This is a genomic window from Prosthecobacter vanneervenii, from assembly GCF_014203095.1.
In the GTDB taxonomy this organism is placed as follows: domain Bacteria; phylum Verrucomicrobiota; class Verrucomicrobiia; order Verrucomicrobiales; family Verrucomicrobiaceae; genus Prosthecobacter; species Prosthecobacter vanneervenii.
The window spans coordinates 114,194-170,414 of record NZ_JACHIG010000012.1 but is presented as its reverse complement, the minus strand read 5'-3'; the positions used below and the strand labels follow the sequence as shown (position 1 = coordinate 170,414).

Annotated in this window: 51 protein-coding genes (1 of these 51 only partly in view); 20 read left to right on the top strand and 31 right to left on the bottom strand. The window is 62.9% G+C overall.

Annotation, left to right across the window (positions count from 1 at the left end; all coding sequences use genetic code 11):
• On the bottom strand, positions 1-46 hold the start of the coding sequence (locus tag HNQ65_RS22545; RefSeq protein WP_184343303.1) for a Gfo/Idh/MocA family protein. Its footprint begins 1,304 nt before the window's first position; 46 of the gene's 1,350 nt are visible here — the first part of the coding sequence; the start codon lies at positions 44-46; its stop codon lies beyond the left edge, outside the window.
• A gap of 75 nt (positions 47-121) precedes the next feature.
• Between HNQ65_RS22545 and HNQ65_RS22540 the strand changes: the two genes are divergently transcribed.
• Positions 122-751 carry a cyclase family protein gene (locus HNQ65_RS22540; RefSeq protein ID WP_184343301.1) on the top strand — a complete coding sequence of 210 codons (630 nt, stop codon included), beginning with the start codon at positions 122-124 and terminating at the stop codon, positions 749-751.
• A 415-nt stretch (positions 752-1,166) separates the two neighbouring features.
• Here HNQ65_RS22540 and HNQ65_RS22535 read toward each other — a convergent pair whose 3' ends face one another.
• From HNQ65_RS22535 to HNQ65_RS22525, 3 genes are all read right to left on the bottom strand, one after another.
• Entirely contained in the window at positions 1,167-2,021 is an 855-nt protein-coding gene (locus HNQ65_RS22535) for a rhomboid family intramembrane serine protease (RefSeq protein WP_184343299.1), read from the bottom strand.
• A 373-nt stretch (positions 2,022-2,394) separates the two neighbouring features.
• Positions 2,395-7,737, bottom strand: coding sequence for a C39 family peptidase (locus HNQ65_RS22530; protein WP_184343297.1), 5,343 nt, complete (start codon positions 7,735-7,737; stop codon positions 2,395-2,397).
• Between the two features lie 99 nt (positions 7,738-7,836).
• Positions 7,837-9,138, bottom strand: a complete 1,302-nt coding sequence (locus HNQ65_RS22525) for an ABC transporter permease (protein WP_184343295.1) — start codon at positions 9,136-9,138, stop codon at positions 7,837-7,839.
• A gap of 99 nt (positions 9,139-9,237) precedes the next feature.
• On the opposite strand from HNQ65_RS22525, the gene HNQ65_RS22520 reads away from it, so the two are divergent.
• Positions 9,238-9,894 (top strand): DUF4412 domain-containing protein, encoded by a 657-nt coding sequence (locus tag HNQ65_RS22520; protein WP_184343293.1) that lies wholly within the window; start codon positions 9,238-9,240, stop codon positions 9,892-9,894.
• Positions 9,895-10,109: 215 nt separating this feature from the next.
• Here HNQ65_RS22520 and HNQ65_RS22515 read toward each other — a convergent pair whose 3' ends face one another.
• The 7 genes from HNQ65_RS22515 to HNQ65_RS22485 form a co-directional block, all read right to left on the bottom strand.
• Positions 10,110-11,168 (bottom strand): AAA family ATPase, encoded by a 1,059-nt coding sequence (locus HNQ65_RS22515; protein WP_184343291.1) that lies wholly within the window; start codon positions 11,166-11,168, stop codon positions 10,110-10,112.
• Positions 11,165-12,157, bottom strand: a complete 993-nt coding sequence (locus HNQ65_RS22510; protein ID WP_184343289.1) for a hypothetical protein — start codon at positions 12,155-12,157, stop codon at positions 11,165-11,167. Before HNQ65_RS22510 ends, HNQ65_RS22515 begins: the two co-directional genes overlap by 4 nt.
• 5 nt (positions 12,158-12,162) lie before the next feature.
• Positions 12,163-12,411 (bottom strand): hypothetical protein, encoded by a 249-nt coding sequence (locus tag HNQ65_RS22505; protein ID WP_184343287.1) that lies wholly within the window; start codon positions 12,409-12,411, stop codon positions 12,163-12,165.
• 629 nt (positions 12,412-13,040) lie between these two features.
• Positions 13,041-13,511 carry a hypothetical protein gene (locus HNQ65_RS22500; protein WP_184343285.1) on the bottom strand — a complete coding sequence of 157 codons (471 nt, stop codon included), beginning with the start codon at positions 13,509-13,511 and terminating at the stop codon, positions 13,041-13,043.
• 270 nt (positions 13,512-13,781) lie between these two features.
• Complete coding sequence (locus HNQ65_RS22495) at positions 13,782-14,198, bottom strand: OsmC family protein (protein ID WP_184343284.1); 417 nt, start codon at positions 14,196-14,198, stop codon at positions 13,782-13,784.
• 30 nt (positions 14,199-14,228) lie between these two features.
• The gene (locus HNQ65_RS22490; RefSeq protein ID WP_184343282.1) at positions 14,229-14,840 is read right to left on the bottom strand and encodes a plastocyanin/azurin family copper-binding protein; all 612 of its coding nucleotides are present in this window, start codon (positions 14,838-14,840) and stop codon (positions 14,229-14,231) included.
• A 97-nt stretch (positions 14,841-14,937) separates the two neighbouring features.
• Entirely contained in the window at positions 14,938-15,375 is a 438-nt protein-coding gene (locus tag HNQ65_RS22485) for a hypothetical protein (RefSeq protein ID WP_184343280.1), read from the bottom strand.
• Between the two features lie 140 nt (positions 15,376-15,515).
• Between HNQ65_RS22485 and HNQ65_RS22480 the strand changes: the two genes are divergently transcribed.
• Together HNQ65_RS22480 and HNQ65_RS22475 are read left to right on the top strand one after the other, a co-directional pair.
• Positions 15,516-15,938 (top strand): VanZ family protein, encoded by a 423-nt coding sequence (locus tag HNQ65_RS22480; RefSeq protein WP_184343278.1) that lies wholly within the window; start codon positions 15,516-15,518, stop codon positions 15,936-15,938.
• Between the two features lie 218 nt (positions 15,939-16,156).
• The gene (locus HNQ65_RS22475; RefSeq protein ID WP_184343275.1) at positions 16,157-16,831 is read left to right on the top strand and encodes a hypothetical protein; all 675 of its coding nucleotides are present in this window, start codon (positions 16,157-16,159) and stop codon (positions 16,829-16,831) included.
• Positions 16,832-17,027: 196 nt separating this feature from the next.
• Here the strand turns inward: HNQ65_RS22475 and HNQ65_RS22470 are convergent, their stop codons facing one another.
• From HNQ65_RS22470 to HNQ65_RS22460, 3 genes are all read right to left on the bottom strand, one after another.
• Positions 17,028-18,482 carry a hypothetical protein gene (locus HNQ65_RS22470; RefSeq protein ID WP_184343273.1) on the bottom strand — a complete coding sequence of 485 codons (1,455 nt, stop codon included), beginning with the start codon at positions 18,480-18,482 and terminating at the stop codon, positions 17,028-17,030.
• Positions 18,483-18,976: 494 nt separating this feature from the next.
• Positions 18,977-20,455, bottom strand: coding sequence for a C39 family peptidase (locus HNQ65_RS22465; RefSeq protein ID WP_184343272.1), 1,479 nt, complete (start codon positions 20,453-20,455; stop codon positions 18,977-18,979).
• A 63-nt stretch (positions 20,456-20,518) separates the two neighbouring features.
• Positions 20,519-21,829, bottom strand: coding sequence for a glucose-1-phosphate adenylyltransferase (locus HNQ65_RS22460; protein ID WP_184343270.1), 1,311 nt, complete (start codon positions 21,827-21,829; stop codon positions 20,519-20,521).
• Positions 21,830-21,959: 130 nt separating this feature from the next.
• On the opposite strand from HNQ65_RS22460, the gene HNQ65_RS22455 reads away from it, so the two are divergent.
• The 3 genes from HNQ65_RS22455 (at position 21,960) to HNQ65_RS22445 (ending at position 25,158) form a co-directional block, all read left to right on the top strand.
• Positions 21,960-22,925 (top strand): c-type cytochrome domain-containing protein, encoded by a 966-nt coding sequence (locus tag HNQ65_RS22455; RefSeq protein WP_184343268.1) that lies wholly within the window; start codon positions 21,960-21,962, stop codon positions 22,923-22,925.
• A gap of 22 nt (positions 22,926-22,947) precedes the next feature.
• Complete coding sequence (locus HNQ65_RS22450) at positions 22,948-23,472, top strand: peroxiredoxin (RefSeq protein ID WP_184343266.1); 525 nt, start codon at positions 22,948-22,950, stop codon at positions 23,470-23,472.
• Positions 23,473-23,586: 114 nt separating this feature from the next.
• Positions 23,587-25,158, top strand: a complete 1,572-nt coding sequence (locus HNQ65_RS22445) for a hypothetical protein (protein ID WP_184343264.1) — start codon at positions 23,587-23,589, stop codon at positions 25,156-25,158.
• A gap of 331 nt (positions 25,159-25,489) precedes the next feature.
• On the opposite strand, the gene HNQ65_RS22440 is transcribed toward HNQ65_RS22445, so the two are convergent.
• The 4 genes from HNQ65_RS22440 to aroC form a co-directional block, all read right to left on the bottom strand.
• The gene (locus tag HNQ65_RS22440) at positions 25,490-26,209 is read right to left on the bottom strand and encodes a hypothetical protein (protein ID WP_184343262.1); all 720 of its coding nucleotides are present in this window, start codon (positions 26,207-26,209) and stop codon (positions 25,490-25,492) included.
• A gap of 22 nt (positions 26,210-26,231) precedes the next feature.
• Positions 26,232-26,951 carry a 3-keto-disaccharide hydrolase gene (locus tag HNQ65_RS22435; RefSeq protein WP_184343260.1) on the bottom strand — a complete coding sequence of 240 codons (720 nt, stop codon included), beginning with the start codon at positions 26,949-26,951 and terminating at the stop codon, positions 26,232-26,234.
• Positions 26,952-27,035: 84 nt separating this feature from the next.
• Complete coding sequence (locus HNQ65_RS22430) at positions 27,036-27,659, bottom strand: hypothetical protein (RefSeq protein ID WP_184343258.1); 624 nt, start codon at positions 27,657-27,659, stop codon at positions 27,036-27,038.
• 28 nt (positions 27,660-27,687) lie between these two features.
• Positions 27,688-28,773: a chorismate synthase gene (aroC, locus tag HNQ65_RS22425; protein WP_184343345.1), complete on the bottom strand. Its 1,086-nt coding sequence runs from the start codon at positions 28,771-28,773 to the stop codon at positions 27,688-27,690.
• Positions 28,774-28,887: 114 nt separating this feature from the next.
• Between aroC and HNQ65_RS22420 the strand changes: the two genes are divergently transcribed.
• On the top strand, positions 28,888-29,643 hold the full coding sequence (locus HNQ65_RS22420; RefSeq protein WP_184343256.1) for a phosphodiester glycosidase family protein: 756 nt from the start codon (positions 28,888-28,890) through the stop codon (positions 29,641-29,643).
• A gap of 33 nt (positions 29,644-29,676) precedes the next feature.
• Here HNQ65_RS22420 and HNQ65_RS22415 read toward each other — a convergent pair whose 3' ends face one another.
• The gene (locus HNQ65_RS22415) at positions 29,677-31,248 is read right to left on the bottom strand and encodes an NAD(P)/FAD-dependent oxidoreductase (RefSeq protein ID WP_184343254.1); all 1,572 of its coding nucleotides are present in this window, start codon (positions 31,246-31,248) and stop codon (positions 29,677-29,679) included.
• Between the two features lie 151 nt (positions 31,249-31,399).
• Here HNQ65_RS22415 and HNQ65_RS22410 point away from each other — a divergent pair, with 151 nt between their 5' ends.
• Both HNQ65_RS22410 and HNQ65_RS22405 read left to right on the top strand, forming a co-directional pair.
• Positions 31,400-32,278, top strand: coding sequence for an LpxL/LpxP family acyltransferase (locus tag HNQ65_RS22410; RefSeq protein ID WP_184343252.1), 879 nt, complete (start codon positions 31,400-31,402; stop codon positions 32,276-32,278).
• Positions 32,275-33,084 carry a polysaccharide deacetylase family protein gene (locus tag HNQ65_RS22405; RefSeq protein ID WP_184343250.1) on the top strand — a complete coding sequence of 270 codons (810 nt, stop codon included), beginning with the start codon at positions 32,275-32,277 and terminating at the stop codon, positions 33,082-33,084. Before HNQ65_RS22410 ends, HNQ65_RS22405 begins: the two co-directional genes overlap by 4 nt.
• Before the next feature lie 146 nt (positions 33,085-33,230).
• Here the strand turns inward: HNQ65_RS22405 and HNQ65_RS22400 are convergent, their stop codons facing one another.
• From HNQ65_RS22400 to HNQ65_RS22385, 4 genes are all read right to left on the bottom strand, one after another.
• Positions 33,231-33,623, bottom strand: coding sequence for a hypothetical protein (locus HNQ65_RS22400; protein ID WP_184343248.1), 393 nt, complete (start codon positions 33,621-33,623; stop codon positions 33,231-33,233).
• Positions 33,624-33,765: 142 nt separating this feature from the next.
• On the bottom strand, positions 33,766-34,227 hold the full coding sequence (locus tag HNQ65_RS22395) for a hypothetical protein (protein WP_184343246.1): 462 nt from the start codon (positions 34,225-34,227) through the stop codon (positions 33,766-33,768).
• Positions 34,228-34,425: 198 nt separating this feature from the next.
• Entirely contained in the window at positions 34,426-35,100 is a 675-nt protein-coding gene (locus HNQ65_RS22390; RefSeq protein WP_184343244.1) for a class I SAM-dependent methyltransferase, read from the bottom strand.
• Positions 35,100-36,287, bottom strand: coding sequence for an AMP-binding protein (locus HNQ65_RS22385; protein WP_221306253.1), 1,188 nt, complete (start codon positions 36,285-36,287; stop codon positions 35,100-35,102). The genes HNQ65_RS22390 and HNQ65_RS22385 overlap by 1 nt, the downstream gene beginning before the upstream one ends.
• Before the next feature lie 111 nt (positions 36,288-36,398).
• Between HNQ65_RS22385 and HNQ65_RS27045 the strand changes: the two genes are divergently transcribed.
• Together HNQ65_RS27045 and HNQ65_RS22375 are read left to right on the top strand one after the other, a co-directional pair.
• Positions 36,399-37,622, top strand: coding sequence for a beta-ketoacyl synthase N-terminal-like domain-containing protein (locus HNQ65_RS27045; RefSeq protein ID WP_184343240.1), 1,224 nt, complete (start codon positions 36,399-36,401; stop codon positions 37,620-37,622).
• On the top strand, positions 37,619-38,650 hold the full coding sequence (locus HNQ65_RS22375) for a beta-ketoacyl synthase N-terminal-like domain-containing protein (RefSeq protein ID WP_184343238.1): 1,032 nt from the start codon (positions 37,619-37,621) through the stop codon (positions 38,648-38,650). Before HNQ65_RS27045 ends, HNQ65_RS22375 begins: the two co-directional genes overlap by 4 nt.
• Before the next feature lie 80 nt (positions 38,651-38,730).
• Here the strand turns inward: HNQ65_RS22375 and HNQ65_RS22370 are convergent, their stop codons facing one another.
• Together HNQ65_RS22370 and HNQ65_RS22365 are read right to left on the bottom strand one after the other, a co-directional pair.
• Entirely contained in the window at positions 38,731-39,921 is a 1,191-nt protein-coding gene (locus tag HNQ65_RS22370; RefSeq protein ID WP_184343236.1) for a complex I subunit 1/NuoH family protein, read from the bottom strand.
• Between the two features lie 108 nt (positions 39,922-40,029).
• The gene (locus HNQ65_RS22365) at positions 40,030-40,413 is read right to left on the bottom strand and encodes a DUF4282 domain-containing protein (RefSeq protein ID WP_184343234.1); all 384 of its coding nucleotides are present in this window, start codon (positions 40,411-40,413) and stop codon (positions 40,030-40,032) included.
• A gap of 213 nt (positions 40,414-40,626) precedes the next feature.
• Here HNQ65_RS22365 and HNQ65_RS22360 point away from each other — a divergent pair, with 213 nt between their 5' ends.
• The 7 genes from HNQ65_RS22360 (at position 40,627) to HNQ65_RS22330 (ending at position 46,776) form a co-directional block, all read left to right on the top strand.
• Complete coding sequence (locus tag HNQ65_RS22360) at positions 40,627-41,700, top strand: TraR/DksA family transcriptional regulator (protein WP_184343231.1); 1,074 nt, start codon at positions 40,627-40,629, stop codon at positions 41,698-41,700.
• A 23-nt stretch (positions 41,701-41,723) separates the two neighbouring features.
• Positions 41,724-41,897: a 50S ribosomal protein L33 gene (gene rpmG, locus HNQ65_RS22355; RefSeq protein ID WP_184343230.1), complete on the top strand. Its 174-nt coding sequence runs from the start codon at positions 41,724-41,726 to the stop codon at positions 41,895-41,897.
• Between the two features lie 18 nt (positions 41,898-41,915).
• Entirely contained in the window at positions 41,916-42,155 is a 240-nt protein-coding gene (rpsR, locus tag HNQ65_RS22350; protein ID WP_184343228.1) for a 30S ribosomal protein S18, read from the top strand.
• Between the two features lie 89 nt (positions 42,156-42,244).
• Positions 42,245-43,039 (top strand): GTP cyclohydrolase FolE2, encoded by a 795-nt coding sequence (folE2, locus tag HNQ65_RS22345; protein WP_184343226.1) that lies wholly within the window; start codon positions 42,245-42,247, stop codon positions 43,037-43,039.
• Between the two features lie 148 nt (positions 43,040-43,187).
• Positions 43,188-44,228, top strand: coding sequence for an L-threonylcarbamoyladenylate synthase (locus HNQ65_RS22340; RefSeq protein WP_184343224.1), 1,041 nt, complete (start codon positions 43,188-43,190; stop codon positions 44,226-44,228).
• Between the two features lie 271 nt (positions 44,229-44,499).
• Positions 44,500-46,170, top strand: coding sequence for a murein biosynthesis integral membrane protein MurJ (gene murJ / locus HNQ65_RS22335; protein ID WP_184343222.1), 1,671 nt, complete (start codon positions 44,500-44,502; stop codon positions 46,168-46,170).
• Positions 46,171-46,176: 6 nt separating this feature from the next.
• The gene (locus tag HNQ65_RS22330) at positions 46,177-46,776 is read left to right on the top strand and encodes a hypothetical protein (RefSeq protein WP_184343220.1); all 600 of its coding nucleotides are present in this window, start codon (positions 46,177-46,179) and stop codon (positions 46,774-46,776) included.
• A 117-nt stretch (positions 46,777-46,893) separates the two neighbouring features.
• On the opposite strand, the gene HNQ65_RS22325 is transcribed toward HNQ65_RS22330, so the two are convergent.
• The 6 genes from HNQ65_RS22325 to HNQ65_RS22300 form a co-directional block, all read right to left on the bottom strand.
• Entirely contained in the window at positions 46,894-48,156 is a 1,263-nt protein-coding gene (locus HNQ65_RS22325; RefSeq protein ID WP_184343218.1) for a CehA/McbA family metallohydrolase domain-containing protein, read from the bottom strand.
• Between the two features lie 57 nt (positions 48,157-48,213).
• Entirely contained in the window at positions 48,214-50,703 is a 2,490-nt protein-coding gene (locus tag HNQ65_RS22320) for a DUF4838 domain-containing protein (protein WP_221306252.1), read from the bottom strand.
• A 54-nt stretch (positions 50,704-50,757) separates the two neighbouring features.
• Positions 50,758-51,546 (bottom strand): phosphodiester glycosidase family protein, encoded by a 789-nt coding sequence (locus HNQ65_RS22315; protein WP_184343214.1) that lies wholly within the window; start codon positions 51,544-51,546, stop codon positions 50,758-50,760.
• A 6-nt stretch (positions 51,547-51,552) separates the two neighbouring features.
• Positions 51,553-53,496, bottom strand: coding sequence for an alpha-1,4-glucan--maltose-1-phosphate maltosyltransferase (locus HNQ65_RS22310; RefSeq protein ID WP_184343212.1), 1,944 nt, complete (start codon positions 53,494-53,496; stop codon positions 51,553-51,555).
• Positions 53,497-53,545: 49 nt separating this feature from the next.
• Entirely contained in the window at positions 53,546-53,923 is a 378-nt protein-coding gene (locus HNQ65_RS22305) for a four helix bundle protein (protein WP_246438568.1), read from the bottom strand.
• A gap of 95 nt (positions 53,924-54,018) precedes the next feature.
• Complete coding sequence (locus HNQ65_RS22300; protein WP_184343208.1) at positions 54,019-54,939, bottom strand: sugar phosphate isomerase/epimerase family protein; 921 nt, start codon at positions 54,937-54,939, stop codon at positions 54,019-54,021.
• Between the two features lie 51 nt (positions 54,940-54,990).
• Between HNQ65_RS22300 and HNQ65_RS22295 the strand changes: the two genes are divergently transcribed.
• Entirely contained in the window at positions 54,991-56,187 is a 1,197-nt protein-coding gene (locus HNQ65_RS22295) for an alpha/beta hydrolase (protein ID WP_184343206.1), read from the top strand.
• Positions 56,188-56,221 lie beyond the last annotated feature (34 nt).

Sequence of the window (56,221 nt, the reverse complement as noted above, 5' to 3'; positions counted from 1 at the left end):
CGGTTTTGACAAACTGACGGCGGGGGAGAGGGCGGGGATCAGGCATATGCCGAGCAAACGCAAGATCCTCGTAAGCTCTTGCGTAGTATGATTTTACAACTCTTTATTATACCCATCTAGTATGAAACGACCTTGGAAAGATGTCTCTGTTCCGCTACGCGACGGCATGGTGCATTGGCCCGGCGATCCCGCCTGCCATATCAAGCGCGTTGTCAGCATGGAGGAAGGCGCGGTATGCAATCTCACCCACCTTTCCATGAGCGCCCACACCGGCACCCACATGGATGCGCCGCGGCATTTCATTGCTGATGGGATGACGATGGAGCAGATGCCGCTGGAGCCGGTGATCGGCCGCTGCCGGGTGTTTGAGGTGGACTGCGAAGACCAGATCACGGCAGACGATTTGAGGAAGCTCAAAATAGCGCCGCGCCAGCGCGTGCTCTTCAAGACCCGCAATTCCACCCGGAGCTGGGCCATGGACGAATTCGACAAGGATTTCGTCTCCATTCGCGCTGATGCCGCCCAGTACCTCGTGGAGCAGGGCGTCGTCACCGTAGGCGTGGACTACCTGAGCATCGGCGGCTTCAACAAGGACGGTGTGGAAACGCACCAGATCATGCTCGGCGGTGGCATCTGGGTGATCGAAGGCCTCAATCTGGCCGACATCAAACCGGGCTACTACGAGCTCATCGCCCTGCCGCTGAAGCTGGAAGGCGCTGATGGCGCGCCATGCCGCGTGGTGCTGAGGTAGGGGTGGGAATGACGAATGAGTAATACCACAATCCATTGAAAACGGGTCGATTTCGAAGCCACTGAAAACTCGGTTCTGAAGAAGAGACTTTGTGTTCAGCTGGAGATTTCAAGGCAAATCAGGTAGCCAGTGCTTGCATGCCCAGACTCTGTAGGATGGGTGTGGCGACAGCCCGCCCGTCCACCAGCGTGCGGCAAGCACCACGGCGTAGGAATGCGCTGATGGTCGGGCGGTTTGGCGCAGGGGCGGTCGAGCAGGCGTGTGCTCTCGACGCCAAACACACCCAACCTACGACCGGAGTGCCACGCGCTCGCGCACATGGCACAAGCCCCTGCAGACCCGTTTTCAGCTGATTGTGGTATCAGACGCTGGATTCGTCATTCATGCCTCGTCATTATTCGACGGGTCTGTTTCATCAGTCTGCCCGGCGTTTCATCTCCTCACTCGCCTTGTCCAGGATGCGGCGTTCTTCGGCGGTGAGGCTCTGCATGCCGTGGTGGCTGATTTTGTCGAGGATGTCATCGACGGTGGGGGTGTTGCTTTTGGGCGCGGCCTTGGCGGCCTTCTGCGCGGGCCGGGTGGTCTTCGGGGCGCGTCTGGGCAGGGAGGGGAGACTGAGTGCGCCGGTTTCGTAGCGGATGAAAACCCATGCGACGGCGATACAGCCCAAAAGGATGAACAGACCAGGCCAGTCGCGCACCAGGATATGCTGTAGGGCGTAGATGACGTTGAAGATGGCCGCCAGCTGCCAGGCATCGATCGTGATCACGATCATGGAGATTTTGGCGCGCGGATAGAGTGCGGCGAAAGCGTTGAAAACGCCGAATTCGAGCATTTGAATCCCGGCGGCAAAAGGCATTCCAAACACCATGCCGAAACTCATGGGGCCCTTGAAGCCGACTAGGCCCATCAGTGTAGCCAGAAGGGGAGGTGTGAGCCACAGGAGCACCAGGAGCTTGACAAAAGAGCGCCTGCCGAGGTGCCGTTCCAGAGCCTCGCCAAAATTCCAAAGCATGTAGCAACCCAGCACGACCCAAATGTCCGGTATGTTGAAGAGGACATAGGTGAAGAGGGTCCAGAACCGTCCTTCGACGAACGCATTGTGGTAGGTGTAAACGAGCCAGTGGGCCCCTGCGGTCCCCAGAAGGGAGGTTAGGATAATGCTTCCCACCCCCACGAGCGCGATGATGGCCGCGAGGTAAACGGGGTGCGTCTTCCACCATGTGAGCGGCAGGTGGTCTTTGGATTCTGGGAGCCAGGAGTCAAACATGGGGGGAGGAAGAGGGAGGGCGCTGAAGCAGTCCCGCAGGATACGCTTGTGCGCCAGCGGAGACTGTCATCGTCTTTTCTCAGCCCAGGATTTCTCCCGGGGGTCTTGTTAGACCACGCATAGCTGAAACCGAGTCTTGTGGGTGGAAACCAGCATCCCATGCGGCCAGCCGGCGCTCTGGCGGAGAGGGATCGTCCCGATCCCTCACGCTCTCTCAATGCACAGAGCTTTCGCGTCTCCACAAAGCCGAGCCTCCCGCATCATCCAGCGCTCTCGCACATCCGCGAACACGTTGCAGGTGGTGGGATCAAGATGATCCCCCTCCGTCGGCTCGTGCCTCCACCTTCAGACCCGTTTTCAACGCAGCATGGTATTACCGCATGGGTGCGGGGAAGTTCTGGGTTTTGCGCAGCAGTGCGTCCAGCTGCTGCTGCACGCGCTCACTGTCACGCTGGTCACTGCGGCGCTGCGGGTCGTCATGGCGTGGGCTGGAGGGCGGATCGTAGCGCAGATCGTCAAAGCGCGGGCTGGAGGGCGGAGTGTAGCTGGGAGAGTCGTCAGTCGAGTGCGTGGACGGGTTGCAAGCGCGCATGAGGTTGATCGCCGCTATTGCCATGAAAACGACAAGGGACCTGGGGATGCCGCCTTTGCTCGCGGGCTCGGCCGGGGCGGTCTCGCGCGGCTTGGGTTTCTGCCAGGGCAGAATGGTCACGCCAGTGTGCTTTTGCATGAGCTCCTTGGCGCGCTCAAAGTCCAGCTTGTCCTGGCCGGTGACCGCCCGCGTGGCAAAGAGCTTGCGGCAGGCGGCGAGGAATTCCTTGAATTGCGCACCCGCCACGGCCTGCGGCCTAGGCATCACATCACACAGCGCACGGGCGATCAGCTTGCTCAGCTTTTCGGTGAGCTGGGTGTTGTCGTTGTCTCCCGCATTGTCCAACACGAGGCGGGCTTTGTCATAGTCCTGCTTCCAGGCGCAGGCCAGGGCCGCGAGGGCGGAGTGGGAGCTCCAGGTGTTGTCCCGCAAGCCTTTTTCCACCACATGCAGGCTTACCTCTCCCGCCTGCTCGGGGCGCTGTGTTTTGCGGTAGCTGATGGCGAGATTCCACAAAGTCCAGGCTTCTGCATCGTCGCGCTGGTAGTCCTGTCCGAGCCACTCGGTGCAGTCGCGGAAGGCTCCGCTGGCGGCCAGGGCGTAGCCCACCTTGGCCCAGAGGACGCCGCGCTGGCGCAGCTCCGCACCGCAGGCCTGGATGAAGTCGGTCACGTGCGGGTCGGCATGGCGTGTCTGCCCGACGGCGTCCAGGTAGTGCAGGATGGCAGGGTCCAGGCGCGAGCCCAGCCGGGGCAGCCATTCGGCCAGGCGCTTCCAGCAGTCCCAGTGCTGCTTTTGAGTCTCCCGCTGCACCCAGAGGATGGCAAAGGCGGGGCCGATGGTGTTGTTTTCCGCCACGGTGCTCAGGGCTCCGTCCAGCAGCGGAGCCAGGCTGTGCTGCTTGCTGGTAAAGCAGTCCAGGATGAGCTGGAGCATGTCTCCCATCATGTCCGGGTGTGTGGCCAGCCAGGCCAGGTCTGAGCCGACCTGCATGAGGTCGTCCTTGTGGGCGGCGGCCAGCATGAGGTAGATGCGGCAGATGAGCGCGGTCTGGCCGATGGCGGGCAGACTGGCTGTGGTGCTGCGGATACTCGCGATGTCCCGTTTCTCCCAGTGGAGCTCCAGCAGGCGGTAGGCGGCGTAGGGGCTGGTAGGATCTACCAGCAGGGCCTGCTGCAGGTGGCGGATGCCTTCCTCGCGGTCGCCCGTGTTCAGCGCGGCGTTTGCGGCCGCGCAGTGGGCGTCTGCCGAGCGGGGTGCCAGACGGACCATCTCCTCGGCGGCATGCCTGCACGCCCCCAGGTCTTTGCGCAGCTCCCCCCAGTGGCCGTACATTTTCCAGCCCCAGTAGTATTCGGTGTGTTTTTTGAGGACTTCGCGCATCTGGCGCATGGCGGCGGGAATGTTTCCGCGTGCTGCCTGCAGCCATGCCAGCCTGCCGAGCAGCGTGGGCGGCACGTCGTCATTGCCCCAGGGACCTTTGGCGGGGATGGCCTCCGCCTCGTCCAGCCTGCCCATGCCGGCCAGGGCTTCCATGCGGAAATCCCACGCGTCCACCAGCCAGGGGTTGAGCTGGGTGGCTTTTTCTGCGGCTTCGAGGATCTCCCGGATGTTTTCCGTAGGCAGCAGCTTGGCCAGGAGGATCCAGGACCGGGCCTCGTCCGGCCGGGTCTGGGTGAGGCGGCGTGCTATGTCGATGACACGGCTGCCTCTCTGCAGGGTCTCGGCCCAGATCTTCAGGCTGCCCCAGGCCCAGTTCTGCGCCGGATCTTCCTGGGTCACATCCTCGGCCATCTGCCAGGCCTCCTCGCGCTGGCCAGTCTCCCAGAGCAGGAGGGCGAGCGCGCGCCTGATCGTCATGTCCAGCGGCAGGCGTGTGCGGGCCTGCCTGAGGGTCTCCACCGCCTCGGCTCCGTGCCCCGCATCCTCCAGGTAGCTGGCCAGCAGGCACCAGCCGTCCGCCCAGTCCGGGGTCAGCTGCACCACATGCCTGGCGCAGGCCAGCGCGGCCTCCGGCTTGTCCACCGCACGCCAGACCAGCGCCATGTCCCGCCATGAGCCGGGGGTGAGCGCAAATTTCTGGGTGGCCTCCTGGGCGGGCAGGATGGCCTCCTGCTTGTGCCCGGAGTCAATCATCTGCGCCAGCAGCACGGACCACGCCTCCCACAGGTCCGGGCGGGCCTGCCAGATCTCCCGCAGCTCCGCCAGCAGTTCTTCCGGAGAGAGCACCGAGAAGGCCAGCTCGCGGTAGGCGTGCAGGGCGTCTCCGGTGAGCACCTGCCGGATCATCTCTGAGCGGATGAAGGCCAGCTTTTCACGTTTGTCAGCGGTGTCAGCGCACAGGGAGAGCAGGCCGCTGAATGCCGGGGCGTAATTGACGTCCAGCCGGATGGCTTTCTGGAAATGATCCGTGGCTTCCGCATCTCGTTTGCAGCCAGTCAGCACGATGCCGAGGACGCCGTGCCCGGCAGCCTGGTCCGGGGCGATGGAGACGGCCTGCATGGCGGGTGGCACGGCCTCCTCCGCACGGCCCATGTCTTGAAGGATGAGCGCCAGCTCTCGCAGCACCCAGGGCTCCGCCGGGTGCAGGGCGATGACGCGCCGGGCCTCCTGCTCCGCCTGCCGGTGGTCAGACTCGCGCAGCCAGCCGATGTGCAGCCTGGCCAGGCCGTGGTGGTGCGGAAAGCGGGTGCAGATTTCCGCCAGATGCTTCAGGGCGGCATTGGGGCCGAGAGTGGAGGCCAGCTCGCGTGCGATCCAGCCGTGGGCATCCAGCGCCAGGGGTTCGTTTTCTAAAATCTGCCGCCACGTGGCCATCTCGCTGGCATGATCTCCGGTGCGCCGATGGAGCGCGGCACGGGCACGCAGCCACTGCCGGGGCGGGCAGCGGCCCTGCGCACGGTCCAGCAGAGCAGCAGCGAGGGCATGCTCTCCCACGCGCGACTCCACCCGCGAGAGGCTGACCAGCAGCTCGCCGTCCTCGGGCCGGGCATCCACCGCTGCGCGCAGCACGTCCACCGCCTCTGGCAGGCACATGGAGTCCAGCGCCAAGGCCAGGGTGATGGCGGGGCCGGAGGACCTGGTGCCATACTGTTTCCAGCGCTGCCGCAGCCAGGCCAGGGCCTCATCCGTGCGGCCCTGCGCACGCGCATGGGCAAACCACGTCTGCGCCACCGTCTCGTTCTTGTCTGCCAGCGCCGCTGCAAAGCGGTGAAAGGTCAGCCATTCCTCCACCGGAGCGCGCTGCGTGCGGCGCAGCACCTCCGCCAGTGTCATGAGGGTGCCTGCATCTCCGGGCAGGCGTGTGTGCACACGCCACGCCAGCAGCCGCGCCTCATCCCAGTCGCGCGCGTCCTCCATGAGGGTGTCCACCAGGTTTTTGGCCAGGGCAAAGGCGTTTGAGTCTCCCTCATTTTTCACGGCCTCCCGCAGCAGCTGCAGGCGCTCATCCCGGTGGCCCATGGTGCTGAGCGCCACGTTTTTCCAGCTCAGCAGCCGTGGATCTCCGGGGAACCTTTGCAGCAGCGCATTGAGTCCGGCCAGGCGCTCCACCTCGTTTCCGTCAAAGTTGGAAAGGGAAAACTGCGCCATCAGCACCAGCCGGTGCTCCGGCGCGGCGGCTGCCATTTCTGCCAGGACGGCGGCGGCAGTCGCGCGGTCATGAGAGGCCAGCGCGGCGCTGAAGCGGTGATTGCAGTCATAGAGCCCGGTGTCTGGCAGGTCGAGGGTGCTGAGCTTTTCCGCCTGCTCCACCGGCACCAGCACCATGCCTCGCGGGCCGGTGAGCCGGTAGCGGTCCAGAAACTCCGCCGCCTCCACCTCGCGGTAGTGCGGCTCGGACGGGTCCTGGATGAAGAGCGTCTCCCGCATGCGGTCGTAGCCGATGACCGCCTGTGCGTGGCCCGAGCCCACCTCCACCGTGTGCAGCACAAAGGGCAGGCCGAGATCGATCAGCCGCATGGCGGCATCCAGCGTCACGGTGAATTCACGGGCGGTGAATCCGTTTGCCTGCGCCCACATGCGCTCGCTGTGGTCATAGGTGCCGTCATAGCAGATGGCCTCTGTGATCTGCTCCATGGTGATAGGCCGCTCCCAAAAGTGGGCCATGGCAGCCAGCGTGGCGGGCGCGCAGGTGTTGTGCTTCTGGTGCACAAACTCAAAGGGCAGGCGCACGCGCTTCTGGGCGGCACCGGGGGCCTGCAGTCTGGCGGCCAGACTTTGGTAATAGTCTCCGGGGATCTGCACGGCGACAGCGGCGGCCTTTGGGAAGTCGCCCCTCAGCGTCAGCAGGTCCACCCGCCGGGCGGCGATCCATTCGTCGCTATCGGCGTCTGACAGCACGGCAAGCTGCTCGTAGGCGTCTGCCAGCGCCTCCATGCCCTCATGGTCATCCATCTCCCGTTTCAGCGTCATGAGCTGGGCGGCGATGCCGCAGCTCTGCAGACTGCCCATGGCCTCAGTGAGGAAAGCGGTGGCCTCCTCCCTTTTCCCCAGCAGGTGGAGCACGCGGGCGCGGTACTGCACCGCCGGGCGGTACCATGGGCGCAGGTGCAGCGCCTCGTCCAAGGCAGCCAGGGCCTCGGTGCGGCGCTCCTCGCTGAGCAGGATCTGGCATTTCTCCACCAGCAGCCAGGGCGTCAGCTCGTGGATGTCCACGGCCTCCCGCCAGAGCTGCCAGGCGGTTTCAAAGTCGCGGTAGTTCGCGGCGATGATCGCGCGCATCGAGATCAAGTCCGAGCGCTGGTCCGGCAGGATGGCGGGCAGGGCCTCCGAGGCCAGGCAGTGCCTCCAGGTGGGCAGCAGGCCGCGCCGCTGCATGAGGTAGTAGCTGTAATGCACCGCCGCCTCCCCGTCCTGCGGCCCCTCGCGCCGGGCGCGGTTGATCAGCAGGCCCGCCAGCCGTGAAGCGCCCGAATTTCCCGCCAGTCGAAAGCCAAAGGTCTGCGCCGCCACCCCGCGCCAGAGGTGCAGCGGCCCCGCCCGCAGGGCAGAGCGGCAGGCATCGGCATACCGCCCGCTCTCATAGAGCTCCAGGGACTCCCGCAGCACAGTCTCATCCACCACCCGACGTTCCTCAGCGCGCGCACGCAGCTCCAGCTTTTTGATTTTTGTAGGTTTGGCCATGTATCCCGGCTGAGAATAGCGGGGGTATTTTCTGATGAGCAAGCGACAAGCGCGGAATTCACTCGCAAAGAGTCACTACGTAAAAAACTCAGTCCGCGCTCACTTTTTCATCCGGTCCACCAGCACCGCACCCAGAATGACGAGGCCGAGGACGATCTTCTGGGTGTTGCCCTCCACGTTGGTGAGGTTCATGCCGTTCTGGATGACGGCGATGATGAAGGCACCGATGAGCGTGCCGGGCATGGTGCCTTTCCCGCCGCTGAGGCTGGTGCCGCCCACCACCACCGCGGCGATGACGTAGAGCTCGTACATCTGCCCGTACGTGGGGGAGCCGCTCTTGAGCAGGGAGGCGGTCACGACGCCTCCCAGCCCGGCCAGCAGCCCGCAAAGTACGTAGGCGCGCAGGATGACGCGGCTGACGGGCACGCCGGAGAGGTGCGCGGCCTCTACATTCCCGCCCACGGCGTAGAGGTTTCTGCCAAAGGCGGTCTGTGTCATGACCACATGCGCGGCGGCGTAGAGCAGCAGCATGAGCAGCACGGCATTCGGCAGGCCCAGCAGGTCGGCACCCCGCCCCAGCCATACAAAGGAATCCGGCACCTGGTAGATGGACTGATTTTCCGCCAGCCGGTAGGCCAGCCCGCTGCACACCAGCATCATGGCCAGGGTGACGATGAAGGGCGGCATGCGCAGCCGCGTGACGAGCGCGCCTGAGACCAGCCCGCAGCCGCCGCTGAGGGCGATGCCGCACAGCCCCGCCGCCAGCATGCCCGCTGCTCCGGCCTGCAGGCCGCCGCCGTAGTCGCGCACGATCAGGGTGGTGACCACGGCGGAGAGGGCGATGAGGCTGCCCACGCTGAGGTCGATGCCGCCGGTGATGATCACGAGCGTCATGCCGATGGCGAGAATGGCGATGACGGCAATCTGGTTGGCGATGTTGAGCAGGTTGTCCGCCTTGAGAAAGTTTGGCCAGCCATGCGGGCGGGGCTGCAGCACGCGGGTGCCTTTGAGTGCTGGGAAATCATGGGAAATATCACTAAATACCAGCCAGGCGGCGGTGGCTTTGTTGCAGGCGATCACGTCCAGCCCGCCTGCGGCTGCGGCACGCTGCAGCGCGGCGCGGGCGTCTTTGGGCTCTCCCTTCACGATCTCGGCACGCGGACCGAGGGCGGAGGCGAGCGCGTGGGCAAAGGCAGCGTCTTTTTCTGAAGGCCGCACGACCACCAGCACCCGGTCCTGCGCGCCGATGCGGGCGGCGATCTCCCGTGCCGCCTCCGCATCCTGCGGGTACTGCTGCGTCCAGGTGGCGACGCTGAAAAAGGCGCATAGCGCCAGCAGGGCTGCGAGCATGCCGGACCCGGCGAGTCGATGGCGGAGAGTGGTGGCGGTGGGGCGGCTCATGCGGAAAAAAGCGATCAAATCAGGATCATAAGCGCAGTTCAAGACCGGATGCGATCTGCATTGACCACCGCTGCACCTTCACGCTAAGATTTATCACCTATGAAAACCTACGCCCTTTCCTGCCTCTCGCTGCTGCTGACTGCCACCTTTGCCAGCGCCGACTGGGTGATGGTGCAGAAAGTCGATACCGCCGGCCAGCCCAGCGAGGTGACGACCAAGATCAAAGGCGAGAAGGCCCGCGTGGACATGGGGGACAAGATGAGCGTCATCGTGGAGGCCGAGGGCATCATCACCATCATGCACCCGCAGAAGATGCTCATGAAGATGGACCCGGCCACGATCAAGGCCGCCACGGAGATGGCAGGCAAGATGACCGGAGGCCCCGCCGCCAAGCCGGTGGCCACCGGGCAGAAGGAAAAGGTGGGGGAGTGGGACTGCGAGATCTACAGCTGGGAGGGCACGATGGCCAAAGGCCGCTTCTGGGTGGCCAAGGATTTTCCGAACTACAAGGAGCTCAGCGCCGCCAGCGACAAGCTCGGCAAGGTGGTGGGCGGTGCCATGGCCAGCCTCTCCCCGCAGGCTTCAGATTTTGACGGCATGGTGGTGAAGTCCGAGATGTCCATGATGGGCAAGAACGTGGTGTCCGTGCTGGTCTCCGCCAAGGAGCAGGCCGTGGACGACAGCGCCTTTGTGCCGCCCGCCGGCTACAGCGAAATGAAGATGCCCGCCATGCCCGGCATGGCACCGCAGAAGTAAGGCCGCATCCCGCCTCATGGGCGGTGCCCGCTGGCAGTCCAGCGTGCTCATTTTTGTTTCCAGGCTGCCTCTTTCGTTTCCAGCTTCGTTTCCATTTTGGCAGCCTCTCTGCCGCGTTTCACTAGGGAGAGGGGCGTTTCGTGTCTCGTTTCCACTCCAGGGGGCACTTGTGGTGGAAACGAAGGGCGGGGCGGAGGATGCCAGGCCAGGGGTGCCTACTCCTCGATCAGCTGGTACTCCCGCCCCCTCTTGCGGATGAGCCCGGCGTTCATGAGTTTCTTGGCCCATTTGCTGATGGCGCTGGCCTGCACGCCGAACACCTCGGCCAGCTCGTTGGCGGAGGTGATCCCGTCCTGGATGTAGGTCAGCATGGCGTCGGTGTTGCCAAAGGGATCGCAGTACACCATGAAGCGGCCGTTTGTCTCCTTGAGAGACCAGCGCAGGGGCGGGGCGTCGCGCTCCCGGCAGTTGCGGCATTTGCTGAAGCGCGTCACAAACCCCTTGGCGCTGGAGCCGTCTTCCGTGGCGTCCTTCAGGCTGAGGATCCAGTGGGCGGGGTCCTCACGGCGGGAGCCGCCGCGCATCTCGCCATTGCGCCCGGCGTGATGCACGATGATGACGGTGATGGCACGGCGGCGCAGGCTCAGCAGCCAGTCTTTGATGACGTCAAAGTCGTCGTTCTCATTCTCGCGCATGCCGCTCTGGCCGGTGGAGAGGTTGTCGATGATGAAGACGGAGCCGTCTGGCAGCATGTTGGAGAGGCCTTCCTGATGCCGTGGGTCGGCGATGTTGGCGCTGTGCGTCAGCGTCATGTAGAGGTACTCGTTGCTCAGCCAGTAAAAGCTGGGGTGGCTGATGCCGATCTTCTCCGCGCGGGTCTGCACGTCCTGCTGGTTCATCTCGGCATCAAAGTAGTACACGGAGCGCGGCCCCTGCCCGGCGGCCCACTGGCCGAGGCTGACGCCCTCCGCCAGGGCCTTGCCGATGAGCATGGCCAGCCAGGTCTTGCCACCGCCACGCGGGGCAAAGAGGTAGCCCAGATCCCCCTCCCGCATCCACTCCCCCAGCAGGGGCGTGCGCGGCACCATCTGCATGGCGGCCAGCTCCGGGGCGCTGAGCAGGCAGCTGGCAAAGTCCGGCGGCGGTGGCGGCGTCCCGGGCGGGCTGGCCTCCGCATGGAATGCTGTGGCATGTGTGGATGTGCCATGATGTGGTATTGAGGGTCCGTAGAGCATCTCGGCTCTCTGGGCGATGAGGTCGGTGATGTCTTTCATTGGAAGAGGGTGGTGAGGGTTTCGCGGTTTTCTTTGAGGTCGAAGATGAGATCGCCCAGGTCCTTGTGCCCGGGCGGCAGCTCCATCACATCCGCCCTGGCGCCTGCGGAGCGCAGGTCCGTCAGCCAGGAGGCGGCGGCATTCAGGCCCGCCTCGTCGGCGTCTGGCAGGATGCGCACATGGCGGCCTGCCAGGGCCTGCAGCAGGGCGGGATCCCGCGCAAAGCGGGAGCTGGCGCTGGTGGCGGCCAGCACCGTCCAGTGGTGCATGGAGCCCAGAAAGCAGAAGACGGTGGCCGCCTCCGCCAGACCGATGACGCCCTCCACCAGCAGCACATTCGGCGCGTCCCGCAGCAGGCTGCGGCCAAAGAACACGCCCTCGCTGCCAGGGAGGTTTCGGGTCTTGAGAGACCGCCCGTCCGGCGTGAGAAAGGGCTGGCCGTCATAGCGGCGCGCCTGGGCAAAGCGCTCCTCATGCAGCACGTAGCAGTAGTGCTGCCCGCACTGGGCGTTTTTCAGCAGGCCGCGGTCCACCAGATGGCGCAGCGCGGTGACGGAGATGCCACGCTGGTCCTCGATATCCATCAGGTCATTGCTCTCAGGGAGGTAAAAGGTGGGCCAGCGCAGGCGTTTCTCCGCCCTGCGCGCGGCTTCGTCCGCGTCAGGCGTGCTGCGGAAAACCGCAGCCTGCGGCGGTGTGCTGCGGCGCGTGATGGCCGCTGACGGCACGTCCACCAGCAGGTAGCCGTCCGCCTTGCCGGAGGTGGTGGCGGCGCTGCGCAGCTTGTGCCGCAGCTCGCTCTCCTGCCACGGTGGCAGGCAGTGGTGGTTCCACTGCAGCAGCAGCGGCAGGGCCTCCTCCTGGCTGAGGCCAAAGCCTTTCACGAGGGCCACGGCGGCGGCAAAGGCGGCGGTGTGCCCGCCCTGGCCGGAGACGGACACGGGCATTCTGGCCAGATAAGCGCTGGCACGCTCGAGGATGGATTTCATGGGTGTTAAAAGGAGGGGGGCAGGGGTTGGCCGGCCTGAGCCAGCGAGTTCAGGTGGCGGCGGATGCTGGCGCAGTCGAAGAGGCGGCGGCCACGCTTGCGGCCGCTCAGGGGCAGGCTGACGCTGCGGATCTTGCCCTCGGCGGCCAGCGTGTAGAGCGCGCTGCGGCTGAGGTTGAACAGGGTGCGGCAGGTGTGGTGGTCGCCAAACTCCGGCGGCTGGCCTTGCGGGTGGATGATTTCACTGGATGGCATAAAATATGATGACGTGGTATGTTGTGTTGATGAAATGACCGCCCGACACATGGGTGCAAAAAGCGCCCTGGCTGTGGTGGTGGTGTTTTTTTGGCGTGCTCTGTCCTGCGTCTGCTCCTGAAGAGCAGGCTGCTGCTGCTGACTCGTGGCACCTCATTCCCGGCGTCGGCGCTCTTCACGCCTTCTTCGAAAACGATGCCCGCCACCTCGTCCGGCGATGTTCTCAGTCCGGTTTGGGTTGGTGATTATCACCATGCCCGCAGACCCGGAAAGCTCAAATGCTTTCTGAAACATTTTCAGCCAACAGGGGACGGAACCGAAGACGGTGGCTGAAGGGCCTGCGGCCGTTGACGGTGGTTGACCGTTGTTGACGGTGGCTGGCCAGAACCGGAACCGGGGCAGGCGGCGCTGAGGCTCAGGACACGAAAAACCTTCGTTTTTGCCTCTTCGTGTCCGACCTCATGCGGCCTCGTTTCCCGCAGGTTTCCGCGTCGTTTCCAGCGCCCCTGGGCAGTCGCGCCTTCGTTTCCGCCGTGGTTTCCCGAGAGCCTAAAAAATGAGGCTTCGTGTCTCCCAGCAGTGCCCCCTGAGGTGGAAACGAGACACGAAAAAGGGGAAGGGCCGTCTCATCACCGCAGCACACCCTGGCGACAGGCGGCAGCCCGTCGCAGATCGGGTGGGTCACCGAACATTTGTTTGAGGTGGGTGGTGCTGCGGCCGCCTGAGGCCAGCCAAGCGTCGATAATGGCATTGTCCTCTGCGCCGCGCAGGTCGCTGTTGATCGGTACCAAGAGGGCGGCGGAGGCCCCGTAACGTTCGAGCAGCGTCTTCAATTCCTTGCGTGCTCGTCGATCTCCCGCAGCCAGCCGGGCATCTGAATAGGTCTTCCAGAAATCAGAGCCGATGCTTTGCACATACATCCCTTGGATTCCCAAGCCTGAGTCGGGTCTTGGTGGAGCATCTTCATTGGCCACAGCGCGCTTGCAAAGTTCATCCATTTTGTGGAAATGGTTTTCTGCCAGCTTCTGGTGCGCGCAGGCAGGCAGGAATAGCAACAGGGCTAGTATCCATCTCATGCCGTCCAGCATGACCGGCAGCATTGCAGAAGCAAGAGGCCACGATCTTTCAGTGCGAGGGCGAGCAGCGCGGCACTCCGGCCGTTGGTTGGATGTGTTTGGCGGCGCAACCGCTTCTTTGCTCCACAACTTCCTGCGCCAAACCGTCCGACCATGAGGGTGTTCGCACGCCCCGATGTTTGCGGAACGCTGATGGACGGGCGGGCTGTCGCCACACCCATCCTACGTTTGGCGGGCATGCAAGCTCTGGCTGCGCCGGGCCACAGCAAGCGGGACGCTGGCACTACGCCCGTCTTACTTCCCGCTCCACACAAACGTCACCGGCTTGTCGATGTCCGGGTGCACGCTGTGGTGCACGGGGCAGCCGAGGGCGGTGGCTTCGAGGAGCTTGCGGTCCGGGTGGTCTTCCGGCAGCGGGATCTCGATGGTGATGGGCAGGCGCACGATGCGGCGGGGGCTGTCCTCGCTCATGTGCTTTTCCACGCTGACCTTCATGCCGGCGATGTCGTAGCCCTTTTGCTGGGCCTTGATGCCGATCACGGTGGCCATGCAGGTGGCCAGCGCCGTGGCCACGAGGTCGGTGGGGCTGAAGGACTCTCCCTTCCCATGATTGTCCACCGGGGCGTCGGTGATGACCTGGTTCTGCGAAGGGCCGTGGGTGGCACGGCAGCGCAGGCTGCCTTCGTAGTTGACGCTGATGGAGACGGCCATGGGAAAAGGAGAGGTGAAAAAGAGTGAATCTTACTGCGCGGTGAGCACGCCGTTCATCAGCGCCACGTGGCCGGGGAAGGTGCAGAAGAAGGGGTATTCGCCAGCGGCAGGCACGGTGAATTCGATGGTCTCGGACTTGCCGGGCTGGAGCAGGCTGGTGTGGGCCAGGATCTCGGGGGAGTCAGGGATGTAGCCTTTGTCCACCAGGGTCATGGCGCTGGTGGCGATGCCCATCATCTTGTCCTTGGTGCCAGCCTTGCCGATGACGATGTTGTGCGGCTGGGGCAGGGTGGGGTGGGTGTTGTTGAAGGTCAGTTTGATCTTCTGTCCGGCCTTGGCGGCGATGGTCTTGGTGTCGTAGGCCAGGGGGTTGGCGGGGTCGGGCTTGATGGTGATTTCCAGCACAGCGGCGGCGGCAGGAGCAGCAGCGGGTGCGGCAGCAGCCGGAGCGGCGGCGGCAGGGGCAGCTGCAGCAGGGGCTGCGGCGGCGGTTTCAGCCTTGGGCTTGGGACGCAGGGAGCCCAGACCCTGCACGACGAAAGCCAGCACCCACAGAAGCACGACGCCGCCGATGACGGAGCCGATGATGACATTGAGCAGGGACCAGATGGAGGACTTTTCCGAGGCGGAGTGGGCGGACATGGTGGCTAGTTTGGGGGGTGAGATTGAGCCCGCACCAGAGCACAGCACCGCCTGAAAGCAACCACCGTGTGCCCTGGGGCCGCAGGGCGGGCGGCGGTCAGTCCGGGGAGTAGGTCTTGGACTTCAGCTTTCCTTCCGCAAAGGTCAGCAGGATGCCCTCGCAATTGGGCTCCGTCTCCTCCTCCGGGTGCATGAAAAAGGAGAGGCTGGTCTCGTCCTCGGCGATGATGGTGGGCACCGTGCGGGGGCCGTCTGCGGGGTAGAGGCGGGCTTTCACGTCCATGACCTCCGCTCGTGTCATGCCCAGCTGCAGGCCCTCGTAAAAGTCCTTGTACGTGCGGATGCGTGCGTCCGTCCATTCCGGGTGCATGGCCATGAGCACCAGTCCGGCGGGGGTCAGCATGGCCAGCGCAAAGAGCACCAGCGCCAGTTTCAGCCCGCGATGATGCACCCGGAACACCGTGGCCAGCATGATCACCGCGCCCACCAGACCCAGCGCGGCCAGCACAAAGACAGGATGGGTGGAGGAGCTCATGGCGGCCGATGTTGACGGAAGCCGCCTGGAAAGGCGATGAAAAAATGACCCCCGGCAGCAGGGCGTGGCATGCGGCGGCATCGTCAGCTTCTTGCGGTGGAAATGCGGCACCATGCCTGCTATGGCAGGTGGCATCTGCGATGAAACTCCCGCGCTTTCTTTCGTCTCCCGCCTTCTGGCGCGTTCTGACCCTCATCTGGGCCGGGGTGCTGTGGTGGCTCTCCTCGCAGACCTTTCTGCCCAAGCCGGGAGACTTTGAGGGCGTGGACAAGTTTGAGCACTGCGCCTTCTTCGCCATCGGCGGCACCTGCTTCCTGCTCAGCCTGCGGCTGGCGGGGCGTGCGCAGACCTTTGGCGCGGCGCTGGGGTTTGCCCTGGTCTTTTGCGGCCTCGTGGGCGTGGTGGACGAGTGGCACCAGCTCTACGTCCCCGGCCGCAGCGGCGGCGATGTGTGGGACTGGACCGCCGACTTGAGCGGCGGCCTCCTCGCCACCGTGGCGGCCCTGATCGCAGGCCGGTGGCTGGGGCTGAACCGGACGTACAAAGACAGAATTGAGGCGTGACAGCGAAAGCCTCAGGCTGCCCCGAAGGGGTGAGCGGAAGCGAATCAATGCGGCCGCACAACGAGGATCGCGTGAAGCCGCCGCGTTCGAGCGTCTCGTGATACACGCAGCTACACACTGCCACTGAGGCCGTTCCACCGTCGGGCAATGCGCCCGGCCTTTCGAGAACTGGTCTAATTGCCTCGACAGCATCTTGGTTGTTGCGATAGCTTGAGGTCGTGAAATCGGTTTTGCGCGCCTTCGTCTTGACGGCATTGTTCGTGTCGCTCGCCGAAAATGAAAGTCTCTCCTTTGCAGGGGCTGCTCCGACATTGCATGAAAGCCAGATTCGATCCTGGTCGGAATGGTGGATGAGTGAGGCAGAGCGCCAATGTCTTCCTGTGCCTCAGCTTCTTTACATGCAGACAAGTGCGCAAGACCGGGCTGGTGAAGCTCTCAATGCGATCGCTTGGTTATTGCCTGCGCCTGATGCGTTCAAAATGGTCCATCCCAACAGTGTCCTTCGCTTCAAATGGCATCAAGCCAATGCTGGGAGGATAAAAACAGAGGCAGTCACCATGCCTTTCGGACTCGAATATGTCAGTGATGAAGGTCCGGAATTTGGGGCGTACTGGATCGACTGGCTTTATGATGGATGGCCTCGACATATGCCGGCATTTAGGATGATGCCTCCTACGGATATGGGTGGGCCTTACACCAGGGTGAAAAACGTGCGGGCACCAGCAACGGTTCGTTTCGCAGCATTCTCCCAAGAGCAGCTTGAAGATGTCAGTCTATTTGGAATAAACCGCCTGAATACACCGCTGGAATTTGGTGAAGCCGTCGGCGGGCTCAAATCCAAAGCCATTTTCAAATCGCACCACCCATTTTCTATTTTCGACGATTGCGAGTGACAGACGGTTTCTTGCGTTTTGTGAATGGCAGACCCATCAGGAGCCCGAAACTAAGAACTGCGAGAGTCTTGTGTTGTGCCTGCACCGGCCACCCCATGGGAGGGTAGCTGCGTTCGTTCCTCAATTTGCAACCACATTCCAAATGGTTCTGTGGCTTGCCTTGCGTCAGTGGAAACCACCACATCAGCACCGCTTCTCAGAAACCCACCACGTAGAAGTGCTGCTGGGAGACGCGCTCGGCTTCGGGGACGCTGATCCAGCGTTCCTTGTAGTTTTCTCCCCAGCTGTCGCTGAAGGCGATCTCGTTGGTGTCTTTGTTGTAGCCGGTGATGAGGACGACGTGGGCGCTGTCGCGGTCTTTTTCCAGCGTGCTGTCTGCGGCTTGCTTGAGCACCTTGACCTTCCAGGTGGTCCAGTTGGTCACGGCTTTGCGCTCCTGGGTGTGTTTGTCGGCGACTTCGTTGAATTTGTCCGTGCTGTAGAGGCACCACATGACCGGCACGCCTTTGTCGATGTATTTGGCCAGGTCCTTGAGCTTGAGCTCTCCGCCCCAGGAATCAAAGGAGCGGTGCTTGCTGCGGATCTGGGGCCCGATGCCCTCCAGCAGCACGTCCACGCTGGTGCCGCCGCCAAAGCCGCTCTGCCCGGCGTTGGCCAGGATGTACATGTCTGCGGGCACGCCGAGGTAGCGCATGGCGCGCTCGGCGGTGGCGGGCACGCAGTAGCCCTTGGGGCCCTGGTCCACCATGGGCAGGTCTCCCACCACGATGTCGCCATTGGGGCGCTTTTCCAGATTGGCCAAAACGCGGGCGCGGATGACCTTGTCGGCCGTCTCCTCCACCTTGCCGCCGGCATCGGCAAAGGCGGTGGTGACGATCTGCAGGCCCACGTACTCGCCCTCGGCCTCGGCCAGCAGGAGGGAGTGGCCGCGCCAGTCCCAGCGCTGCATGTTCATGCGCCCGGCTTTTTCGCCAAAGCGTTCCTTTTTCGGCGCGCCGAGCTTCTTGGTCAGGGCCTCGGAGATGGCAGCCACGTCCTTGTCCATGGCCTTCTTCAGCAGCTTGGCCGCATCGTTGTCGTCAGGCTGCTTGGAGGCGTCTCCTTCGTATTGGAAGAGGTCGCCCTTGTTGGCATAGACGAGGGAAAAGGCGGCGATTTTGCCGTTCTCCGCATACATGGCCACGGAGTAGGGGTGCGCGCCAAAGAGCTTGTAATCCTTCTCCGTGTAGGAGCGGAAGCTGCTGGTGGTCTTGGTCTTGGACTCCGGCGGGATCTGCAGCTTTTCCGCCAGCTCCTCGGCGGAGGTGGCCCAGAGAGGGGTGTCGCTGAAAAGGGGCTGGCCAGCGGCTTCGTTGATCGCAGCAGGCTCCAGCTTGTCATTCGGACCGGGTTTGTAGGCAGTCGAGGCAGCGGGTGCGGCAGGGGCGCTTTTCAGATACTGCTGATCGGCGGCGGAGAGGGAGGCGATGGGCAGGGTGAAGCGCTGGCCGTTGGCCGTCTCGATGGTCACATTGGCTCCGGCCACGCCGATGAGCCTGGCCTGAAGGGCCTTGCCCTGGGCATTGGTAAAGGTGCGGAGCTCGGCCGTCTGGGCCAAGACGGGGGAGATATTGAGGCCCAACACTAGGAAAAGACTGGCAGCACGTGTCATGGGAATGCTTTTAGCGAACTCTTCCGCAGGTGTGAAGGATGAAAATGCGTTCTGTTTGTAAACAGGCGCAAAGAGCCATGCGGCTGCAAGTGATACCACAATCAGCTGAAAACGGGTCTGCAGGGCTTGTGCCGTGTGCGCGGGCGCGTGGCACTCCGATCGTAGGTTGGGTGTGTTTGGCGTCGAGAGCACACGCCTGCTCGACCGCTCCTCCGCCAAACCGCCCGACCATCAGCGCCTTCCTACGCCGTGGTGCTTGCCGCACGCTGGTGGACGGGCGGGCTGTCGCCACACCCATCCTACGTATGGCGGGCATGCAAGCACTGGCTGCCTGATTTGCCTTGAAATCTCCAGCTGAACACAAAGTCTCTTCTTCAGAACCGAGTTTTCAGTGGCTTCGAAATCGACCCGTTTTCAATGGAGTGTGGTATGAGCTCCACAGCCAGCGAATGACGGCGCTAGGAGGACCAAGCGCCCTGACTTTGCCGAGTGTATCAGAAACCCACCACGTAGAAGCGCTGCTGGGAGACCTGCTCGGCTTCGGGGAGGGTGATCCAGCGTTCCTTGTAGCGCTCTCCCCAGCTGTCGCTGAAGGCGATCTCATTCGTGTCCTTGTTGTAGCCGATGATGAGGACCACGTGGCTGGTTTCCTTGTCCTTGGGCAGGGAGTTGGCGGCGGCCTCGCCTGTGACCTTGGTCTTCCATGCGGCCCAGTCCTTGACGTCCTTGCGCTCCTTGGTGCGGGCGTTGGCGGTGGTGTTGAACTGCTTGGTGCTGTACAGGCACCACATGAGGGGCACGCCTTTGTCGATGTATTTGGCGATGTCCTTCATCTTCAGCTCGCTCTTCCATTCGTCGAAGGAGCGGCGCTTGCTGCGGATCTGCGGGGCGATGCCTTCGAGCAGCGCGGAGACGCTGGTGCCGCCGCCAAAGCCGGAGTTCCCCGCATTGGCCAGGATGTACATGTCGGCAGGTACGCCGAGATAGCGCATGGCGCGCTCCGCCGTGGCGGGGGCGCAGTAGCCTTTGGGGCCCTGGTCCACCATGGGGATGTCTCCGATGACGACGTCGCCATTTTCGCGCTTTTCCAGATTGGCCAGCGCCTTGGCGCGGATGACCTTGTCCACGGTGTCCTCCACCTTGCCGCCGGCATCGGCAAAGGCGGTGGGCACCACCTGCACGCCCACATAGACGCCCTCGGCCTCCGCCAGCATGATGGCATGGCCGCGCCAGTCCCAGCGCTGCATGGTCAGGCGGCCGATGTTGCTGGGCCCTTCGCCAAAGCGCTCCTTTTTCGGTGCACCGAGCAGCTTGGTCAGCGAGGCGGAAATGGTGGCCAGGTCCTTGTCCATGGCGGTCTTGACGATCTCGGCGGCCTTGGCCGGAGGCGTGTCGCGGTCAAAGTGCAGCTCGCTGCCTCCCTTGGAGCTGAAGAGGTCCCCCTTGTTGGCAAAGACGAGGGAGAAGCTCGTGACCTTGTCATTCTCCGCATACATGGCCACGGAGAAAGGGTGCGCGCCAAAGAGCATGTAGTCGTCCTTGGTGTAGGCGCGGTAGCTGCTGGCGTTCTTGGTCTTGGACTCCTGCGGGATCTTCAGCCGGGCGGCCACCTCCTCGGCGGAGGAGGTGAAGAGCGGTGCCTCGGCAAACATGGGCTGCCCCACGGCCTCATTGACGGACTCCGGGGAGAGCTTGTCATTCGGGCCGGGTTTGAAGGTGTACTTGGCCGGGGCTGCTGCTGGAGGGGCGCTTTTGACGTACTGCTGGTCTGCGGCGGACAGGGACGTGATGGGCAGGATAAAGCGCTGACCTGCGGCGGTCTCGATCGTCACATTGGCTCCGGCCACGCCGATGAGCCTGGCCTGCAGGGCCTTGCCCTGGGCGTTGGTAAAGGTGCGGAGCTCGGCGGTTTGGGAAAAGGCGGCGGACAGGGTCAGACCCAGAACGGCAAAAACACGGTTGGCATGCTTCATGGTGGTGCTTTTTAACGCACCCCCTGCTCAAGGTGTTAGCCTTTTTTCACACGCGGCCCCGGATCAGATCCAGGTGCCGGAGGGGATGATGGCGTCTTTCGGGATGCAGATGATGCCGTCACGGATGTAGAAGTTCTCCCCGTCCATGTTGTCCGGCTTGCCTTCGGGGGTGATGACCACGTTGTCGCCGATGTGCACGTTTTTGTCGATGATTGCGCGCTCGATGCGGCAGTTGCGGCCGATGCCGGGTGCCGGGCGTGTGGGGTCGGTGCCCACGGCACCCGCGTAGTAGTCTGCACCCATGATGATGCAGTCGCGGATGGTGGTGCCGGGCTCGATGCGGGCGCGCAGGCCGATGACGGCGGTTTCGATATGAGCATCGGTCAGCACGCTGCCGTCGGCAATGAGGGCACCACGGATGGTGGCACCATTGATCTTGGTGGCGGGCAGGAAGCGCGCATGCGTAAAGATGGGCGCGGAGCTCTCAAAGAAGTCAAACTGCGGCACCATGCGGCAGAGGTCGAGGTTGGCGTCGAAGAAGTTGCGGATGGTGCCGATGTCCTCCCAGTAGCCCTGGAAGTTGAAATTGTGCACGCGCTTGTTCTTGATGGTGGCGGGGATGATGTGCTTGCCGAAGTCGTTGAAGGTGTTGTCGAGGCACTCGATGAGCACATCCCGGCGGAAGAGGTAGATGCCCATGGAGGCCTGGAAGTGGGCTTCGTTTTCGGGAAGGCCCAGCTTCTTCAGCGTGGAGGGCGGGATGCGCAGCTTGTCCAGCACCTCGGGGTCCTTTGGCTTCTCCACAAACTCGTAGATGCGGCTGTTTTCATCCGAATGCATGATGCCGAATCCCGGAGCGGCCTGGGCGTCCACCGGAATGGTGGCAATGGTCAGGTCCGCATTCGTCGCCACATGCTGGCGCATGAGCGTGCGGTAGTCCATGCGGTAGAGCTGGTCGCCGCTGAGGATGAGGAAGTAGTCGTAGTCTCCTTCCAGGAAGTAGCGCAGGTTCTGGCGCACGGCGTCGGCGGTGCCCTGGTACCAGCGCTCGCCATCAGGCGTCTGCTGCGCGGCCAGCACCTCCACAAAGCCACGGGTGAAATTGTCAAAGCGGTAGGTGCGGGCCAGGTGGCGGTTGAGCGAGGCGCTGTTGTACTGCGTGAGCACGTACACCTGGCGCAGGCCGGAATTGATGCAGTTGCTGATCGGGATATCGACGATGCGGTACTTGCCCGCGAGCGGCACGGCGGGCTTGGCACGGTTTTCCGTCAAGGGGAACAGGCGGGTGCCCGCGCCACCTCCCATGACGATGGCCAAAGTGTTGCGGCGGAGAAGCGTGTCGGCTTCGATCTGGACGTTGGATGGGGTGCTCATGGTCCGTGGTGGGGGTTGTGACTATTTCTCTGAAACAAGGAGGACAAGCAAGCGTTATCCCTGCCCTTATAAATACACAGGCAGACGCGCCTCGCCTATCATCCCTAGTCCATTTACCTCCACCAACCTCATGCCCTCATTTGTGCTCCGTTCCACCTCTTTTGCCCTCTGTGCACTGGCAGCGTCTTCCGTGCAGGCAGCGGTCAATTTCGAAAAGGATTTGCTGCCTGCAATTACCAAAAAATGCGTGGATTGCCACAAGGCCCCCGCCGTGGTCAACGGCCAGAAAAAGGAGCCCAAGGCTGGTCTGCGTCTGGACGCCTCCTGGGCCATCCTCAAGGGCAGTGAAAACGGCCCCGTGCTGACCCCCGGCGACCCCTCCAAGAGCGGCATCTATGAGTCCGTGATGCTGCCCAAGGATGATGACGGCCACATGCCCTCCAAAGGCGACGACCTGACCAAGGAGGAGATCGCCCTGCTGAAGAAGTGGATCGAAGAAGGGGCCAACTTTGGCGGCTGGGTGGGCAGCGTGGAAGGCATGCCCGCAGGGGCCATGACGGAGTCTGCCAAACCCTACAAACCCCGCCCGCATGACCTCTTTTACGCCGCGCTGGAAAAGGACGTGAAGCCGCTCTCGGACGACCTGCTGGCCAAGGCCAAGGCCGCCGGGGCCCAGGTCTCCCCCGTCAAGGTGGACAGCCCGCTGGTGCGTGTGGACTTCCTCACCGGGGTGTCCAAGTGCGACGACGCCAAGGTGGCCGCCATCCTGCCGATCAAGGACAACATCGTGCAGCTGGATCTGGGCCGCACCGTGGTCACTGACGCTGCCCTGAAATCTGTGGGCCAGATGCCGCGCCTCGTCACGCTGGACCTGCGCCAGACCAAGATCACCGATGCCGGGCTGGAGGCTCTGATCGGGCTGAAGAAGGTCGAGTCCATCAACCTCTTTGGCACCGAGGTGACGGATGCCGGGCTGAAGCACCTGGCCAAGATCAAGAGCCTCAAGAGCGTACATCTCTGGCAGTCCAAAGCCACCCCGGCCGGCGTAAAGCAGCTGACCGCTGCCATCCCCGGCCTGAAAGCCAGCATCGAATAACCCAACCCATCCGTAACCTCCTATGAAAACGCGCCTCCTCATGCTCACCGCCATCTTCCACGCCCTCTTCGGCATCGCCAATGCCGGCCAGGGGGAAAAAGTCAGCTACCCCGCACCCGCCGTGTCCGGCATCAACCAGGACGGTGCCACGGTGAACTTTGCCGACGTGTACAAGAAAGGCCCCACCGTGGTCTTCTTCTATCCCAAGGCCGACACCCCCGGCTGCACCAAGCAGGCCTGCTCCCTGCGCGATGCCTTTGCCGACCTCTCCAAAGAGGGCGTGCAGGTGCTGGGCGTGAGCTTTGACAAGGCGGAGTCGCAGAAGGCCTTCAAGGACAAGTTCACCCTGCCGTATGACCTGATCGCCGATCCGGAAGGCAAGATCGTGGCCGCCTTCAAGGTGGAAAAGATGGCCAAGGGGCTGCTCTCCCTGGCCAAGCGCAGCTGCTTCCTGATCAAGAACGGCAATGTGGTGTGGCAGGACTACCAGGCCGCCACCGACCAGCAGGCCGCCGACATCAAGCGCGTGCTCGCTGAGACGAAGTAAGGCGGAGCCGGGCCGCCGGTTTCAAAGTTGTTTCAAAAAAGAGACCGTCGGGCAAACCCCGGCGGTCTTTTTTTGTTAACGTCCGCGCCATCTCCGCTGTCATTACCCCGCTGCATGTCCTTCACCCAACAGTTTCACCGTTCCACCCGCACCTGCCTCGGCATGGCTGCGGCGCTGCTGCTGGCGGGGCAGGGGCTCGTGCACGCGGACTGGCGGGACGACATCGGCTACACCCAGCTGGCCACGGAGCTGGGGGCCTCCGTGCCCACCGGGGCGGGCGTCATTCTGCTGCAGTCGGAGGCCAATGACCAGACCTCCCCGCCCAACTATCTGCCGCAGGCAGGCGGGCCGGGCGCGTTTGCTGGGGCATCGCCGTACGCGGGCATCACCTTTTACGCAGAGTCCACCGCCGGGGTGGTGCTGAGCCATGCGCAGAGCGTGGCCTATTACTACTACGCCAACGGCAGCGGCATCTCCCAGGGCAGCACGGAGGTGCACGTCTATACGGCCACAGATTTTCTTAACCGTCTTTACACAGGCACCTCCCCGCCCACCTTTCCCGGGCGGGTGCAGAACCACAGCTGGATCGGCAGCACCGACGCCACCACCGACCCGCAGCTGCTGCGCAGCCTGGACTTCATGATCAACCGGGACGGCACGCTGGTGGCCGTGCCGCTGAACAACAATACCGACCCCATGCCCGCCCTGCTGGGAAACAACTACCACGCGCTGACCGCCGGGCTGCGCAGCGGCCTGCACAGCCGGGGCGGCACCAACACGGACGGCAGCGGGCGCATGAAGCCGGACCTCGTGGTCAACGTGGGGGAAACCAGCTACGCCTCGCCCACCATCGCGGGCAGTGCTGCCGCGCTGCTTCAGTCTGCCATCGCCACCGGGAATGCGAACGCGCAGAAGCCGCAGGCCATCAAGGCGCAGATGATTGCAGGCGCGTCCAAGCAGAACCTGCCCCAGTGGCAGCGCCTGAGCACCAGCGCGCCGTATGACGCCGTCTTTGGCGCGGGGGAGCTGAACATCCGCAATGCCTATTACATCCAGCAGGCGGGGCAGCGTGGCTACTCCACCAGCACCGAGGTGCCCTCGCGCGGCTGGGACTACAACACCACGACCAACAATGCCGCCGGGCGGCGCTACTTCTTCAGCATCCCCGCCGGGCGCTATGCCACCACCTTTTCCGCCGCCATCACCTGGCACCGCAGCATCACCGGATTCAACGGAGGCGCGTATAGCAGCAGCTTGTCGAATCTCGATCTGGCGCTGTATGCCTCCACCAACTTCACGCCAGGGGCCAGTGCTCTCTACACCTCTGCCAGCACGGTGGACAATGTGGAGCATGTCTTTGCCTATAACCTGCCGCCGGGGCAGTACATGCTGGTCGTCACCTCGGCCACCAACAACCGCGCCTACGGCCTGGCCTGGGACGCGCAGCTGGGCGGCGGCCCGGCGCTGGCACCGCAGTTCTCCGGCAGCCAGTGGCAGCTCGCCGCCTCCAGCCTGGACCCGTATCTGAGCTACACCATCGAGAGCTCGCCGGATCTCGTCAGCGGCTGGACCACGGAGCTGACCTTCCGCATGGCGGACACCACGCCCGCCTATACCTACACCTGGCAGCCCCCTCAGAGTGCCAGCCGGTATTTTTACCGCCTGAAGTGGACGCCAGTGCGGTGACGCTCTCTGGGCTTAGGTTGGATGTGTTTGGCAGCGCAACCGCTCTCTCCGCCAAACCGCCCGACTGTCAGGACGTCCGCACGCCGTGGTGCTAACAGCACAATCAGCTGAGACCGGTCTGCAGGGCTGTGCCGTGTGCGCGGGCGCGTGGCACTCCGGTCGTAGGTTGGGGTGTGTTTGGCGTCGAGAGCGCACGCCTGCTCGACCGCTCCTCCGCCAAACCGCCCGACCATCAGCGCATTCCTACGCCGTGGTGCTAACAGCACGCTGATGGACGGGCGGGCTGTCGCCACACCCATCCTACGTCATCAGCTCCGAAACACACCCGGTCTTAGCGCTTCACCCAGCGGCTTCCGCTGGAGAGGCCCACATGCCAGTCGCGCAGGTGCATGTCGGAGTAGTCGGTTTTGCCCAAGGCGCCGACCATGAAGGTGCCGGTGGCGCGTTTCCATGCCTTGCTGAAACTCTCCGCCGTGTGGCAGCCCCAGCTCTGGCAGTAGGCCTTGCTGCTGAAGGCCCAGCGGCTGAGCTTGTGCAGGTCGTTCTGGTGCAGCCAGGCTGTTGAAGTGGCATACGTGTCTGAGCTGTAGTCAAACATGAAGCTGTACTTGTTGGAGTGGCCAAAGTACTCAAAGCCGGAGATCTTGAGCCCGCCGCGACCAGCCGCGCCGTGGTTGATGTAATGGATGAGCTCGTCGGCGCTGCGGAACCAAACGAGGTTGATATAAGGGTAGGCCTTCGGCACGGACTCCACATTCTGCGTCAGCGGCTGGTGCTCGGCGGCGGAGCGGCGCACGTAGCCGTCCCGATACACCAGCCAGGTGATGCGTGTGCCCGCAGGCGCGGTGTTGTGGATCTCCTGCATGCGCACGCGGGCGGTGCGGATGAAGTTTCCCCACCAGCGGTCATGCTGCTCTCCAGGCTTGCGCAGGTCCTCAAACTGACGCACCGCAGGCCCGCCGCTGACGACGAGGTATTCGGTGTCTGCCACAGCCGGAAGGGCCAGGCCGAAGGTCAGGAGAAAGAGCGTGATGGAGAGCAGTCGGGTCATGACAGCGGCCAACTAAGCACGGCTATTTCGTTTCGACGAGCTTGAAGTTTTTGAACTGCACGACCATTGGCGGGCCGGCGTGGATTTGCAGGGCCAGCAGGCCTTCCTTGGGGGCGTTGGCGGCGTCTTCGTCCGTCACGTCCACGGTCTGCATGCCATTGATGAAATGCTGCACATGGTTGCCCTTGGCCACGATGCGGTACTCGTTCCAGTCCTCGTGCTTGATGGCGGCCTGCACGGCGGCGCTGTCGCTCACGCTGCCGGTCACTTCCACCACGGCCTTCTTGCCGCCATCGGCTGCGGGCTTGATCACGGTCTTTTCGCCGCGCTTGGCCAGGATGCCACGGCCGCGCTCTTCGTAGAGGATGCCGCTGTAGGTCTTGCCAGCCTCAAAGTCGGCCTGGTAGCCGGAGATGATGGGGCCGTTTTCGCCGGCAGGCAGCTCCTTGCTGCGGTACTGCAGGCCGGAGTTTCCTTTTTCGATGCGGTACTGGAAGGTCAGCTCAAAGTCGGAAACCGTGCCGCCTTTCCAGACGAGGAAGGTGTTGTGCTTGAGGATGCTCTTGGCCGGATTGGCGGGGTCGGCAGGGGTCTTGCCGGTGATGGTGCCGTCCTGCACGCTCCAGAGGTCCTTGTTGCCCTCCCAGCCGGTGAGGTCTTTGCCGTTGAAGATTTGCTTTTCCTCCGCGCTGGCGAAGGAGACGGCGGCGAACAGGGCGGCGAGGGCGAGATTCAATTTCATGAGTGGGTTGGGTGAGATTCGATCGGGCGAGGTTTAACGCGAGCGCCCGTGCTTGTCTATCGGATTGCAGGGGCGCGGTGTCTGCTACCGCCGCCGCAAAAAGTCGCACAGCCACACCAGCCCCAGCACCGTGGCCACGCAGACCCCGACGAGTGCATCGGCAGATGTGCCTTCGGCTTCTTCAAGAGACGTCATGCCGGCAGCATCCAAGGCCTGGGCATGGAGCAGGGGGCTGGCTGCCTTGAAAACCCTCAGGTCAGCGCGGCTCAGGCGTGAGGCCTGCGATCTCGTGCGGCGCAGGATCTCCGGCAGGGCCTGCGTCTGCTCATTCAGCGCCACCAGCGCACTGCTGCCAAAGACGAGCAGGCCTTCGTAGCGGTGCAGCCAGACCACCACGCGCTGCCCTCGGGTCAGGTGGCTCAGCAGCCCCCAGTCATCCTCGGGCTGCTGGTAGGGATCGCGAGTGTGCTTCGCCGTGAGCCTCACGCTGCCCTCTCCTGACATGTCCTGCGCTGCGCCCATGAGAGACTCCACTTTCAGCGTGCAGGATTCCTCCAAAACGATCTCCGAAACCGAGCGCTTGAGTTCGGAGGAAACCTCCTGCACCACGCCGACGAGAATCCCCTCCGCTGGGAAAAGGCGGCCGTCAAACCAGGGTGTCATCGGCAGCTGCCTCGGCGCAGCCGCACAGGTGGCTGCTGCTGCCATCAGGAGACAGACGATCCAGCGCATAGCCTCAGCCCATCTGGGAGCGCTGGCGCAGGAAGTGGTCTGCCAGCACCAGATGCACCATGGCCTCCACCATCGGCACGGCGCGTGGCAGCACGCAGGGATCGTGGCGGCCGCGGGCGGCCAGGGTGGTGTCTTCGTGGGTGTTGGTCACGGTCTTCTGCTCGCGCAGCACGGTGGCGGTGGGCTTGAAGGCCACGCGGAAGACGATCTCCTCCCCGTTGCTGATGCCGCCCTGGATGCCGCCGCTGCGGTTCGTGCGCGTACGTACCTTGTCGCCGTCCATGTAAAACTCGTCGTTGTGCTGCAGGCCCGTCAGCGTGGTGCCGCCAAAGCCGCTGCCGATTTCAAAGCCCTTGCTGGCAGGCAGGCTCATCATGGCCTTGGCCAGATCGGCCTCCAGCTTGTCAAACACGGGCTCGCCCAGTCCGGGGGGCACGCCGCGTACCACGCACTCGATGATGCCGCCCACGCTGTTGCCCTCGGTGCGGATTTTTTCGATCAGCTCGATCATCTTCTCCGCCGCCACGGGGTCGCAGGTGCGGACGATGTTGGACTCGATCAGCGCGGAGGTCAGCTCCGCCGCAGCGGGCACGGTGGCCTCGATATTCTGCACGGTCTTCACGTAGGCCAGGCACTCGTAGCCACCCAGCGTCTGCTGCAGCACCTTGCGTGCGATCGCGCCTGCGGCCACGCGGCCGATGGTCTCGCGTGCGCTGGAGCGCCCGCCGCCGGAGACGGCGCGGATGCCGTACTTGGCGTCATAGGTGTAGTCGGCGTGGCTGGGGCGGTAGGCCTGCTGCATCTCCGTGTAGGCGGAGGGGCGCTGGTCGGTATTGCGCACCAGGATGCCGATCGGCGTGCCGAGCGTGAGGCCATCCAGCACGCCGGAAAGGATCTCGGCCTTGTCGTCCTCCTTGCGGGGGGTCACGATCTTGCTCTGGCCAGGGCGGCGGCGGTCCAGCTCCGCCTGGATGTCCTCCACGGTGAGGGGGATGCGCGGCGGGCAGCCGTCGATGACGACGCCGACGCCGGGGCCATGGGATTCGCCCCAGGTGCTGATGCGGAAAAGTGTGCCGAGACTGCTGGACATGTGGGGGCGCATCATGCGGCAATCCGCCCCGGGTTCAAGGGTTCTTCGTGCGGGAGTTCGGGCATCCGCCTTTTCGAGAATTGCATGCTGATGCTGATTCCGGCATCCTATGGCATGATCTTCCCCCTCCGGCTGCTTCCCCTTCTGGCCTGCGCCTTCCTCACCGCCTCTCTGCATGGCGCCGAAATGCTGGACTACGAAGGCGGGAGCTATCTGATCTACCGGGTGGACAAGGACGACAGGCCGCGCCTGCAACTGGCCTGGCTGGATGAAGGCGGAAAGCCGTTGCACGATTTCAATGGCCTGAGCCGCCAGCTGGCCGCACGTGGCAGGCACATTCTCTTTGCCACCAATGCAGGCATCTACGAGCACGGGCCCCGGCCCTGCGGTCTGACCATCTGCGTGGGACAGGAGCTGGTGCCGCTGAATCTGAAGGCAGGAGAGGGCAATTTTTACCTCAAGCCCAACGGCGTCTTTTACCTGGATGATCAAACCGGACCCGGTGTGATGGATGCGGAGGAGTACGCCCGCAGCGGGCTCAGGCCCCGACTGGCCACGCAGTCCGGCCCACTGCTGCTGCGCCGGGGCGTGATGCATCCCGCCTTCCGTGAAAACTCACCCAACAAGCGCCTGCGCAATGCCGTGGGCGTGCGCAAAAAAGACGGGCAGATCGTCTTTGTGATGAGCGACCGCGAGGACGGCGTGAAAGGCCGCGTGACCTTCCACCAGCTCAGCCGCTGCTTTCTGCACCTCGGCTGCGAGGACGCGCTGTATCTGGACGGAGATATCTCCAGCATGCTCATCCAGCCCGAGCCCGGCGTGCGCTTCACCTCCAACACCTTTGCGGCGATGTTTTTCATCGCGGAGTGAGGGAAGCGATGCGCCGAAGGCGGACCACTATGCTCACGCCTCTGCAGGCTTGGGCATGGGCGGTGTCTCCGGCATCATCTTCATCTCAGGCGCTGTGGCACGGCTGGAGGCCAGCCAGGTGGTGACTTCGGCTTTGAACCACACTTTCAGCCCCTCCCACAGCAGGCGCATGGCACTGGTGTCCGGGGAGAAGCTCTGGCGGGGCATCCAGACATGGCCGTTGTTTTTGTGGCCGTAGATGCCCTTGCGCAGGCGCTCCTGCGCCAGGTGGACAAAGCGCCGGTTGTAGAAGGCCATGAAGGCGCCAAACACGCCGCCGGCGGGGCCGTCATAGGGCATGCGCAGCCATTCGTAGTCGGGATGGGCATACACCAGACGCACGGGCCCGATGAAGTAGGTGGCCAGGTCCAGCAGGAAGGTGGCGTTCATGAGCTCGGCGTCTCCCATGTAGGCGTACTTGTCCTTGTAGAGCGCGTTGAACCACAGGCTCCAGCTGCGCGGGTAGGCCATGTTCAGGTAGTCGGTGGTCTCCTGGGTGTTTTCTCCGGCGAGGTTCCGTGCCACGAGGTCGGTGGCGGCGCAGACCATGTGCCCGCAGTAGTCCAGGCCGTGGCTGTAGAGCGGGTCCATGAACCCTGCGGCGTCTCCGATCATGACCCAGCGGTTGCCGGCGATGCGCTCGGCGCGGTAGGCCAGGTTCTTGTAGTAGAAGGTGTCGTCTTCATCTGGCACGGCCTCGTCAAACATGAGACGGCCCACCGGGTGCGTCTTCAGATGGGCCTGCAGGCGGCCTACCAGGGTGGGGGCCTGCGGCGGCTCGTAAAAGCGCCGGTCCCAGGTGACGCCCACGCTGTAGCTGCCGTCGGAGAGCGGGATGATCCAGCACCACCAGCCGCGTCCCATGAGGTGATTGGTGGCCGTGGTGCGCAGCCCGCGCATGTTTTGCATCAGCTTCGGGTGCATCTTGCGGCTCTGGTAGCTGTCCAGTCCGTTCACATTTCTGAAGCGGCACCAGATGGAGGAGGTGGGGTGCAGGCTCTCCATGGTGCGATGCACCCCGAGCTTTTTGGCCAGCACGGCGGCCTTGCCGGAGGCATCGATGAGCCAGCGCGTGGTCACCGTGCGCGGCTGCCCGCCCTGCGGGGTGATCTCCATGGTGTGCGGGGACTCGTCTTCGGAGAGGGCGATGTTCCGGAGGGTGGCCGGGCGCATGAGCTCGCATCCGGCGTCGCAGGCTTCCTGCAGCAGGTGCTCGTCCAGGATGGCGCGGTCCAGCTGGAAAGTGGGCAGGCGGGACTGATAGCGCGGGCCGATCTCGGTGAGATCATCCACGGAATCCTGTGGCGTTTTGCAGAACCACATGCGCAGGCCGTGCTTCTGGTAGTGCCGTGCGCTGAGGTGCGCACCCTGGTGCAGCACGCGGGTGAGGAAGCAGCCCGCCACCTCGGAGGTGCTCTCCCCCACCTTGCGGTCAAACTCCACCGTGCGCTCCACAATGAGGATGCGCATCTCCGGGTGCTCGCGCTTGAGCACCAGGGCTGCCGAAGCTCCTGAAAACGCCCCGCCCATGACAACCAAGTCGTAGTCCGTGCCGGGATAATTCATGAGAGCGGGGGTGAAAAAAGTCAGTTGTCGGATGCAGCGCCAGAGTCGAAACAGGACGACTCTTTCCATCCATTCATGGTACGCCTTTTAGATAATGCCATCCGCTGATTCTGCAACCCACCAGCCGTGCGAGAACGCACCGCCCCCGCGCATGGGGCTGCACGACGCGTGCTGGACGCGGGTGATCCTCTTTTTCATGAGCTGGGTGCCGGCCTGGGTCTTCATGGTGGCGCTGCACCCCATCACGCTGCTGGTTTATGTGCTGGCCGCAGGGCCGCGAGAGACGGTGCGGGCCAATCTCAGCGCGCTCATCCCGGGAAAAGGCGCCAGCTCCATGGATGTGTATCAGGTGTTTCTGCAGTTTGCGCTCACCTACCTGGACCGCCTCTGGCACATCCACTTCCGCAAGGAGATCGACTGGGAGATCATCGGCCGGGAGGACTTTGAGGAATTGCAGGAGCACAAGGGCGGCGCGCTCATTTTCACCGTGCACTCGGGGAACTACGACATCGGCGCCGGGCTCTTTGCGCGCAAATTCCGCCGCCCCATCCATACCGTGCGCATGCCGGAGGCCTCCGACTCCCTGCAAAAGCTGCGCAAGCAGGAGCTGTGCGAGGAGGAGCGCCGCGAGCCCAATCTGCACATCCACTACAATGAGCCCGGCGGCCATCTGGGCATGGAGCTCTTTCGTCTGCTCATGGCGGGTGAAGTCGTCTGTGTGCAGGGGGACCGCGTGCTGGGCGAGGTGACACCGATGCAGGTCAGCTGCGAGGGAGTGACCTTCCGCATCCCGCGCGGACCGATGGTGCTGGCGGAGGTGACCAACGTGCCCTGCTATGCCGTCTTCCTTTCCCGCCGGGGGCTGCTTTCCTACCGCATCGAGATCGGCAAGCCTTTCCATCCAGGCGGGCAGAAGGCCAAGGCCGCCGAGATCAGCGCCAAATGGGTGGCGGTGATGCACCGCTTCCTCTCCCAGCACTGGGATCAATGGTTTGTGTTTGAACCTCTTGTCTCCCGCGACGCTGCATGAATGCAGAGCTGAGAGCCCGCACTCTGCGCCATGCGTATCTGCGCCTGTCTCTCATGCTGGCTCCTGCGCTGGGAGTGCTCTGGCTGGCGCTGAATGGACACGGTGCGGCTGCGGTGCTGCTTTTCTGCACGGTGCTCACCACCATGATGATCGGCACGCTGGTTCCACGCTGTGCGCTGTTTGGCCGCATGATCAAGCGCCTGCCAGCGGAGGGAAACCTGGCGCTGCTGACCATCGACGACGGCCCGCACCCGGAGCACACACCCGCCATTCTCGACATCCTGGACCAGCATGGCATCAAGGCGCTGTTTTTTCTGGTGGGTGAGCGCGCTGCACGGCACCCGGAGCTGGTGCGCGAGATCGTGGTGCGCGGGCATGAGATCGGCAACCACACGCAGACCCACCCCGCCACCACCTTCTGGATGCTGCGCCCGGCGCGGCTGTGGCAGGAGATCGCCGGATGCCAGCAGACGCTGACCGCCCTCTGCCCCGAGCACCCGCCGCGTTTCTTCCGCCCGCCTGCCGGGCACCACAATGCCTTCACCGCCCTGACCGCCCGCGCCCTGGGCCTGCGCATGATGCTGTGGAGCGCACGCGGTTTTGACGGCGTGCTGCAGGAGGTGCCGTTCATCACCCAGCGCATCGCCAGCCGTCTTCAGCCTGGAGCCATCGTGCTCATCCACGAAGGCACCCCCGTGGCCGTGGAGGTGGCTCAGGCAGTGGCGGCGATGATGAAGGCCAGCGCCCTGAAATGCGACACCCCGCCCGCCTCACTCCCGTTCGGCCACCACCAGGTGGCGGCATAGTCACCAGCGCCCTGAGGGCGCTCATCAGAGCTGGCTCAAATTTCATGCTGTGGCGACGGCGAACGCAAGACTCCGCTCATGTGACAGACTGCTACGAGTCGCTGCCACCAGCGTTTTGTTCGCCCTTGGTTGCATTGTGGTGTCGGTCATGTGGAGGTCAGGTCGTTGTAAACAAGTCGTCCGCCACACCAATCGTCGTAGTCGAAAGTGTCTGGCGACTCAAGCAACTGCTCCGAACGTGTGCGGAATATGTGAAACCGATGCCTCGGAAATCGCTTCGTGTTCGACAGCAACTTTACAATCGTCTGCCTATCCTCTGTGCGAAACTGTGTACGGACGGCGTCCCCAACAATGAAATACAGCAAACGAAGGAAGTAATCCCACTTCGGGCAATCGTCGTCAGACGCCAGTTCAACAAAGAGATCGAAGTAAGGCAAGTGTGATAGATGCAAATCCCAATCCTGCTCAGGCTCTAAAGCATCGGCGTCGAAGGCCCACTCTCGAATTTCATCCCGCATTGGGCTGATGGCGTCTCTCATGTTGGTGAAGCTTCTGAGTTTGGCGAATGTCTAAGCTGTGGCGACGGCGAGCACAAGACGTCGTTCATGTGACAGACGGCTGCGATAAGCCGATGCTACACCAAAGCCCCTGTGGATTGAGTGCAGCGCCTTGTTCGGCCCCTTACGGCTGTGGTGTTCTTTCATCGCTACGATGTCGCGTGAGTCTGTTGAGCACTCCAAAACTAAATGTCATGAACTTGGATGCCGTCCAAAATGGCAAAATCAGGATAAGCAGACTTATCGGTAGCGCTACCATACTCAAGGAAGGCATCCGCCCGACCCACTGGACCAGGTAATCGTCAATGTGCAGATGACGAACAAGGTGGCTCGTGGTGAAGAAGACTCCCACTGCTCCAAGGCCGGCATAGAGAGACGCTAGAGCATGATAACTCTTCCGCATAAGCAGCACCGCGGTCACAAGCGGCACTCCCACCACAAAGCAGCCGAACACCGCCAGGACAACGGCCAAAAATGTAGAATCCAGCGAGCGTGGAAGTACATGGGCAAGAGACCATCCGAAATAGAGAGCTACCGACAACGAAACCGCAATCGCAATCCAGCGGATGAAATTCGATGCACTCATGGCGATGGACTATGATTTTTGGCCGAACAGTTGGATGAGGCACTGAAACGTAGTTTTTGTCCCTGTGCTGAGTGATAGTCCACATTTCATAGACGGATGTCCAGTTCAGAGCGGCGAATGTGTCACGTCACTCATGCACGCACCTGAAAGCAAGCACCGCTGCATGCTGGCAGCACATGCCGTCACTTAGCTCCCGCCTTACTCACGCTCAGCCACGACGAGGTGGTTGTTGAACGGCGTGGCGCCCCATAGGGGCAGGAGGCGTACGCGCAGTCCGGCAGCGCCGAGCACACTTTCGAAGAGTTCGCGATCTGGGTAGCATACGGGCGCGCTTTTCATCCAGAGGGTCAGCTTGGCGAGCCAGTCTCCCGCCACGGTGATGCGGAAGCGCCATGAGTCATCCTGCAATCCGGTGCGGATGATGAGCCTGCCGCCGTGCGCCACACGGGCTGCTGCGGCACGCAGCAGCGCGGCCTGCTCGTCTCGTGTGAAGAATTGCAGGATGTCCAGGATGACGACATGGCCGCTGCACTCCGGCAACCCTTGGCGTGCATCTCCGGTCATGAAGCTGAGGCCCGTGTAGTCGCTGCGCGCCACCATGCTTTGCGCGCAGGCGATCTTCTTGGCATCGTAGTCAAAGCCCGCGATGTCCGCCGTGTAGCCCGCCTCCCGCAGGTAGAAGGACAGCAGACCGATGCCGCAGCCGATGTCCAGCACGGGCAGGGCCGAGCCATCCAGCTCATGCGCCACGGCTGCATAGACGGGATCTGAGCGCAGCTTCATGCTGGCATAGCAGCGCTCCCACCGTTTGTTGCGGATGGAGCAGAGGCGCGCGATGCGGTTGAGTGACTGGGTCGAGAGCGGGACTTTCATCAGAGTTTGCCGATCCATTTGCGCGGGACTTCCCATGGCGCCAGCAGAGAGCAGGCCTTGATTTTGAATGCGGCGTCGATCTCCGCCTGCGGCAGCTCCAGCTCCGCCACGATGTCCTGGCAGCGCTCGGGGTCGCGGCTTTTCACACCGTGGATTTTCACCTGCGGCAGCCCGGAAGCGCGCATGATTTTCTCTGCGATTTCGGCGGGGCTGAGCTTGCGGCCTGCCACATTGATCCCCGCGCCGGTGCTCTGTCGGAAACGCAGATGCCCTTCTTGGACTTCGATCTGATCACAGGTGGTGAATGCGCCTGTGCCATACTGCTCCTGCGGCTGGGGCTCGTCATAGCCCAGGCCCACCGAGCTGCTGTGCACCACGAGGCATCCGTTGGCATCTGGCTGCGCCTCCACACCGGGCAGCAGGCGACCCAGATCGCTGGCGTCTTCACGCAGGCCCGGGGTGTCATCCCAGGAGACCGCGCCGCACTCGCTGGCCCCGTAGAGGTTGTGAATCTTGAGCCCGTGTTTTTCCAGCGCCAGGCGCTCCAGATCCAGTGTCAGCGGGGCTCCGGCAGAGAGGGCCAGGCTCACATTGGCAAAGCCCACATTGCCCGTCAGCCAGGCCTTCCACAGCGCAGGCACGCCGGGCAGGAAGACGCGTGCATGGGGCCGCATGGCGTCCATCAGCGGCTGGGCAAAGGGCTGCGGTGCATGGCAGGTGGGCACGCCGTGCAGCAGCGTCTGCAGCACGGTCATGGTCAGGCCAAAGGAGTGCGCGCAGGAGATGGCGGCCACGCCCACGCCGCGCGCGCCCAGGTCCAGGGCCGCATGCAGGCGGTCCACATCGGCGGCGATCTGCTCAAAGGTGAAGAACTGGCACCTGCGCATGCCGGAGCCGCCCACGGCCTGCTTGATCAGCGCCGTGCCTGCGGGCGGCGGGCAGGCGGGCACGCGGCGGGCGCGGTCTTTTTCCACCAGCTGCACCGGAATGCCATGCAGAAAACCCGCCAGCAGCTGGCGCAGGATCTGGGGCACATCCCCCTGGGCCAGCACATAGTCCCCCTCCAGTCGCAGGGCACGCGCCTCCTCATCCAGCTCGCAGAACGTGATGGCACGCCCGTCAGCCAGATACAGGGCGGCCTGCGCGCCGCGCTCTTTCACAATACGTTCCCAGCGTTCACCAAACATTTGCAGTCCTTGCGCCGAAGCGTAAACCATGTGCCGCGCCGCGTCGTAGAATGAACACTAGCGCAGGCAGATCAACCTAACACACCACGAATCTCACCCAGCCCCCACCGCGTGCCTTCCCCCACCAGCCAGTGCATAGCCATCACAGGAGCGGGGATCGTTTCGCCCCTGGGACTTGGGTGGCAGGAAAACGAGCAGTCCCTGGCGGCGGACCGCATCGCCTTCCGGCCGGTGGACCTCTTTGACACGGCGGGCTTCATCGCCAAGACCGCAGGCCTCGTCGATCTGCCGCAGGAAAATCTCTTCCGCCGCATGCCGGCGCACAAGCTGCCCTTCATCGATCGCGGCACGCGCATGATGCTCATGGCCATCCGCGAGGCGCTGCGGCAGGCCGGGCGGGAGACGCTGGAAGGCATCGACGCCATGGTCATCGGCACCTCCGCAGGCGCCATGCCGCTGGGAGAGGCCTACTTTGAAAATGCGCGGATGGACAACGGCCGCGTGCCCTCGCAGCTCTCCCGCGTGGAGCACTACCAGCCGCAGCGGCAGATGAGCAGCATTGCCGCCGAGTATGACTGGCGCGGCCCCGTCATCATCGTCTCCAATGCCTGCGCCTCCGGGGCCAATGCCATCGGCTGGGCGGCGGACATGATTCGCAGCGGCCGTGCCAAGCGCGTGCTGGCAGGCGGCTACGATGCGCTGGCCCGGCTGGTCTTTGCGGGCTTTGACAGCCTGCATGCCCTGGCACCCAGCGGCATCCCGCGCCCCTTTGATGCCCAGCGCGACGGCCTGGCCCTCGGTGAAGGAGCTGCCGTCATGCTGCTGGAGGCCGAGGAGGTGCGGCAGAGCCCCGCTTTGGGAAATGTCTCCGGCTACGCCACCGCCACGGACCTGCACCATCTCACGCAGCCAGACCCCGAAGGGAAGGCCGCCATCCGCACCATGACCGCCGCCTGCGCGCAGGCCGGAGTCTCGCCCGCGCAGATCGGCTACATCAATTCCCACGGCACCGGCACACCCTTTAATGACGTGGCCGAGTCCTCCGCCATCGCCGCCTGGGCGGGCGATGCCGTGGCAGGCATTCCTGTCAGCTCCACCAAGTCCGCTATGGGCCACCTGCTGGGCGGTGCGGGTGCAGTGGAGGCGGTGATCTGCCTCATGGCCCTGCAGGGGCAGTGGCTGCCCGGCAGCCTCAATGTGCGCGAGGTGGACCCCGCCGTGCGCTTTGATCTCGTGCGTCAGTTCCGCCGCTCCGCGCTGGACTATGCGCTGACAAATTCCTTCGGCTTTGGCGGTACCAATGCCACCCTCGTCTTGCAAAGGAGGTCCGCATGAACTCCCCGCGCCTCTACATCCGTGGCGTGGGTGCCGTGAGCCCCGCTGGCTGGAGCGCTCCCGCCATGCTGGAAGCCGTGGTGGCAGGGGTGCCGCTGCCCGCCGTGCCTTGCGCGCGCCCCGGAGACCGCACTTGGCCGTGCCAGACACGCCTCGTGCCGCCAGCGCCGCCGGAGAAAGTCACGCGCCACCCGCGCCTGCGTCGTGCCAGCGCCATCACGCGCTACTCCGTGGCTGCTGCACGGGAGGCCCTCGCAGACGCCGGGTATGACCCCGCCGCGCCGCCGCCGGGCCTGGGCATGATCTTTGTCATGATGAACGGCTGTGTGAACTACACCGGCCGCTTTTACAACGAGGTGCTGGAAAATCCCGCGCAGGCCAGCCCGCTCATTTTCCCCGAGACGGTCTTCAATGCACCGGCCTCCCACATCGCCTCCTTTCTCGGCATCGACGGCGCGGTGAGCACGCTGGTGGGCAGCTCCAACGCCATCATGGAGGCGCTGGATGCCGCGTCCTTCTGGATCAGCAGCGGCATTGTCAAAGAATGCCTCATCCTCGCAGCGGAGGAGTGCGACTGGCTCAGCGCCGAGGCGCTCACCTACTATCACCCGCGCCTCATCGCGTCTGAGGGCGCCGGAGCCATCCTCGTCTCTGCTGAAGGCGCAGGCCCGCAGATCAGTGCCATGATCGGCCCGCTGGGCTATCTCTCCTGGCAGGAGCGCACGAAGGTGCTGCCGCAGCTCGTGACGCAGTCCTGCGAGTCGCTGGCAGGGCGGCAGGCCACGCTCTTCACCGATTTGATCGGTATCTCACGCCTGGACCACGCCGAGGACGCCGCATGGTCCTGCGGCCCATGGAGTGCGGTGCACAACCCCAAGAAGATCCTGGGAGAAAGCATGGGCGCCAGCAGCGCGCTGCATCTGGTGCTTGGCGCACTCTCTGCGAGGTGCACCCGGCAACCCGCCATCGTCTCCATGCCCGGCACCAACACTGCCGCCTACGCGTGCGTGGTGGAGCCGCAGGTCTGATTGGCCTGCGCTGTCAGGTTCGCCTGATCAGAGCAGATCATCTGCATGGTTCTGCTGCCAAAAGGCTTGGGGGCGCGAAATTACTTCAGCGGAAACCACCACATGAGCACGGCGGTGAGGAAGACATTCGCCAGCGCCAGCTCAAAGAAGACCTTCCAGCCCAGGGCCATGAGCTGGTCAAAGCGGAAGCGGGGCAGCGTCCAGCGGATGACGATGAAGAAGACGATGAAAAGGAACACCTTGGCAAAGAACGTGCCCATGTGCAGCAGGCCGGTGTAGAAGGGCGTGGTGCCGGGGGTGTAGTGCAGCTGCAGCGGGATGACCTTTTCCAGATAAGGCCAGAAGGGGATGCTCCAGCCGCCGAGGAAGAGCGTGACCGCCATGCCGGAGCCGATGATCATCGCGGCATATTCGCCCATGAAGAAGAGGGCGAACTTCATGGAGCTGTACTCGGTGTGGTAGCCGGCCACGAGTTCCGTTTCGCACTCCGCCAGGTCAAAGGGCAGGCGGTTCGTCTCGGCAAACATGGAGACGGTGAAGATTACGAAGGAGATGACGATGGGGATGAGCAGCACCCAGCGGGAGAGCGTGAGGCCCTCGCCCCAGAAGGGCAGCAGCAGCCAGCCATTGGCATCCTGGAAGGCGGACATCTTGGTCAGGTTCAGCTCGCCGAAGATCATCAGCACCGGGATGATGGAAAGGCCGAGGGACATCTCATACGAGATCATCTGCGCGCTGGCGCGCACACCGCCGAGGAAGGGATATTTGGAGTTGGAAGACCAGCCTGCCAGCACGATGCCGTACACGCCGATGGAGGCGATGGCAAAAGTGAAAAGCGGACCCACGCTGAGGTCGGCGATCACCAGCTTGATCGGCTCGGCCAGACCAAGGAAGGAGAGATTCAGCTCGCTGCCAAAGGGCAGTACCACACAGGTGAGCAGCGCGGGCACCACGGTGAGGCAGGGGGCCAGCCAGTAGTAAAAAGTGCGCACGTTTTTCGGCACAAAGTCCTCTTTCAGGATGAACTTGAGGCCGTCTGCCGCGGCCTGGGCCAGACCACCGATGCCGAAGGGCTGCCAGTCTTTCTTGAAGCCAAACAGCGTCAGCGGCACGCCCACGCGGTTCGGGCCCACGCGGTCCTGGATCACGGCGGAGATGCGTCGCTCAAAGTAAACGGCGATGGACACCAGCGGCAGGATGACCAGGAAAGTCAGAAAAACGATCTTCCCCACCGAGGCGGCGAGCGCAATGAGATCAAAAGTAGCGAGCATGGGAGTGTACATCGGCAGGTCGATTATCAGGGTGCAGCCGGGGGCGGCAACCGCAATTTGTGAAAAATTTCACAAAGTCGCGCATCAGAGGCAACCACCCTCAAGATCCTACCTCACCGGGTCGGTGAAATTCCCCGGCTTCACCGGCGGCCTGGCCCCGGGCTCATCCGGCCTGGGCGCCAGGTGGTCGGCGATGCGGAAGATGGCCAGGATCAGCTCCACGGTGACGCGGGCCACAATGAGGTAGAGCAGAAAGGCCAGCGGGGCTGTGGCCATCTGGAAAAGACCGGTGAAGGTGCCGTTTTTAAACCCGCTGAACATGTAGCTGAAGGCGTAGAAGGCCGCCGCCAGCAGGCTCAGCACGTAGAGCATGCGCACCAGGCGCGGGGTCACAAAGCGCTGGAAGGAGAGATCCAGCACCAGATCGAGAACGGCGCGGATCTGCAGCCAGAGGCTGGAAAGCACGGAACTGGGGGGAGGCTCGGCATTCATGCGCCCAGAGTAAGCCCTGTCTCCCCGGTGGCGCAACCGGCCACATGCCACAAGATGCCCATCCTGCCTGAAACGTGAACCTTGGGGCGGCGTTGGAATACTGGTTGCGTGAAATGGCAACCGCAGCCAGAATCCGCGCCTCTTTTTCCACCCCTTGCGCAACGGGGGCTGTGACAGGAGATGTTCATCGACTAACCCAACACCGTCAAAGTCATGCCTGCGAAATCCAAGAAACCCGCAGTTAAAAAGCCCGCCGCCAAGCCCGCGAAAAAAGCTCCAGCCACGGTGGTGAAGTCGAAGAGCAAACCAGCCCCCGCCAAGCCGGCGGTGAAGGCCAAAAGCAAACCCCTTTCTCAAAAAGCGGCGCCGAAAAAGCCCGCCCCCAAGAAACCCGATCCCAAGCCTGTGAAGAAACCCGCCGCCAAAAAAGCTCCCGCCAAGAAAGCCGCCGCCCCTGCAAAGAAGGCGGCACCTGCCAAGAAAGCCGCACCCGCCAAGGCTGCAGCCCCGGCCAAGAAGGCCGCTCCTGCCAAAGCCGCCGCTCCTGTGAAGCCCGCACCGGCCAAGGCCGAGAAGCCTGTCGCCAAGGCAGCCCCGGCCCCGGCTCCTGCGCCCGCCCCCGCTCCTGCCAAGAAGGCTCCTGCCAAGGCTGAAAAGCCCGCCACCAAAACTCCCCAGGTCTCCATGCCCCGTGGCGCCACCGGCGGCACCCCGCGCTCCCGCGTGAACCGCGGTGAGGACGAAGGCATCACTATCGAGATCGCCAAGGGCCCGGTGAAGATGACCCCCTTCCTCAAGAAGCAGAAGCAGCGCCTCGTGGAGCTGCGCGACGCCTACCTCAACTCCATTGAAGGCGTGGCCAGCGAAACCATCCGCAATGAAAACGGCGACGCCTCCGCCTTCGGCATGCATCAGGCAGATGCCGGCAGCGATGCCTATGACCGCGACTTCGCCCTCAGCCTCCTCGGCAAGGAACAGGACGCCCTCTATGAGATCAACGAAGCCCTCAAGCGCATCGAAACCGGCACCTACGGCGTGTGCGAAGGAACTGGCGTCAAGATCCCGGAAGAGCGCCTGGAGGCCATGCCCTTCGCCCGCTTCTCCGTCGCCTACCAGGAAAAGCTGGAGCGCAACCAGATGAGCGGCCGCTGGAGCCGCCCGGTGCACTCCCTCTTCGGACTGGACAGCGCGGACGACGCCTCCGACGACGAAAAGGACGAGGACGACACGATTCCGAGCTCCAATAACAACAACTCAGGCGAATCGCTTGACTTCTCCAAGGAGTGACCTAATCTCCGCGCCCCAAATTTATGCCGCGAGAAATCATCACACTGGAATGCACGGAAGCCAAGGCCGCAGGAATGCCGCCCTCCCGCTACGTGACCACGCGCAACAAAAAGAGCGTCCGCACCCCCGGCCGTCTTGAGAAGGTGAAGTTCAATCACTTCATGAAGAAGCGCACCCTTCACCGCGAAATTCGCTAATTTTTACCCAAGACTGCCATGCAACCGAAGACCAAAGAACGCATGTCCAACTTCCGCCGCGCCAATCGCAAGATGCCGCGCCGCCGTGTGGACATCCCGGTGGAAAAGATCGTTTACACCAATCCTGAGATCCTTGCCCGTTTCACCACCGAATCCGGCAAGCTCATCCCCCGCCGCATCACCGGTCTTCCTGCCTGGCTGCACCGCAAGGTCGTGCGTGAGGTCAAGCGCTCCCGCGCCGTCAACCTCCTGCCCTGATCTGCCGGACGTCACACCCGTGAAGGGTTTCTCCTGATCTGCTTCCCACTGTTGCACACCGCGGCAGTGGGAAGTTCTATTTCCAGCCCATGCCCGCACTTTCCGACACGCAAAACGAACGTGATGACCGCCAACTGCCCATCGACCGCGTCGGTGTGCGCAGTCTGCGCTTCCCTTTGAGCATTCGCGACCGAGATGCCGCTGTGCAGCACACTGTCGCCACCGTCTCCCTCGCCGTCGATCTCCCGCATCATTTCAAAGGCACCCACATGAGCCGTTTTGTGGAGGTGCTGCATGCCCATGGCAAGGAGCTCACTGTCTCCAACATCGTGGCCATGCCAAAGGAGCTGATGAAAAAGCTCCATGCCGACAAGGCGCATGTGGAGATGAAGTTCCCCTACTTCCGCTCCAAGAAGGCACCCGTCTCCGGTGCCGAAGGCCTGCTGGATTACGGCGTCATCTTTGAAGTGAACGCCGACAAGGAGAAGACCGACTTTGTCCTGACCGTGGAGGTGCCTGTGACCACGCTCTGCCCCTGCTCCAAGGCCATCAGCGCCCGTGGCGCGCACAATCAGCGCGGCACCGTGACTCTGGCCGTGCGCTTCAGTGATCCCATCTGGATCGAGGACCTGCTGGAGCTCGTGGAGTCCAGCGCCAGCAGCGAATTGTACAGCATCCTGAAACGCCCGGATGAAAAGCACGTGACTGAAGCCGCCTACGACAACCCAGTGTTCGTTGAGGACCTCGTGCGCAATGTGGCCGTGAAGGCCAAGGCGCATCCACGCATCACCTGGTTCCGTGTGGAGGCTGAAAACTACGAATCCATCCACAATCACAACGCGTGGGCGATGATTGAAGGAGGCGCTGCGCCTTCGGCGAAGTGAGGGTGGCATGCTTTGCCGTCATGGGAGTCTTCACGCGTTCGGAAAACTAAAAGATAAAAGCTGAAATCTAAGCATCGTTCTGCCTCGATCACCCGCTCTCGAACCCTTTTAGTTTTTATCTTTCAGTCTTCATCTTTCACTTCCTCTCATGTCCTCCTACGTCACAGCCGTCCTCCCCACTGACCAGCCTCCGCTCATGCACCAGGCGGTGGATGAAGCCGTGCGCCTGCTGCGGGAGGGCGAAGTCGTGGCGCTGCCCACGGAGACGGTGTATGGCCTCGCGGCCAATGCGCTGGATGCCGCCGCTGTGGCCAAGATTTTTGAGGCCAAGGAGCGCCCCAGTTTTGATCCGCTCATCGTGCATCTGGCCAGCAAGGACCAGCTCGACCTCGTGGCCGATGTGCCGCCGGAGATCTCCGCGACGCTGAAAAAGATGGTCGAGCGCTTCTGGCCCGGCCCGCTGACCATCCTGCTGCCGAAGAAGCCCATCGTGCCGGATCTCGTGACCGCCGGTCTGCCCACCGTGGCCGTGCGCGTCAGCTCCAATCCCATCTTCCGCCGCGTCATCACCGCTTTGGGCAAACCTCTCGCTGCGCCCAGCGCCAACCGCTTCGGCTCCATCAGCCCCACCTCCGCCAGCGCTGTGCAGGCAGAGCTGGATGGGCGCATCCACCTCATCGTGGATGCAGGAGCGTGCATGTTTGGCCTGGAGTCCACCATCATCAAGATCGAGCCCGGCAGCCCCAAGATGTTCATCGACATCGTGCGCCCCGGTCCCATCACCCCGGAAGATCTGAAAGCCTACGGCAAAGTGCGACAGGCCACGCGCACGGTGGTGGATGAAGCCACCGCTGCTCCCGGCCAGCTGGCCTCCCATTACGCTCCCAAGACGCCGTTGCGCCTGCTGGAGAGCCCGGATGATTTCATTCCTGAAGAGGGCAAGCGCTACGCCCTCATGAGCTATCGTGGCGAAGAAAAGGACGGCTACCTCAATCTCTGCGACTGGGAGGAAGTCATGATGCTCAGCCCCGGCAACGGCAAGCTCCCGGAGGCAGCCGTGCGCTTTTTCTATGTGTTGCGCGCGCTGGACAAGCTGGGCGTGGACGAAATCATTGCAGAACCGTTGCATGAACATGGCATGGGAATCGCCATGATGGACAAGCTGCGCCGCGCCAGCCGCCGGGTGTAGTGCCGCCGTCCTCCCTTCCACATCTTCGATGACCTCACGAACTTCGTTCCAATCGCAGCGCAAGTGGCGGCAGCCCTTTGGAGTGCGGTCGCGAAGCGAGGGACGAGCGCAGCCACCGCTTTCCGCAGGCCGGACGGCATGCGCATTCCCCAGACCCCGCGCCACCACGAGACGCTCGAAAGCGGCAGCTTCGTTCGTTCCTCACTGCGCAGCCGCACTCCAAATCCGCGCTTGGTCCATACGCCCAGTTTGAATCACGCATCACACTCACATGAATGACGCATCTCCATCAGAGCCGATGAAAGAAGGCAAACCGGAGGCCAGCCCAGCGGCCGCCAAGCCGGAGACCGGTGCCACGGCCCGCTCCACCGGCGTGGTCTCCATTGCCATCCTGTGCAGCCGCGTGCTCGGGTTGGTGCGTGACCAGATGCTGAATGGCTTCTTCGGCTCCGCCTACACCGGCATCTTCACCGCCGCCTTCCGCACGCCGAACATGCTGCGAGATCTCTTTGCCGAAGGCGCTCTCTCCACGGCCTTTGTCACCACCTTCTCCAAGAAGATGAAGACTGAGGGCGACGAGGCCGCGTGGGTGCTCGGGCGCAAGATGATCTCCCTCTCCATGTGGTTCATGACGCTCGTGGCCATTGCGGGTGTGGCGCTGGCACCCATCCTTTTCCGCATCCTGACGCCGGGTCTGAGCGAGGAGGCCAAGGTGCTCGGCACCTGGCTGGCGCAGATCATGTACCCCTTCATCGCGCTGGTGTCCGTCACGGCGCTGGTCATGGGCATGCTGAATTCGAAGAAGGTCTTTTTCATCCCTGCCGTGGCCTCGGCATTTTTTAATCTCGGCTGCATTGTTGGCGGCGTGGTGCTGGCGTGGATCATTGATCCCGGGTTCCGCCATGGCCACGTCACCGACAAGGGCCTCACCGGCTTCGCCATCGGCACGCTGATCGGCGGTGTGATGCAGCTCGGCATTCAGCTTCCTTCGCTGCGTCGTGTGGGCTTCCGCTTCCGTTTCGACTTCGGCTGCAAAGACCCGGCTGTGAAGGAGGTGCTGCACCTCATGTGGCCCTCCATGCTGGCCGCCAGCGGCACGCAGGTGGCGGTGCTGCTCAACTCCATCTTCGCCTCCTATACCGACGGGCATGAAAAATCTCTCGCCTGGCTGGCCAATGCGCAGCGTCTGCAGCAGCTGCCGCTGGGCCTGTTTGGCGTGGCCGTGGCCACCGTCACGCTGCCCATGCTGTCGCGCCTGGCCACCGATGGAATTACCCCCGCCTTCCGTGGCGCGCTGGCCAAGGGGCTGCGTCTGGTGCTCTTCCTAACACTGCCCTGCGCCGTGGGCCTTACGCTGCTTTCAGAGGAAATCATCTCCGTGATTTTCGAGCATGGGAAATTCAACGCCTCGGACGTGCGCAACACCGCGGCACCGCTGCAGGCCTACGCCTTTGGTCTCATCTTCTACGCTGCCATCAAGGTGCTGCAGCCTGCGTTTTACACCATCAACCGCCGCTTCATTCCCATGGTGGTCAGCATCGGCGTCATCGTCTTCACCGCCACGGTGAACTCCATCACCGTCTTTGTTTTCCACTGGGACCACACCGCGCTGGCCTGGGCCACGGCGGTGGGGCTCTCGCTCAATTTCCTCACGCTCTACCTCTGCATGCGCAAATTTGCCTCCGGTCTCGAAACGGGTCCGCTCATGCAATCGCTCGGCAGGCTGCTGGTGGGCATCGCGGCCATGTCTGCCATCTGCATCGCCGCCAAGAGCAGCATCATGTCCGACTGGGCGCATCTCCAGTTTGTGCTGCGCTGCGCCACGCTGGGCATCAGCATTGCCGCCTCTGCCGCAGCGTATTTTGCTGTCACCAAAATCCTCAAGGTGGAGGAAGCCGGGGAATTTCTCTCGTTGCTAGGCCGCCGCTTTGGCAAAAAGTAGCGGATCATGCCGCTCCAACGCTTCTGGCTCCAGATCGCCGCTTTTCTCGTCCTCGTGTGGGCCGGAGTGGGCGTGGTCATGTGGGTCACGGAGGACTCGGTCTTTTCACCGGAAAAGACTCTGGCGCTGATGGCCGAGGCCCCGTGGCTGGAGGATGAAAACCTCTCGGAGTCGAAGCGGAAAGCCTATCTCGACAAGGTCATCGCCTCCGTGCTCAAGCTCGACTTCAGCCAGCGCAACCAGATGCGCGAGGACGGCCTGGAAACCATGGAGCGCTTTACCAAATCCCTGACCGATGAAGAAAAGGGCGAATACGTGGGCCGCACCGTGGAAGAGAACTTCAAGGCGGTGATGAAGGGCCTAGAGAAGCTCCCTGCGGAGGACCGCCGCCGCATCATCGGCGGCATCCAGCGCGAGATGAAAAAGAAGGCCGCGAAGAATCCTGAAATGCAGATGCTGCTGGATCAGGACCCCGCCAGCTTTGAAAAGAACTTCACCAAGGACATGGGCCTCTTCTTCAAGGAGGCCCCGCTTTCTATGAAGCTGGAGATGGCTCCGATGCTGGAAGGCATGCAGGGGCGGATGCAGGGGATGCGGATCAGGTAGAGTTTCCCGATGGTGCATGGCTAAGTAGCACGGGCAATCCTGCCCCGTGGTGAACGCGCTCTTTGCGGGCAGGATTGCCCGCACTACTTCGGGCTGCCGAACGTCACAACATCACCCCTACTTCTTCCACCCTATCGGCTGCGTCCAGGCCATCTCCTTCTGGCCTTCGAAAGAGGGATTCGCGTATGGCTTTGATGAGGTGATCACCGCGCGGAAGTAGAGCTCCTTCCCGCTCGGCTTCCACACGACTTCCGTGCCTTCGATGGTGGCCAGTGTCTTGCCGATGTCGTCAGAGTAAAGCAGGCGCGGCGGATGGAGGTCATCGGCCACGGGCGGGGCCGGGCGTGTGGTGGCATCGTAGCCGGGCAGCGTGCCGCGAATCTGTGTGCTGTAGGTGACACCGGGCTCTGCGTGGATGCGGATGCGCAGCTCGCCGTCCTTGAAGCTCACATCGTCCAGCGTCACGCCGGAGGAGGCGTAGAAGTCGCCAGCCTTCATCGCCTTCACGATCTCGGCGGGATCCAGGCTGGCGGCTCGCACCATGACCCAGCCGCGGCCAGGGCCGTTTTCCTCGCCGTGGTAGCGGTGGGAGTCGTCCGTGCCCACGCCGTAGAGCGGCGGGGCTTTGAATTCGGAGATGCGCAGCGTGTTGGCCACATCCCAGATCTTTTCATGACCCATGCGCGAGGCATCGCCGGGGTAGTTGATGGTGGGGTGTCCGTTGTAGATCTCCCAAAAGTTTTCTTCCAGGACCGCTGCCAGATCTTCGGCGGAGAGCGCCCACCTGAAGTTCGGGTGATTGATATGGGAGAGCATGGGAATGCCCAGGCGCTGCGACTGCTCGTTCACCATTTTCAGATTCGCGCGCATCACTTCCTGGATGCTGCTCAGATCCTTCACCGGCTTGATCTCCTCACGCAGGTTCACCCCATTGAGGTGGATGGGGATCTTGCCAAAGCCTGCCGTGATTTCCTCCGCCTGGATGATGAGGAACTTGCCCGGCTCTTCAAACTTGGGGCGGTACTCTTCCAGCTTCTTAAGCCGCACCTCGGTCACGCCGTCTTTGACGCGTGTGGTCACCCATTCATCACCGAAACGGGCGCGGTACTTTTCCATGGTCGTCTTGCCGAGGATGCGGCGGCGCTTCTCGATGGCGGGCTCGCTCATCCACACCTCTTTCGCCTGGAGCACGTTGTGGTCAGAGATGGCCAGGAAGTCATAGCCGTGCTGCTTGTACCAGTCCGTGATCATCTCCGGAAAATCATTGCCGTCGCTCCAGAGGGAATGCGTGTGCGTGTTCCCTTTGTACCAGCGCGGCTCTGCGGCGGAGGCGGTAGAGAGCAGGCCGAGGAGAAGAAGGCTGAAAATGGCTGGGCGCATCTTTTCCGAACGCGCGCAGACGTCCATATCTCACCAGGAATTTGGTGACGGAAAATCTTACCGACCCCAGAGCTTGGCGAACTTTTCGGGCACATGCAGGTCTGTCTTGCCGGTGGGTGAGTAGGCGGTGCGCTCTGCCTTGCCGTGCCGCACGCGGTTGCGGCCGAGATTGAAGTGCCATGGGAAGAGCTCGGTGGGCCGCGAGCCATCGATGCCCTTGGTGGGGTCGAGCACAAAAGCCTCGTCTCCGACAATCGGGAGCCTCATCTCGATGCTCCAGCGGTCCGAGCCGCGATGCACGGCCACTTGCGCGCCGCTGCTCCAGCCGAGCCCACGTCCACCAGTGGCGCGGTCGAGATCATACACGGCTCCGGCTGGATTGATGGATATCTCGTAGTAGCTGCGCGAGGATGTTTCGATCAGCAGGCTGACGTGGTCGCCGTCCAGCAGCTTCGGATCGTCGTTTTGAGTCGTGCTGATCTGCAGTCTCTTCATGTCCGGCTCCAGGCACACGATGCCGATGTGCAGCGTGCTGCCATCGCGCTGGATCTGGAAGCTGCTACTGCATTTGGGCTGCGTGTCTTCAGGGCGCAGCTTGATCAGCGGCGCGATGCGTACCTCGCCCCACCAGGCTTTGTCCACGTTCCCATCGAGCGGCTTGCTGCCGAGCGGTTTGGCGCCGGTGTTGGACGTTTCAAGCACGCGATAGGAGAGATCCGTTTCGCGTTTGCGGCTGAGCTGCATCCGCAGGGCTTCCAGTGGCTTCATGAGGTCCGCGATCTGCCGGATGCGGCGGCCGGGGAGACTGGCCGGATCGGCGGCGGCCTTGGCCTTGGCGAGAAGGTCCAGAGACTCGCCGATCTTTGCCGCATCGGTGTTCATGTGCATCCAATTGGCCTCCGCATGGGTGATGAAGGCCCTCATTGCCTCTGCCGCACTGCCGTAGTAGCTGGTGAAATAATCTGCCAGCAGCGCATTCACGTCCTGATTCACATCCCAGTAGAGCCGGGCCGTGAGATAGAGATTGAGATGCTCGATGGCGAGGTCGTTGTAGCCGAAGGATTTTTCCTTGTCTGTGGGGTGCGCATAAATTTCCACCAGTTCGCCAAGGCTGACACCTTTCAGCTCGCGCAGGTCCCGGCTGATCTGCTGCGTATAAACCACCGGACGTCCGACCTGCTCGGGGCGTGCATTGGTGCAGAAGTCCCAGCTGATGTACTTGCCTGACGGCAGTTTCTTGAGCCACTCGGCGCGCCATTGGCGGCGCTCCTTCCATTTGGCCTCGTCCCAGAACTCCTGGCGGTGCCGCACGTCGATCAGCGCGAGATTGGGACTCAGCTTTTCAATCTTCTGCGGCGGCTGTGTGTAGGCCCCGTAAGCCAGTGCGCTGACGAGCCGGTCGGGATGGCTGCGATTCACCTCCAGCGCCACGCGGTTCAGGTAACCCCACACGTGGTCGGACATGGTGCCTCTCCAGCCGCGCTCCGGTGTGAGCTGCGCCATCCACGCGGGATCGTCGGAGGTCAGGCCGCTGTAGCCGTCCACGAGGTCGATGTTGTGCATCGGCTCGTGGAAGTGGTCAAACATGGCGCGCACATGCTTCACCTGTTTTTCAAACAGCAGCGGAGAGAGCAGATTGGGGACGCCCTCGCTGCGAGTGCTGCGTTTGCCCTCCTGCAGCAGATACATCTCCGGGTGCGCCTTTTTCATCTCCTCGCGCATGATGACAAACTTCAGCCCGTGGCAGATCTGTGGAAAGCCCGCGATCTCCGCGCCAAAGTTGAGGCCGAGGCGCAGATCCCATAGCGCCCTGTCGCCAATGCCCGTGTGCTGCGTGTAGTAGGAAAAGCGGCGGAAGCCAAAGTCCGGCGTCACGGTGCGGTTCACCTGCGGCAGCGGAATCGTCGCAACCTTTGGCACCACCTCGCCGATCTCTCCGGGAGCGAACCAGCGGCAGCCGAGGCCGCGCAGAAATTCATTCACGGCATTGAAGGTGCCTGCATCATCCATCTCCCAGATGTCGAGCTCCGGGTGGTAGCGCTGGTAGAGCTCGCTGGCGGTGTTCCAAAAGGTGTCCCCCGTGATTTTGTCCCACTCGGCATTCACGCGGGCGGTTTCGTTCTTGTCCCGCTTGCGGCCCCAGGGCTCGATGGGGACATAGTCCTTGTCCGCACCCAGCAGAGCCAGCCAGCCCTCGCCGGATGCCATACGGAAGGCACCGTGCTGGAGCGTCTGTGTCGCAAGGCCCAGTGCCTCCGTGTGGCGGCTCATGCCTACAAAGATGGCGGATTTTCCCGGCGTGCGCTCTGTGACGACAGGCAGAGTCGCGCCGGACATCTTGGCCACGTACTGCTGCAACTCCTTCGCCGCCAGCTTCGTCATGCGTGCGGGTTTGTCAGAGATGACGATCTCCGCATGGGGCTTGCCTTTTTCGACGATGATCGAATCGGCAGCACTCAGCGAGTGAGGCGAGGCAAGCAGGGCGACAACGAGGAGGGAGCAAAGGTGCTTCAGCATGGGGAAGGGGCCGTCTGGCGGAGGCTTCACCAATACAGACTGGAATCTGAAATCTATCTTCAACGAGAGCAAAGCCGCCGCAGCTCACCTTGAATCTCGCGGCAGGACCATGATGGCGTTGCGCACTTCCCAGCCGGGCTTTTCAAAATGCTCACGGTCATCGGCGCTGCGGCACCAAAGGCCGGTAAAGGGGCCGCCATCGAGATTCAGCGCTCGCTTCACTTTCATCTCGGTGATGATGCCAGGCGTGACAAGAATGCCTGCAAGCTCATGCAGCCCGACTCCATTGCACACACCGATGGCCCAGCGTCCAGCGCCATCGGTCATGATGAAAGTGCGGCGGTTGCGCGGGTCCTGGCTGGGATTCAGCACGGGGCAGATTTGCCCCTCATCCACCAGCCAGGGACTGCACTGGATAAAGTCGCTGATGTCTGGCGCGTCCTGAAACTCCTTTTCCAAAATGAGCGACGGCTTGTCCTGACGGACCATCAGCGCACCGACCCAGCCAGCATTGCGGCGGAATTCATCTGCTCGTCTGCCATCGGCGATTTCGAGCCCGTCGGAGGTGAGATTGTCCACATGGAAGTAGCCACCATTGCACACAGCCAGGGCCTTGGCCTCTGCTGCGATTTCATTCAGAGGCGCTGCCATCTGGCGGCTGGGATTCACCGCCACTCGCAGGGTGCACTGCTTCTCATCAAAAAAGACGAGTTGGATCTCAACCTTCTTGGCACCCGTGATCGTCTTGATCACAAAGGTGGCATCATGCCCCAGCGGAGCCGCTTTGCTGCTAGACTCAAGCCGCCATGAGAGCGACATCCCTGCAAGCAAAAGCACCAGCAGGGAGAGCAGCAGCTTTTCGCGGCATTTCATGGTGCATCACTGCTCCACGCGGAAGATGTGCATCGCGGTGCCGCCGGGGCGGAGTTCCACGTAGTTGTCCGCGCCGCGCCATTCGTAGGTCTGGTTGTGCAGCAGGTCGGTCACCTTGTAGGGGCGGCTGCCATCCAGGCCGAGGACGCTGAGGTCCAGATGCACCATGCCGATGGCGGGGTGGTGGGCATCGTGGCTGATGACGCAAAGGATGCGGTTGCTGAAGTCAGGCGTGGCCTTGCTGTAGCAGAGTGTCTGGGCGTGGTCCGCGTGGTGGAAGCGGAGGTTGTCGTAGAGATGCAACGCCGGGTTCTCGCGGCGGATGAGGTTCAGCTGGCGGATGAAGCCGGTGATGTTGCCGAGCTTGTTGTAGTCGCGCTGCTTGAGTTCGTACTTCTCGCTGTTGTTGTACTCCTCCTTGCCGGGGTAGGGGTCGTTTTCGCAGAGCTCGTAGCCGGAGTACATGCCCCAGGTGGAGGAGAGTGTGGCGGCCAGTGCGGCGCGGATGCGGAACATCTGCCCGCCCGCATTTTGCAGGTGGCCGGGCAGGATGTCGGGGGTGTTGGGCCAGAAATTGGCACGGTAGTACCAGCGCATATCGCCACGGGTCAGCTCGGTGGCGTACTCGGTCAGGGACTGGCGGTCCTCGCGCCAGGTAAAGTAGGTGTAGCTTTGTGTGAAGCCCACCTTGCCCAGCACCTGCATCATCTTCGGCTTGGTGAAGGCCTCGGCCAGGAAGAGCACGTCCGGATCCTTGCGCTGGATGGTGGCGATGAGCTCCTCCCAGAAGGCGACGGGTTTGGTGTGCGGATTGTCCACACGGAAGATCTTCACGCCGCGGTCCACCCAGAACTGCACCACGGCGATGAGTTCCTTCCAGAGGTTGCGCCAGTCGTCGCAGTGGAAGTTCAGCGGATAGATGTCCTGATACTTCTTCGGCGGATTCTCCGCGTAGCGGATGCTGCCGTCCGGGCGCTGGTAGAACCACTCGGGGTGGTCTTTCACATAGGGATGATCTGGCGAGCAGTTGAGCGCAAAGTCGAGCGCGATTTCGAGGCCGCGCTTCTTGGCCTCCTTCACCAGCCAGACAAAGTCCTTCTCGGTGCCGAGCGCGGGCTCGATGTTGTAGTGCCCGCCTGCCGGGCCGCCGATGGCCCATGGGCTGCCCACATCGCCCTCTTTGGCAGTGAGGGTGTTGTTTTTGCCTTTGCGTGCGGTGACACCGATGGGGTGAATCGGCGGGAAATAGATGACATCAAAGCCCATGTGCGCCGCGTGATCAAGACGGCCCAGGCAGTCGCGGAAGGTGGAGTGCTTGTCGCTGCGGCCCTCGGCGCCACGCGGGAAGAACTCATACCAGGCTGAGAAGCGTGCGCGCTCGCGCTCCACGGTGGCGCACAGGGTGTCTGAGGTCGTGGACTGGGAGCGGTCCGGGTACTGGTCCATCAGGCTCTGCAGTTCCTCGGAGAGCAGCACGTCCATGAGGTCTGCAGGCTTGGAGGAGGTGAGCACATCGGCAAAGTCTTCGAGCTGCTTGGCGGCGGTGCCCGCAGAGCGGGCGCGCTTCGCGGCCTCGCGCAGCAGGCGTGCGCCTTCCTGGGCCTCCACAGGTACGTCGGGATCCTTGGCCTGCACGCGCACGGCGAAGGTCTTCTTCCAGGAGCGGAAGGTGTCTCCCCAGGCCTCCACGACATACTCCCAGCGTCCGGCTTTGGGAAAGCGGCACTGGCCATGCCAGCGGTCGTTTTCCAGCAGCTTCATGGGAGCCTCAAACCAGCGTTTGGAGCCCGCCGTGCGCCAGCGCAGCACCGCACTCATCACATCATGTCCGTCTTTGAAGATGTCGCACCAGACATCCAGCGTTTCATCAATGACACGTTTGACCGGATGCCGCCCGCCATCGAGGCAGGGGTAGAAGTTTTCGATGACGACGGTAGGGGCGTGGGACATGGCGGGGTTTGCGGTGGTTTGCAGTTGTTGGCAGTGGTTTGCGATGGTTTCAAGCCTGAGAGGAGCGGCGGAGCTGGGATTCGCGGAGATTGTGAATGCGGACCGAGAGGTCGTAGGCCTGGTTCAGGATGGGATCGGTGGCCTCTCTGGAGGTGAAACCAAGGTCGTTGGAGAGAATGAGATCGCACGCTGTCTCCATGAGGGAGCTGTAGGCCTGGCTGGAAAAGTGAGCCTGATCTTTCAGGCTGGAGCGCCCGCTGCCCTCGGCCAGATTATTGGCCACAGAAACTGAGGCGCGGGTGAGCTGGCTGGCCAGGCCAAAGCGCTCTGCGGATGGAAATGCACCTGCGCACTCATACACGGAGCGGACCAGCTTCCGGGCATCCTGCCAGACTTCCAGCTTCTCAAAGGGGAATTCTTTTCTCATGGTCTGCAGCAATCAAGAACCTCAGGCGCAAAGCGCGCCCAAGGCCTCATTCAACCACTGCAAACCATCGCAAACAACTGCCAACCAACGCAAACTCAGGCCAACAAGGGGCGCAGCATGTCGCAGATCTCGGGCACGCGGACAAAGGGATCTTCCTTGGTTTCAAACTCGAGGGTGAACCAGCCTTGGTAGTTGGCGTCGCGCATGATCTGGATCACGCGTTTCACGTCGCTGGGCTCGCTTTCGCCTTTCTTGGCGCCTTTGCGGCTGATCTCCATCTTGAGCTGCACGTTCACGGCATACGGGGCGATCTTGGCGAGATCGGCGTAGGGGTCTTCGGTGTGGAAGTTGCCGCTGTCGAGATTGATGCCGGCCCAGGGGCTCTTGGCGGCCTTCACCATCTTGATGAGGTTTTGCGGCTCCGCCACGATGCCGCCGTGGTTTTCCAGGCCGAGGAAGACGCCTTTCTTGGCGGCATAGTCGAGGCACTCCTGGTAGGACTCCAGGCAGTTGGCCACGGCCTGCTCTTCCGTGAGGTCTTTCGGCTGCGGTCCGGCAAACACGCGGATGTGCGGTGCGCCCATGATGGCGGAGTGGTCGATCCACTTCTTGGTGTAGGCGATCTGCTCGCTCAGCTTCTCACCTTTTGGCAGGGCAAAGTTGTTGCCCACCGCCGTGCCTGCCAGCTGCACGCCACGCAGATAGGCGCGGCGTTTCACTTCCAGGAGGAATGCCTCATCTACGTCCTTCGGGAAGAAGTAGCTGGTCACTTCTGCGCCGGGAACGTTGTTGTCGCCGCACCAGTCGATGAAATCGAGGATGCTCCACTGCGGCTTGCCGTCCTTCGGCTTCTGCTCCTTGTCGCGCATCCACTGGAAGTAGTCGCGGAAGCTGTAGGCGGCCACACCGAGCTGCATGCGGCTCTTGCCGGGGCGCTTGATGGGCTCGATGGCGGGCAGGGTGGAGACGCTGAGAGCGCCGAGGCTGGTGGAAAGAAAATGACGGCGTGAGATCATGACGGATGAAAGAACGGCTGTAGTGGACAGGATTAACAGACTTCCACCCGCATGAACAAGATTTCTCTTTTTGCCGCCGCCCTCTTTTTCACCTCCCTCGGCCACGCCGAGCCCACCAAGGTGAAGCTCTGGCCCGAAGGCGCTCCAGGAGCCAGAGGCACGGAGGACAAAGACCAGCCCTTCATCAACGTGTGGTCGGCAGCCAAGGACAAGGCGAATGGAGCGGCCTTCGTCGTATGTCCCGGCGGTGGCTACGGCGGGCTGGCGGCGGATCATGAGGGCGTGCAGGTGGCCAAGTGGTTCAATGGCCTGGGCGTCTCCGCCTTTGTGCTGCACTACCGTCTCGGAAGCCAGGGGTACCACTTTCCGACGCAGCTCATCGATGTGCAGCGCGCCATCCGCCATGTGCGGGCCAATGCCAAAGAGTACGGCATCGACCCGAACCGCATCGGCATCATCGGCTTTTCCGCTGGCGGGCATCTGACTTCCATGGCGGCCACCATGTTTGATGAAAAACCCGAGGGCATGACGAATGATGCCATTGATCAAGTCAGCGCCCGTCCTGATGTGGCTGCGCCGACTTACCCGGTCATCTCGATGATCGAGGACTACGGACACAAGGGCTCGCGCAAAAACCTGCTGGGCCCGAACGACAACGACGAACTGGCCAAACATGTGAGCACCGAGACGCGCGTGACGGCCAATACTCCGCCCACCTTCATCTTCCAGACCGATGAGGACACTGTGGTGCCTGCCGAAAACGCCGTGGCCTTTTACCTGGCCTGCCGCAAAAACAAAGTGCCCGCCGAGCTGCACATCTACCGCCCCGGTCCGCATGGCGTGGGCCTTTTCCTGGGCGATCCCGTGCTTGGCACCTGGAGCGGCCATCTGCGTGACTGGCTGCGGAACCAGGGCTTTCTCAAGCCGATGAAGCGCACCGCCATCAACGGCAAGGTCACGGTGAACGGCAAGCCCGTGAGCTGGGGCAGTGTGATCTTTGCCTCAGACGATCCCTCCGCACCGGTGGCCTGCGCACGTGTGATGGGCGGCAAGTTCAAGCTGGATGAAAAGACCGGCCCGATCGTGGGTAAAGTGAAGCTGACCGTGAGCTACAGCGCTGCTGATGTGCCCGGTCTGGAAACAGCGGACGGCACCGCGACAACGAAGGAGCAGAAGCCCGGCGCGGGCGAGTGGACCTTGGATGTGGTGGAAGGCGCGAAGGATGTGGAGCTGGCGGTGACGCGATAGGAGAGGACTCCCACCGCAGGCACAAAAAAGACGG

Coding starts and splice junctions, on each gene's coding strand:
- HNQ65_RS22540 (WP_184343301.1), top strand. CDS start 122: ATGAAACGACCTTGGAAAGATGTCTCTGTTCCGCTACGCGACGGCATG.
- HNQ65_RS22535 (WP_184343299.1), bottom strand. CDS start 2,021: ATGTTTGACTCCTGGCTCCCAGAATCCAAAGACCACCTGCCGCTCACA.
- HNQ65_RS22530 (WP_184343297.1), bottom strand. CDS start 7,737: ATGGCCAAACCTACAAAAATCAAAAAGCTGGAGCTGCGTGCGCGCGCT.
- HNQ65_RS22525 (WP_184343295.1), bottom strand. CDS start 9,138: ATGAGCCGCCCCACCGCCACCACTCTCCGCCATCGACTCGCCGGGTCC.
- HNQ65_RS22520 (WP_184343293.1), top strand. CDS start 9,238: ATGAAAACCTACGCCCTTTCCTGCCTCTCGCTGCTGCTGACTGCCACC.
- HNQ65_RS22515 (WP_184343291.1), bottom strand. CDS start 11,168: ATGAAAGACATCACCGACCTCATCGCCCAGAGAGCCGAGATGCTCTAC.
- HNQ65_RS22510 (WP_184343289.1), bottom strand. CDS start 12,157: ATGAAATCCATCCTCGAGCGTGCCAGCGCTTATCTGGCCAGAATGCCC.
- HNQ65_RS22505 (WP_184343287.1), bottom strand. CDS start 12,411: ATGCCATCCAGTGAAATCATCCACCCGCAAGGCCAGCCGCCGGAGTTT.
- HNQ65_RS22500 (WP_184343285.1), bottom strand. CDS start 13,511: ATGCTGCCGGTCATGCTGGACGGCATGAGATGGATACTAGCCCTGTTG.
- HNQ65_RS22495 (WP_184343284.1), bottom strand. CDS start 14,198: ATGGCCGTCTCCATCAGCGTCAACTACGAAGGCAGCCTGCGCTGCCGT.
- HNQ65_RS22490 (WP_184343282.1), bottom strand. CDS start 14,840: ATGTCCGCCCACTCCGCCTCGGAAAAGTCCTCCATCTGGTCCCTGCTC.
- HNQ65_RS22485 (WP_184343280.1), bottom strand. CDS start 15,375: ATGAGCTCCTCCACCCATCCTGTCTTTGTGCTGGCCGCGCTGGGTCTG.
- HNQ65_RS22480 (WP_184343278.1), top strand. CDS start 15,516: ATGAAACTCCCGCGCTTTCTTTCGTCTCCCGCCTTCTGGCGCGTTCTG.
- HNQ65_RS22470 (WP_184343273.1), bottom strand. CDS start 18,482: ATGACACGTGCTGCCAGTCTTTTCCTAGTGTTGGGCCTCAATATCTCC.
- HNQ65_RS22465 (WP_184343272.1), bottom strand. CDS start 20,455: ATGAAGCATGCCAACCGTGTTTTTGCCGTTCTGGGTCTGACCCTGTCC.
- HNQ65_RS22460 (WP_184343270.1), bottom strand. CDS start 21,829: ATGAGCACCCCATCCAACGTCCAGATCGAAGCCGACACGCTTCTCCGC.
- HNQ65_RS22455 (WP_184343268.1), top strand. CDS start 21,960: ATGCCCTCATTTGTGCTCCGTTCCACCTCTTTTGCCCTCTGTGCACTG.
- HNQ65_RS22450 (WP_184343266.1), top strand. CDS start 22,948: ATGAAAACGCGCCTCCTCATGCTCACCGCCATCTTCCACGCCCTCTTC.
- HNQ65_RS22445 (WP_184343264.1), top strand. CDS start 23,587: ATGTCCTTCACCCAACAGTTTCACCGTTCCACCCGCACCTGCCTCGGC.
- HNQ65_RS22440 (WP_184343262.1), bottom strand. CDS start 26,209: ATGACCCGACTGCTCTCCATCACGCTCTTTCTCCTGACCTTCGGCCTG.
- HNQ65_RS22435 (WP_184343260.1), bottom strand. CDS start 26,951: ATGAAATTGAATCTCGCCCTCGCCGCCCTGTTCGCCGCCGTCTCCTTC.
- HNQ65_RS22430 (WP_184343258.1), bottom strand. CDS start 27,659: ATGGCAGCAGCAGCCACCTGTGCGGCTGCGCCGAGGCAGCTGCCGATG.
- aroC (WP_184343345.1), bottom strand. CDS start 28,773: ATGTCCAGCAGTCTCGGCACACTTTTCCGCATCAGCACCTGGGGCGAA.
- HNQ65_RS22420 (WP_184343256.1), top strand. CDS start 28,888: ATGATCTTCCCCCTCCGGCTGCTTCCCCTTCTGGCCTGCGCCTTCCTC.
- HNQ65_RS22415 (WP_184343254.1), bottom strand. CDS start 31,248: ATGAATTATCCCGGCACGGACTACGACTTGGTTGTCATGGGCGGGGCG.
- HNQ65_RS22410 (WP_184343252.1), top strand. CDS start 31,400: ATGGGGCTGCACGACGCGTGCTGGACGCGGGTGATCCTCTTTTTCATG.
- HNQ65_RS22405 (WP_184343250.1), top strand. CDS start 32,275: ATGAATGCAGAGCTGAGAGCCCGCACTCTGCGCCATGCGTATCTGCGC.
- HNQ65_RS22400 (WP_184343248.1), bottom strand. CDS start 33,623: ATGAGAGACGCCATCAGCCCAATGCGGGATGAAATTCGAGAGTGGGCC.
- HNQ65_RS22395 (WP_184343246.1), bottom strand. CDS start 34,227: ATGAGTGCATCGAATTTCATCCGCTGGATTGCGATTGCGGTTTCGTTG.
- HNQ65_RS22390 (WP_184343244.1), bottom strand. CDS start 35,100: ATGAAAGTCCCGCTCTCGACCCAGTCACTCAACCGCATCGCGCGCCTC.
- HNQ65_RS22385 (WP_221306253.1), bottom strand. CDS start 36,287: ATGTTTGGTGAACGCTGGGAACGTATTGTGAAAGAGCGCGGCGCGCAG.
- HNQ65_RS22375 (WP_184343238.1), top strand. CDS start 37,619: ATGAACTCCCCGCGCCTCTACATCCGTGGCGTGGGTGCCGTGAGCCCC.
- HNQ65_RS22370 (WP_184343236.1), bottom strand. CDS start 39,921: ATGCTCGCTACTTTTGATCTCATTGCGCTCGCCGCCTCGGTGGGGAAG.
- HNQ65_RS22365 (WP_184343234.1), bottom strand. CDS start 40,413: ATGAATGCCGAGCCTCCCCCCAGTTCCGTGCTTTCCAGCCTCTGGCTG.
- HNQ65_RS22360 (WP_184343231.1), top strand. CDS start 40,627: ATGCCTGCGAAATCCAAGAAACCCGCAGTTAAAAAGCCCGCCGCCAAG.
- rpmG (WP_184343230.1), top strand. CDS start 41,724: ATGCCGCGAGAAATCATCACACTGGAATGCACGGAAGCCAAGGCCGCA.
- rpsR (WP_184343228.1), top strand. CDS start 41,916: ATGCAACCGAAGACCAAAGAACGCATGTCCAACTTCCGCCGCGCCAAT.
- folE2 (WP_184343226.1), top strand. CDS start 42,245: ATGCCCGCACTTTCCGACACGCAAAACGAACGTGATGACCGCCAACTG.
- HNQ65_RS22340 (WP_184343224.1), top strand. CDS start 43,188: ATGTCCTCCTACGTCACAGCCGTCCTCCCCACTGACCAGCCTCCGCTC.
- murJ (WP_184343222.1), top strand. CDS start 44,500: ATGAATGACGCATCTCCATCAGAGCCGATGAAAGAAGGCAAACCGGAG.
- HNQ65_RS22330 (WP_184343220.1), top strand. CDS start 46,177: ATGCCGCTCCAACGCTTCTGGCTCCAGATCGCCGCTTTTCTCGTCCTC.
- HNQ65_RS22325 (WP_184343218.1), bottom strand. CDS start 48,156: ATGCGCCCAGCCATTTTCAGCCTTCTTCTCCTCGGCCTGCTCTCTACC.
- HNQ65_RS22315 (WP_184343214.1), bottom strand. CDS start 51,546: ATGAAATGCCGCGAAAAGCTGCTGCTCTCCCTGCTGGTGCTTTTGCTT.
- HNQ65_RS22310 (WP_184343212.1), bottom strand. CDS start 53,496: ATGTCCCACGCCCCTACCGTCGTCATCGAAAACTTCTACCCCTGCCTC.
- HNQ65_RS22305 (WP_246438568.1), bottom strand. CDS start 53,923: ATGAGAAAAGAATTCCCCTTTGAGAAGCTGGAAGTCTGGCAGGATGCC.
- HNQ65_RS22300 (WP_184343208.1), bottom strand. CDS start 54,939: ATGATCTCACGCCGTCATTTTCTTTCCACCAGCCTCGGCGCTCTCAGC.
- HNQ65_RS22295 (WP_184343206.1), top strand. CDS start 54,991: ATGAACAAGATTTCTCTTTTTGCCGCCGCCCTCTTTTTCACCTCCCTC.